The 42105-nt window shown below is 37.9% G+C and carries 40 protein-coding genes (1 of these 40 running past the window's edge); 30 read left to right on the top strand and 10 right to left on the bottom strand.

The window, feature by feature from the left end; all coding sequences use genetic code 11:
• From HFC68_RS07500 to HFC68_RS07480, 5 genes are all read left to right on the top strand, one after another.
• Nucleotides 1-240: PTS lactose/cellobiose transporter subunit IIA (locus tag HFC68_RS07500; RefSeq protein WP_167399759.1), on the top strand; the 240-nt coding region annotated here is incomplete at its 5' end.
• A 15-nt stretch (nucleotides 241-255) separates the two neighbouring features.
• On the top strand, nucleotides 256-1701 hold the full coding sequence (locus tag HFC68_RS07495; RefSeq protein ID WP_011672978.1) for a 6-phospho-beta-glucosidase: 1446 nt from the start codon (nucleotides 256-258) through the stop codon (nucleotides 1699-1701).
• Nucleotides 1702-1743: 42 nt separating this feature from the next.
• The gene (locus tag HFC68_RS07490) at nucleotides 1744-2499 is read left to right on the top strand and encodes a MurR/RpiR family transcriptional regulator (protein ID WP_011672979.1); all 756 of its coding nucleotides are present in this window, start codon (nucleotides 1744-1746) and stop codon (nucleotides 2497-2499) included.
• A gap of 130 nt (nucleotides 2500-2629) precedes the next feature.
• Entirely contained in the window at nucleotides 2630-3970 is a 1341-nt protein-coding gene (locus HFC68_RS07485) for an FAD-dependent oxidoreductase (protein WP_011672980.1), read from the top strand.
• A 31-nt stretch (nucleotides 3971-4001) separates the two neighbouring features.
• Entirely contained in the window at nucleotides 4002-4781 is a 780-nt protein-coding gene (locus HFC68_RS07480; protein WP_011672981.1) for a (S)-acetoin forming diacetyl reductase, read from the top strand.
• A gap of 43 nt (nucleotides 4782-4824) precedes the next feature.
• Here HFC68_RS07480 and HFC68_RS07475 read toward each other — a convergent pair whose 3' ends face one another.
• Both HFC68_RS07475 and eis read right to left on the bottom strand, forming a co-directional pair.
• On the bottom strand, nucleotides 4825-5409 hold the full coding sequence (locus tag HFC68_RS07475) for a uracil-DNA glycosylase family protein (protein WP_011672982.1): 585 nt from the start codon (nucleotides 5407-5409) through the stop codon (nucleotides 4825-4827).
• 123 nt (nucleotides 5410-5532) lie between these two features.
• Complete coding sequence (gene eis, locus HFC68_RS07470) at nucleotides 5533-6705, bottom strand: enhanced intracellular survival protein Eis (protein WP_011672983.1); 1173 nt, start codon at nucleotides 6703-6705, stop codon at nucleotides 5533-5535.
• Between the two features lie 142 nt (nucleotides 6706-6847).
• Between eis and HFC68_RS07465 the strand changes: the two genes are divergently transcribed.
• The 5 genes from HFC68_RS07465 (at nucleotide 6848) to glmU (ending at nucleotide 11597) form a co-directional block, all read left to right on the top strand.
• A complete protein-coding gene (locus HFC68_RS07465) occupies nucleotides 6848-7735 on the top strand; it encodes a metal ABC transporter solute-binding protein, Zn/Mn family (RefSeq protein ID WP_011672984.1) in 888 nt (295 codons plus the stop codon).
• Nucleotides 7735-8415, top strand: coding sequence for a metal ABC transporter ATP-binding protein (locus HFC68_RS07460; RefSeq protein WP_002832718.1), 681 nt, complete (start codon nucleotides 7735-7737; stop codon nucleotides 8413-8415). Before HFC68_RS07465 ends, HFC68_RS07460 begins: the two co-directional genes overlap by 1 nt.
• On the top strand, nucleotides 8408-9196 hold the full coding sequence (locus tag HFC68_RS07455; protein ID WP_002832719.1) for a metal ABC transporter permease: 789 nt from the start codon (nucleotides 8408-8410) through the stop codon (nucleotides 9194-9196). Before HFC68_RS07460 ends, HFC68_RS07455 begins: the two co-directional genes overlap by 8 nt.
• A gap of 155 nt (nucleotides 9197-9351) precedes the next feature.
• Complete coding sequence (gene purR / locus HFC68_RS07450) at nucleotides 9352-10188, top strand: pur operon repressor (protein WP_011672985.1); 837 nt, start codon at nucleotides 9352-9354, stop codon at nucleotides 10186-10188.
• Between the two features lie 5 nt (nucleotides 10189-10193).
• Entirely contained in the window at nucleotides 10194-11597 is a 1404-nt protein-coding gene (glmU, locus tag HFC68_RS07445; RefSeq protein WP_011672986.1) for a bifunctional UDP-N-acetylglucosamine diphosphorylase/glucosamine-1-phosphate N-acetyltransferase GlmU, read from the top strand.
• 104 nt (nucleotides 11598-11701) lie between these two features.
• Here glmU and HFC68_RS07440 read toward each other — a convergent pair whose 3' ends face one another.
• Nucleotides 11702-12274, bottom strand: a complete 573-nt coding sequence (locus HFC68_RS07440; RefSeq protein ID WP_011672987.1) for a TIGR00730 family Rossman fold protein — start codon at nucleotides 12272-12274, stop codon at nucleotides 11702-11704.
• Nucleotides 12275-12630: 356 nt separating this feature from the next.
• Between HFC68_RS07440 and HFC68_RS07435 the strand changes: the two genes are divergently transcribed.
• Both HFC68_RS07435 and HFC68_RS07430 read left to right on the top strand, forming a co-directional pair.
• Nucleotides 12631-13611, top strand: a complete 981-nt coding sequence (locus HFC68_RS07435) for a ribose-phosphate diphosphokinase (RefSeq protein ID WP_002832723.1) — start codon at nucleotides 12631-12633, stop codon at nucleotides 13609-13611.
• Nucleotides 13612-13835: 224 nt separating this feature from the next.
• Nucleotides 13836-14897: a zinc ribbon domain-containing protein gene (locus HFC68_RS07430; RefSeq protein WP_011672988.1), complete on the top strand. Its 1062-nt coding sequence runs from the start codon at nucleotides 13836-13838 to the stop codon at nucleotides 14895-14897.
• A gap of 765 nt (nucleotides 14898-15662) precedes the next feature.
• Here the strand turns inward: HFC68_RS07430 and HFC68_RS07425 are convergent.
• Together HFC68_RS07425 and HFC68_RS07420 are read right to left on the bottom strand one after the other, a co-directional pair.
• A complete protein-coding gene (locus tag HFC68_RS07425; protein WP_002832725.1) occupies nucleotides 15663-16001 on the bottom strand; it encodes a hypothetical protein in 339 nt (112 codons plus the stop codon).
• A gap of 71 nt (nucleotides 16002-16072) precedes the next feature.
• Nucleotides 16073-16492 (bottom strand): hypothetical protein, encoded by a 420-nt coding sequence (locus HFC68_RS07420; RefSeq protein WP_002832726.1) that lies wholly within the window; start codon nucleotides 16490-16492, stop codon nucleotides 16073-16075.
• A gap of 159 nt (nucleotides 16493-16651) precedes the next feature.
• On the opposite strand from HFC68_RS07420, the gene HFC68_RS07415 reads away from it, so the two are divergent.
• Nucleotides 16652-17302, top strand: coding sequence for an MIP/aquaporin family protein (locus HFC68_RS07415; protein WP_002832728.1), 651 nt, complete (start codon nucleotides 16652-16654; stop codon nucleotides 17300-17302).
• Between the two features lie 63 nt (nucleotides 17303-17365).
• On the opposite strand, the gene HFC68_RS07410 is transcribed toward HFC68_RS07415, so the two are convergent.
• Nucleotides 17366-18118 carry a potassium channel family protein gene (locus HFC68_RS07410; protein WP_011672989.1) on the bottom strand — a complete coding sequence of 251 codons (753 nt, stop codon included), beginning with the start codon at nucleotides 18116-18118 and terminating at the stop codon, nucleotides 17366-17368.
• Between the two features lie 108 nt (nucleotides 18119-18226).
• Here HFC68_RS07410 and HFC68_RS07405 point away from each other — a divergent pair, with 108 nt between their 5' ends.
• The 4 genes from HFC68_RS07405 to HFC68_RS07390 all read left to right on the top strand — a co-directional run bounded on the left by HFC68_RS07405 (nucleotide 18227) and on the right by HFC68_RS07390 (nucleotide 23591).
• On the top strand, nucleotides 18227-19198 hold the full coding sequence (locus HFC68_RS07405) for an asparaginase (RefSeq protein WP_011672990.1): 972 nt from the start codon (nucleotides 18227-18229) through the stop codon (nucleotides 19196-19198).
• Nucleotides 19199-19252: 54 nt separating this feature from the next.
• The gene (locus HFC68_RS07400) at nucleotides 19253-21166 is read left to right on the top strand and encodes a M13 family metallopeptidase (protein WP_167399758.1); all 1914 of its coding nucleotides are present in this window, start codon (nucleotides 19253-19255) and stop codon (nucleotides 21164-21166) included.
• A 184-nt stretch (nucleotides 21167-21350) separates the two neighbouring features.
• Nucleotides 21351-22658 carry an NCS2 family permease gene (locus tag HFC68_RS07395; RefSeq protein WP_002832732.1) on the top strand — a complete coding sequence of 436 codons (1308 nt, stop codon included), beginning with the start codon at nucleotides 21351-21353 and terminating at the stop codon, nucleotides 22656-22658.
• Between the two features lie 114 nt (nucleotides 22659-22772).
• Nucleotides 22773-23591, top strand: coding sequence for a ribonuclease H family protein (locus HFC68_RS07390; protein ID WP_011672992.1), 819 nt, complete (start codon nucleotides 22773-22775; stop codon nucleotides 23589-23591).
• Here HFC68_RS07390 and HFC68_RS07385 read toward each other — a convergent pair.
• The 3 genes from HFC68_RS07385 to HFC68_RS07375 all read right to left on the bottom strand — a co-directional run bounded on the left by HFC68_RS07385 (nucleotide 23578) and on the right by HFC68_RS07375 (nucleotide 25357).
• On the bottom strand, nucleotides 23578-24096 hold the full coding sequence (locus HFC68_RS07385; RefSeq protein ID WP_011672993.1) for a GNAT family N-acetyltransferase: 519 nt from the start codon (nucleotides 24094-24096) through the stop codon (nucleotides 23578-23580). The genes HFC68_RS07390 and HFC68_RS07385 overlap by 14 nt on opposite strands.
• Before the next feature lie 112 nt (nucleotides 24097-24208).
• Nucleotides 24209-24400, bottom strand: coding sequence for an LBP_cg2779 family protein (locus tag HFC68_RS07380; protein ID WP_011672994.1), 192 nt, complete (start codon nucleotides 24398-24400; stop codon nucleotides 24209-24211).
• A gap of 102 nt (nucleotides 24401-24502) precedes the next feature.
• Nucleotides 24503-25357: a LysR family transcriptional regulator gene (locus HFC68_RS07375; RefSeq protein WP_011672995.1), complete on the bottom strand. Its 855-nt coding sequence runs from the start codon at nucleotides 25355-25357 to the stop codon at nucleotides 24503-24505.
• A gap of 114 nt (nucleotides 25358-25471) precedes the next feature.
• Between HFC68_RS07375 and HFC68_RS07370 the strand changes: the two genes are divergently transcribed.
• A complete protein-coding gene (locus HFC68_RS07370) occupies nucleotides 25472-26497 on the top strand; it encodes a YeiH family protein (RefSeq protein WP_011672996.1) in 1026 nt (341 codons plus the stop codon).
• Nucleotides 26498-26556: 59 nt separating this feature from the next.
• Here HFC68_RS07370 and HFC68_RS07365 read toward each other — a convergent pair whose 3' ends face one another.
• Nucleotides 26557-27492 carry an AEC family transporter gene (locus HFC68_RS07365; protein ID WP_011672997.1) on the bottom strand — a complete coding sequence of 312 codons (936 nt, stop codon included), beginning with the start codon at nucleotides 27490-27492 and terminating at the stop codon, nucleotides 26557-26559.
• 93 nt (nucleotides 27493-27585) lie between these two features.
• Here HFC68_RS07365 and HFC68_RS07360 point away from each other — a divergent pair, with 93 nt between their 5' ends.
• The 12 genes from HFC68_RS07360 to HFC68_RS07305 form a co-directional block, all read left to right on the top strand.
• Entirely contained in the window at nucleotides 27586-27915 is a 330-nt protein-coding gene (locus HFC68_RS07360) for a hypothetical protein (protein ID WP_002832740.1), read from the top strand.
• A gap of 16 nt (nucleotides 27916-27931) precedes the next feature.
• The gene (locus HFC68_RS07355) at nucleotides 27932-28753 is read left to right on the top strand and encodes a Cof-type HAD-IIB family hydrolase (RefSeq protein ID WP_011672998.1); all 822 of its coding nucleotides are present in this window, start codon (nucleotides 27932-27934) and stop codon (nucleotides 28751-28753) included.
• Between the two features lie 253 nt (nucleotides 28754-29006).
• Nucleotides 29007-29642, top strand: a complete 636-nt coding sequence (gene pyrE, locus HFC68_RS07350) for an orotate phosphoribosyltransferase (RefSeq protein ID WP_167399757.1) — start codon at nucleotides 29007-29009, stop codon at nucleotides 29640-29642.
• Nucleotides 29643-29771: 129 nt separating this feature from the next.
• Nucleotides 29772-30698 carry an aspartate carbamoyltransferase catalytic subunit gene (locus tag HFC68_RS07345; protein ID WP_011672999.1) on the top strand — a complete coding sequence of 309 codons (927 nt, stop codon included), beginning with the start codon at nucleotides 29772-29774 and terminating at the stop codon, nucleotides 30696-30698.
• Nucleotides 30698-31975 carry a dihydroorotase gene (locus HFC68_RS07340; protein ID WP_011673000.1) on the top strand — a complete coding sequence of 426 codons (1278 nt, stop codon included), beginning with the start codon at nucleotides 30698-30700 and terminating at the stop codon, nucleotides 31973-31975. Before HFC68_RS07345 ends, HFC68_RS07340 begins: the two co-directional genes overlap by 1 nt.
• A gap of 6 nt (nucleotides 31976-31981) precedes the next feature.
• Nucleotides 31982-33067, top strand: coding sequence for a carbamoyl phosphate synthase small subunit (locus tag HFC68_RS07335; RefSeq protein WP_011673001.1), 1086 nt, complete (start codon nucleotides 31982-31984; stop codon nucleotides 33065-33067).
• A 2-nt stretch (nucleotides 33068-33069) separates the two neighbouring features.
• Entirely contained in the window at nucleotides 33070-36243 is a 3174-nt protein-coding gene (carB, locus tag HFC68_RS07330; RefSeq protein ID WP_167399756.1) for a carbamoyl-phosphate synthase large subunit, read from the top strand.
• An 11-nt stretch (nucleotides 36244-36254) separates the two neighbouring features.
• Nucleotides 36255-37169, top strand: a complete 915-nt coding sequence (locus tag HFC68_RS07325) for a dihydroorotate dehydrogenase (RefSeq protein WP_002832748.1) — start codon at nucleotides 36255-36257, stop codon at nucleotides 37167-37169.
• A 14-nt stretch (nucleotides 37170-37183) separates the two neighbouring features.
• Nucleotides 37184-38572 carry a flavocytochrome c gene (locus HFC68_RS07320; RefSeq protein WP_011673003.1) on the top strand — a complete coding sequence of 463 codons (1389 nt, stop codon included), beginning with the start codon at nucleotides 37184-37186 and terminating at the stop codon, nucleotides 38570-38572.
• Between the two features lie 171 nt (nucleotides 38573-38743).
• A complete protein-coding gene (locus tag HFC68_RS07315) occupies nucleotides 38744-39871 on the top strand; it encodes a lipoprotein (protein ID WP_011673004.1) in 1128 nt (375 codons plus the stop codon).
• A 13-nt stretch (nucleotides 39872-39884) separates the two neighbouring features.
• The gene (locus tag HFC68_RS07310) at nucleotides 39885-41372 is read left to right on the top strand and encodes a hypothetical protein (RefSeq protein ID WP_167399755.1); all 1488 of its coding nucleotides are present in this window, start codon (nucleotides 39885-39887) and stop codon (nucleotides 41370-41372) included.
• On the top strand, nucleotides 41365-42105 hold the 5' end (the start) of the coding sequence (locus HFC68_RS07305; RefSeq protein ID WP_011673006.1) for a hypothetical protein. The gene runs 810 nt beyond the window's last position; the window shows 741 of its 1551 coding nt (coding positions 1-741); it begins with the start codon at nucleotides 41365-41367; its stop codon lies beyond the right edge, outside the window. The genes HFC68_RS07310 and HFC68_RS07305 overlap by 8 nt, the downstream gene beginning before the upstream one ends.

The raw sequence follows: 42105 nt of genomic DNA, 5'->3' as shown, positions 1-42105 counted from the left end.
ATCAACGCTGCTAAAGCAGGAGACTTTGAAAAAGCAGATGAAAAATTAAAAGAATCTGATGGTTTTTTGACTGAAGCTCATAACGTCCAAACCGGGATGTTAACTGAAGAAGCTAAGGGAAACCATGCTAAAGTTTCACTGCTAACGGTTCATTCACAAGACCACATCATGAATGCCATTACTTTTAGAGATTTAGCTGGAGAAATTGTTGATTTATATAAAAAAATGGCCGAAAAATAAAGTGAGGTTTTAATCATGACTGAAAAGCATTATAAGATGCCGGAAAATTTCTTGTGGGGCGGTGCAGTAGCCGCTCATCAATTTGAAGGCGGATGGCAAGAAGGCGGTAAGGGAGTTAGCATTGCAGACGTGATGACCGCTGGAAACAAAGATACTGCTCGAAAAGTAACGGACGGTATTAAAGATGGAGAAGTTTACCCAAATCACTGGGGGATTGATTTTTATCATCGTTATCCTGAAGATATTAAACTTTTTAACGAAATGGGTTTCAAATGCTTCCGTACCTCGATTGCATGGACTAGAATTTTTCCTAATGGAGATGAAACCGAACCTAACGAAGCTGGTTTAAAGTTCTATGATGATATGTTTGATGAACTGTTAAAATACAATATTCAACCCATCATTACTTTGTCACACTTCGAAATGCCATATCATTTAGTAAAAGAATATGGTGGTTGGACTAATCGTAAATTGATTGACTTTTTCGTACGTTTTGCCGAAACAGTGATGAAACGCTATAAGGGAAAAGTTAAGTACTGGATGACCTTCAACGAGATTAATAATCAAACTGATTGGAGTAATCCTCATCATTTACTTCAAGATTCAGCCATTAAGGTTAAAGCTGGAACACCAGGAATGGAAGAAATGATGTATCAAGCCGCTCATAACGAAATGGTTGCAAGTGCTAAAGTAGTTGAACTAGGCCATCAAATTGATTCGGAATATCAAATTGGTGCAATGATTGCAATGTGTCCAATTTATCCACTAACTGCTAAGCCAGAAGACATCATGATGGCTGAACGTGCTATGCAAACGCGTTACTACTTTGGAGACGTTCAAGCTAATGGTGAATACCCTAATTGGCTTCCTAAATATTGGGAACGCCAAAACATCCATGTCGAAATTAGTGATTATGACCGAGAAATTTTGAAAAAGGGTGCAGTTGATTATATTGGATTTAGTTACTATATGTCATTTACAACTAAATCTACGGATGAAAATACCGACTATGCCTATAAAGAAGCACGTGATTTAGTCGACAATCCTTATGTTCAAAAATCAGATTGGGGCTGGCAGATTGATCCTGTTGGTCTACGTTATTCGATGAATTGGATGCAAGATCGTTGGCACAAACCTCAATTTATTGTGGAAAATGGTTTTGGAGCATACGACCAAAAAGAAGCCGATGGTGCTGTCCATGATGATTATCGCATCAAGTATTTCCACGATCATATTTTAGAGATGGAAAAAGCAGTTGCCTTAGATGGGGTCAACTTAATTGGTTATACTCCATGGGGATGCATCGATTTAATTTCAGCAAGTACTGGAGAAATGGCTAAACGTTATGGATTTATCTATGTTGATCAAGATGACCAGGGTAATGGTAGTCTAGAACGTTCGAAGAAGGATTCATTTGATTGGTACAAACAAGTAATTGCATCTAATGGTGAAGATTTATAGTAAGTTGTTTAAGAATAATCAAGTTTTAAAGAGGTGATGTTGATGTTTAGTTATGAAAAAGTTCAAACGTTGAATCAATTGGAATTGTTTGTGTATAAATACGTAACTAGTCATCTAGAAGAGTGTAAAACCATGACTATTCGAGATTTATCCACGCAGAGTCACGTATCTTCTACGACCATTTTAAGATTTTTGAAGAAAATGGGATTTGAGGGTTTTTCTGATTTTAAGTATGTTTTACGCCATCGAAATGATCGAACTCCTGCTAGTGAATTGAGCCAAGACTTAGGTCCAATAGGTCAATTTCTAAAACAGACTGCTACAACAGAATATACCGAAAAAATGGAAGAAGTTGCTCGCGTGGTTGCACAATCCAACACCCGTTTGTTCTTTGGAATGGGATCAAGTGGTAGTATGGCACAATATGGAGCACGAATTTTATCGAATTATGGGATGCTCACATTGGCCATTACCGATCCTTTCCAACCTCAACCCATCTCGGAACGCGACTATTCTAAAACATTGATTATTTTACTATCAGTCTCTGGCGAAACTGAAGGTGTTTTAACGCAGGCCAATTATTATCGCCAAAATGGGGCAAAAATTGTAGCAATTACTGCTAATAGTACTTCAACGTTGGCGCAGATTGCGGACTATAGTTTAACTTATGATATTCCCGAAAATAAAGTAGGATCGTTGAATTTTACATCGCAAATCCCAGTTGTCTACCTGCTAGAGCAACTTGGTGAAAAAACTAGTAAATTAGTTTATCATCCTGAAATCAGTCATGAAATTTAAATTAATGAAACGATAATCGGTACTTGACGATTATTGTTTCATTTTTTTGTTCTAAAGGACCAGAGTTAAGTTGACAAAGCAATGAAAGCGCTTAATAATTAGATATAGACAAATAGGAGGTTAGTTAATTATGAAAATAGCAATTGTAGGTTGTACACATGCAGGTACCTTCTCAGCGCAACAAATTTTAACTGAGCACCCCGATTATGAAGTAACGGTATACGAACGTAATAATAATTTGTCATTTTTATCTTGTGGAATCGCCCTTTGGGTAGGTAACCACGTTTCAGATCCTAATAAAATGTTCTATTCATCACCGGAGGCCCTAACTAAGTTGGGTGCTACTATGAATATGGAACATGATGTACTTAGTATCGACCCCGATAATAAAACTTTAGAAGTAAAAGATTTAAAAACCGGTGAAATTAAAACAGATACTTACGATAAATTGGTGGTAACTACTGGTTCAGCACCTATTATTCCTCCGATTGATGGAATCGATAATAAACGAGTTAAACTTTGCAAAAATTGGGCTCATGCTGCGGAATTAAAACGAATTGATGATGACATTAACTCAGTAATTGTAATTGGTGCAGGTTATATTGGAGCGGAACTTGCTGAACAATATGCCTTGACTGGCCGCGAAGTAACCTTGATTGATGGATTACCAAGTGTTTTAGCTAAGAATTTTGATCCTGAAATCTCTGATCGAGTAGCTAAAGATTACACTGATCACGGAGTTAAATTGGCCATGAACGAAATGGTTCAAGGATTTAGTGGTGATGATCAGATTACTGTAAAAACCGATAAAGGCAGTTACACGGCCGACTATGCTGTACTTTGCGTTGGTTTCCGCCCACATACAGAATTATTGAAGGGCAAAGTGGATATGTTGAAGAACGGAGCAATTATTACTAATGAGTACATGCAAACTTCGAACCTTGATATTTTTGCAGCAGGAGATTCATCCGTTGTTCATTACAATCCAACTGGAAAAGATGATTACATTCCATTAGCAACTAATGCAGTTCGTCAAGGAATTTTGATTGGACATAACATTGAAAAACCAACGATGAAATATCTTGGTACACAAGCAAGCTCGGCAGTAGCACTCTTTGGTAAGACGATGGCAAGTTCAGGATTAACTGTTGGTGCGGCTAAAGCACGGGGTGTAGAAGTAGACTCTGTAACCTTAGAACAAGACTACCGTCCCGAATTTATGCTTTCAACGACCCCAATCCTAATGCGGTTAGTTTGGGACCCAGAAACACGAGTGGTTCTAGGTGGATCATTCTATAGCGAATATGACTGTGCTCAATCAGCTAATGTAATTTCATTAGCTATTCAAAATAAGATGACGATTGATGACTTATCCATGGTTGATATGTTCTTCCAACCTAACTACGACCAACCGTTAAATTATATTAATGCGTTAGCAATGACGGCGGTGGCCCAAGCGGATGCAAAATAAATAATAAAATAGTTCAAAGAGGCGAAGGATGATGGCAAACAAAACCAAAGTTGCATTAGTAACGGGAGCAGGACAAGGAATTGGGGCAGCAATTGCGACCCGATTGGCTAACGATGGATTTGCGGTGGCAGTGGCAGATATGAATACTGAAACTGCTAACAAAGTTGCTGAAAAAATTAATAGCAATGGTGGAAGGGCTCTTCCAATCGTGGTTAATGTAGCAGAACGTGATAATGTGTTTGAAGCCGTTAGGACTACGATTCAGGAACTAGGTGGACTTGATGTGTTGGTCAATAATGCCGGCCTAGGACCTACCACACCAATTGATACAATTACACCAGAACAATTTGATAAAGTTTATCACGTTAATGTAGGTGGAGTACTTTGGGGAATTCAAGCAGCAACGGAAGCATTTAAGAAATTAGGACATGGTGGAAAAATCATCAATGCGACTTCTCAAGCCGGAGTTGTTGGAAACCCTAATTTGGCCCTTTACTCAGGGACTAAGTTTGCTGTCCGAGGAATTACTCAAGTAGCAGCACGTGATTTGGCGGATTTTGGTATTACAGTTAATGCTTATGCACCGGGAATTGTACGAACTCCGATGATGATGGATATCGCACATGAAGTTGGACAAAATGCTGGTAAAGATGACGAATGGGGTATGCAACAGTTTGCTAAAGACATTACCTTAAAACGTTTGTCAGAACCAGAAGATGTGGCAGCTGCAGTATCATTCTTAGCAGGACCAGATTCAAATTATGTAACTGGACAAACAATTATTGTAGATGGTGGAATGCAATTTCATTAAAATAAAAAAACTTTTGAAACAGGGGAACTGTTTCGAAAGTTTTTTATTTTTTAAGGATATTTTGAACGATTTTTTGTAATTCAGGCACAACTTCCTGCTCGAACCAAGGATTTTTAGCCAGCCAAATGTTGTTACGAGGTGAAGGATGCACCAAAGGAAAGTATTCGGGAAGAAAGTTACGATAATTTTGCACCAGATTAGTTGTAGTGGTAGAGCGAGGAACATTTAAATAATGTTTTTGCGCATAGGATCCGATTAACAGAGTAAGCTGGATGTTAGGCATAATATCCAGCATTTTTTGATGCCATTTTTCAGCAACTTCTTTACGAGGCGGAACGTCGCCACTTTTAGCTTTACCAGGATAATAGAAATCCATTGGAATTACCGCAATATCACCAGAATTATAAAAAGTATCCCGTGAAATTCCCATCCAAGCGCGTAAACGATCACCACTTTGGTCGTTCCACATAATTTCCGTATCTTGGACTTTTTTTCCGGGGGCTTGTCCCACAATTAAAATTTTTGCTTGGGGATTAATACTATAAATTGGATGCCATCCTTTAGCAGTATAAATTGCATTTTGAGGATCTTGCATGATTTCTTCGAAAAAAGGCATGTTGTAGTCCATCGTTAATCCTTCCTTTAAAACTATTTACAAATTATGGTAACACTAAATGGCACTGAGATAGTAAAAAACAAACATCATTAAATATAGATGTTTGTTTTTTTGAAGTAATAGTTTTAGCAATAATTAGAAATAATCTGCCAAAATAGGTTTCTGAGGTACGGTGATGGCATCTAAGTTTTTTACGTTATCTGATGTCCAACCGACGATTTTTCCATGTTCTACCAAGGATGCTGCTGAGCGATATCCAAAAAGAATTTTAGTTAATTGTTGGATTGTAATCGCGGTATGAGTATCTAATGGTACGTTTGATTTTTGAACCGAACGTACTTTTCCGTCAAATTCAAAAGTCCAATGTCCATTATTTTCAGAAAGGACATCATCAATAACATCCAGGGTGAACTTAGCTGGAGTTGATGTAGGATACTTTTCTAAGAAGTCTTGCAAATTAACAATTCGGGCCATCATATAAGGCTGGACGGTAGTTGTCACGCTATAAGGTTCGTCGACTAGATCAAAATCGATATCAGCGACAGGGCTTTGATAGATAAAGTTTTCGGCAGTAGTTCCATGCTTGGTGACGAATTTCCAAAGTGCTTGGCGACTTTCAATATCGGTGTTAGCAACTTCGTAAATGATAAATTCGCTAGCGGTACGTTCGTAGATGACATAACCAGTAGGTTGTTGATGTTCAAAAGCTACGGCCAGTTGGCGATTAGCAAATTTTTTAGGTAGATAATCCCACCACCAATCGGCTCGGTTTAAACCTCCCCGTTGAGCTAGTGGAGACTGTTGATAGATTGATTTTAGTAAATCAGTATTTGAACTAAAGTCAAGGCGTTTAACTTGGACGTTTTCGGTATTTTTTGAAATACGTGGTAATTTATCGCTAGCCATAGTGTAGGTAACATGGTCAAAAACTTGTTCATAGCCAAAGCGTCGATAGTAACTGAAAGCAAATGGTGCGAGGTAGGACAAAGTTACCTGGTTGTCATACATATCCTGTAAAGCAGCTTTCATCAATTGGCTCGCGCCCCCTTTACCAGATGCTTCGGGAGCGCTCATCACATCGCTAATACCGTTCATTTTAAAATTGGTTCCAAAAAAATTTGTTTCAAAAGGAATACTTAAAATACTAGTTTCAATTTGACCGTCAACGGAGATTCCATAGGGAATAGCGTGTTGGAAACGACGATTCCAGAAATCGCGACGGTTAGCGCTATCTTGCGCATTAAATGCATATAGATATAGTTGATAAATTTCTTCTTGGTATTGTTGATCGAGAATAAAATTACTCATTACTAGTTCCCCCAAAACGTGATTAATACTATCATTATACCATTTTTGAAAACGTTATCTTAAAATTAGACGTCCCATATTAAAATTTTTTTGTTATAATTGAATATTGTAAATAGTAATTATTACTCTTTAGGAGAAAGAAATGCGAAAAAAAATAATTTGGTTAGTGTCAATGTTATTGTTTAGCACTATTTTTGTTGCGGGATGTGCTGGACCTAAAAGTAAGTCCAGTGGCAAAGTAGAAGTGATTAGTACACTTAACTTTTATGGAGAAGTGGCTAAAAAGGTTGGCGGAAATCGAGTGCAGGTTACCAACATTATTGATAATCCAGCAGTCGATCCCCATGATTTTGAGCCGACAACTAAGACGGCTAAATTAATGACCGACGCGGATATTGTAGTTGAAAATGGAGTAGGAACAGATACTTGGGTTCAAAAAATCACTCCTCAAAAAAAGCAGCTTAAGGTTTTAAATATGGGGAAACTCACGGGTAAAGTTGATGGTGATAACCCACATTTGTGGTATAAATTATCAACAATGAAAACCTTAGCTAACCATTTAGCTAAGGAATTAGGGAAAAAGGATCCAAAACATCAAAAAGAATTTACCGAAAATGCTAAGAAATATGTTGAATCACTTCAACCAATCCAACAAAAGATTGATCAAATTAGAGCAGAAAGTACTGGCAAAAAAGTAGCAGTTACAGAGCCAGTATATGATTACACGCTGGATGAGCTCGGATATAAAGTTAGCGACCGAGCTTTCGCTTTAGCAATTGAAAATGAAACAGATCCATCGCCTAAAATGGTGGAAAAATTACAAAAAGATGTAAAACAAAAACGGATTGAATTTATTGTAAATAATCAACAAACTGGTAATAAAGTAATCGATGAGCTTCTAAAGCTAGCTAAGAAAAACGATACTCCAATCGTGAACGTCACAGAGACGATGCCGAAGGGAAAAAATTATCAAACGTGGATGCTTTCACAGTTAAACCAAATTAGTAAAATACAAGAGGGTAAAAATTAATGACTGAAACGCTTGTTCAGGTTCAAAAATTAGCAATGGATTTTCCAGGGCAAAAATTATTTAATAATTTGAGTTTTGATGTAGATCGTCGTGACTTTCTAAGCATTATCGGCGAAAATGGGGTCGGAAAGACGACTTTGATTCGCGCACTACTGAATCAAGTTAAGCCTACGAGTGGTAGCATCAAATTTCGTAAAGGGACGAAGGTAGGCTATGTGCCTCAATTTAGGAATATTGAACGAGATTATCCCTTATCTATTCGAGATTTCGTAGCCTTAAATTTACAAAACGGAAAAATGCCGTGGCTATCCAAAATGGAACGAACGCAACTCGATGAAATTCTTGAAGAAACTGATTTAGTTGATATTCAAAATACTAGAATTGGACGAGCTTCGGGTGGACAAAAACAGAAAGCCTATTTGGCACAAGCCTTAGTGGATAATCCAGATTTATTGATTTTAGATGAATCAACAGCTAGTTTAGATACAGTTCGTAAATATGAACTATTTAATTTAGTCCAACACTTTAATCAACAGCATGATTTAACCGTAATTTCCGTTACGCATGATTTTGATTTAATGCAACGCTACTCCAATCGTTATTTGATGCTAAAAGAAGATCACTACGCATTGGGAGAAGTAGCTGATATTAAAAATGAGGAGGACTTGCTAGATGTTTAGTTTTGAGTTTATGCAAAATGCCTACATTGCAGGGACCTTCATTGCCATTATTTGTGGAATTATGGGTGTGTATGTTGTAGGACGTAACATGTCATTTTTATCACACATGTTATCTGAGATTGGTTTTTCTGGAGCTGCTTTTGGTATTTTTATGGGATGGCAAGCCTTATCCGGCATGCTATTATTTACAATCGTTAGTTCGATTTTAATCGGTAAAATGAGTGTACAAGCTTCCAAACGAGAATCTGCAATTTCGGCAGTTTCAAGTTTATTTTTAGGATTAGGAATTTTATTCTTATCGATTTCCAATAAAAATGTTAGCTATGCTACAAATATTTTGTTTGGTAGTGTAATTGGAATTGGGCGAGATGAAGTTAATCAGGTACTGTTGTTAACAATCATTTCATTAGTATTTATTTTATTTTTATACCGGCCCTTAAAATATGATTCCTTTGATCATATCGGAGCTTCAGTCAAGGGAATTCATACCAATTTTGTTTCAATTTTATTTTTAGTGGTATTAGCGCTCAGTGTTAGTACAGCAGCCCAAATTGTGGGCTCATTGCTAATTTTTGTACTGCTAACCTTGCCGGCAGCTGCGGCTAAGATTGTTGCCAAAACGGTAAGTGGAATGATGCTCTTTGCGATTAGTGCCGCTTTAATTGGAGTCTGGTTAGGTTTATATTTAGGCTATGTAACTAATTGGCCAGTCAGCTTCTTTATTGCGCTAATTGAATGTGTAATCTATTTTGGTTCGATGATTATAAAAAAAGATAATTAATTAAAAAGACTGAATCCTAAACGATTCAGTCTTTTTATTATATTTTTGGTCTAAATCCGAACATTATTAATGAACTATGATATTATATTCATTGGTAAGTAAAAAGTAAGTAATTTTTTGCGAATAATACGCAAAAGAAGAGTGGAGTGAAACCAATGAAATTGAAGCGAAGTGAACGATTGATTGATATGACGAACTATTTAATCAATCATCCAAGAACGCTCATAACTTCTGGATTTTTTGTTACAAGATATTCATCCGCTAAATCTTCTATTAGCGAAGATTTATCCATTATGAAATCAACTTTAGAAAAACAACAACTAGGAACCATTGAAATTACTAATGGGGCTGCTGGTGGTATTAAATATCTTCCGGGAATTGGATCAGAGGAGGCTCACAAAGTTGTTGATGAGTTAACTGAACAACTAGCGGATCCAAGTCGTAAACTACCTGGTGGGTATCTTTACATGTCTGATTTGTTAGGCCATCCCAGTACCTTACGGGCCATTGGCCGAATGTTAGCTAGCGAATATATGCGTTCTGATGTTGATGCAGTTATGACTGTGGAAACTAAAGGGATTCCACTAGCTCAAGCGGTTGCGAACTATTTAAATGTTCCATTTATTATTGTGCGTCATGAATCCGTGATTACCGAAGGTTCGACTATTTCAGTTAACTACGTTTCACGTTCATCAGAACGTATCCAAAAAATGGAATTGTCTAAACGTAGTTTACAGCGAGGAATGAAAGTTTTAATCGTGGATGATTACATGAAGGGTGGCGGCACGGTTCATGCCATGGTTGATTTACTGAAAGAATTTGAAGCTGAATTAACCGGCATTGCCGTCTTCGCGGAAGGTACATACAAGGGACAACGTGCGATTGAAGACTTTACTTCCTTGTTAAATGTCGATACATCTCAAGATGGACAGGTCCAAATTAAGGCCGGAAATTATTTTGAAAGAAACTTTAAGGATATTGAGGAGCGCTAGTAATAATGGAAAAAAATACAATCATTTTAGCTGCAGGTCAAGGTACTCGAATGAAATCAAAACTATATAAAGTTTTGCATCAAGTTTGTGGAAAAGCCATGGTGGATCATATGCTAACTCAAGTTGAAAAAACGAATATGGATCATATTGTTACCATTGTTGGGCATGGGGCAGAAAAGGTTCGTGAACTTTTAGGTGATCGTACAGAATATGCAATTCAAGAACAACAATTGGGTACGGGACATGCCGTTTTACAAGCTGAAAAAATTTTAGGTGATAAAGATGGAATGACCATGATCGTTAGTGGTGATACACCTTTATTTACAGCTAAAACTTTTGAAAATCTTTTTGAATATCACCGTCAAAAAGGAGCGGCTGCTACAATTTTAACCGCGCGTACTGAAAATCCATTCTCATATGGACGAATTGTCCGTAATGAGGTTGGCGTTGTTTCTAAAATTGTAGAACAGAAAGATGCTACCACTGAAGAAGCAGAAATTAAGGAAATTAATACCGGTGTATATTGTTTCGATAACCAAAAGCTTTTTGCGGCACTTCATCAAGTGAAAAACGATAATGCTCAAGGTGAATACTATCTTCCAGACGTAATCGGTATCATGAAAGATGCTGGCGAAATTGTTGCCGCTTATGAAATGGCTGATTTCTCAGAATCAATGGGAGTTAACGATCGTTTAGCACTTTCTAAAGCTACTAAGGTTATGCAACGCCGAATTAACGAAGAACATATGGTTAATGGTGTTACAATCATTGACCCCGAAAATACCTACATTGATTATGGAGTAGAAATCGGTCCAGATACCATCATTGAACCGGGTGTTCAAATACAAGGTAATACTAAGATTGGTTCTAGTTCAGTGATTGGAGCGCATTCGAAGATTGTTGATTCAACAATTGGAAATCGTGTAACGGTAACTTCATCACAAATTGAAAGTGCCATCATGCATGATGATAGTAACATTGGTCCACACAGTCATTTACGCCCTCAAGCTGAGATTGGTGAATTTGCACATGTTGGTAACTATTGTGAAGTTAAGAACGCTAAGTTAGGTGCACGGACTAAAATGGGGCATTTGAGTTACGTTGGAGATGCAGATCTTGGTACGGATATTAACATTGGTTGCGGAGTGGTATTTGTTAATTACGATGGTATGAATAAACATCACTCAACAGTTGGAGATTATGCCTTCATTGGAAGTAATTCTAACATTGTTGCTCCAGTTACCATCGCTGATCACAGTTATGTAGCTGCTGGCTCAACCATTACGAACGACGTTAATAAGTTTGAAATGGGTATTGCCCGCGGACGCCAAGTTAATAAAGAAGGCTACTTTAAAAAGCTTCCAGTTTACGATGCGGCATTAAAAGCGGAAGAAGAAAATAATAAATAATAAAAAAGGATTGCTATAGTGATAGTGACCGCTAAGAGTTAGACTAAATTCTAACTTTTAGGGTGGCTATCATGGCAATCCTTTTTTTGGTATTTAAATTTAGATTATGCACTAAGTTCTTGTTTAGTCGATTTACTTTCTGAGGCTGTCAATTCTTCCAGCAAGACTTGGTAATCAGCACTAATCAGTAAATCATCCTTACGTAATGCATCCATGAATTTAGCATCAATAAAATTATTTAATAGTTGAATCAAGTTATCATAAAAACCATTAATATTTAGAATGCCAATTTTTCTTTGAGGGATGATACCAAGCGCCATATTTGATAATAGCTGGCTTAGTTCCTCTAAAGTTCCTAATCCTCCAGGAAGAATTAAAAAGGCATCGCCACTGTTAATTAATAGCTCCTTACGCTGAGCCATAGTAGTCGTTTGAATAAAGGACGTGGTATTTTTTCGAGGAAGTTCATCTTCAAATAGCCCCTCAGGATAAATACCGGTCACTTTTCCTCCATTTTCAAGTACGGCTTGACTAATAGCTCCCATCGTTCCAGATGTAGAACCACCATAGACTAGTTCAATCTTTCTTTTGGCAAGTTCATTGCCGATTAATCGAGCTGTTTCACCATAATTTTTTTGGTTCCCAAAACGTACACCACAAAATACTGTAATTTTCAATTCTATCCCTCCAATAACATCAAGACACTAATTATAGTGGGTGTCGTATTTGAATGTCAATATATGGTATTTATTAATGTGCGTAAGAATATTTGAAGGAACAAAATTATAATTTGAATGTGTTTTAGTTAAAACAGTTGCTAAGAACAATAAAAGCATAATATTCGTTAACTTAAATCAATAAATATAGTCTGAGTTGACATCGACGGTTGTATTTCCTTTAAAATAAGCAATTTTATAACACAAAAACGGGGAAACCAACCGTAAGTAACTTGCTTTTAGGGGGCAAAATGAATTATGATATTATATGGAAAAACTGAATAAACTTAATATTTTATAATCTTTTGGAGGCAAACATGTCTGAACATTATTCCGATCCAAAGCTTAAAATTTTTGCTTTGAATTCGAACAAGCCCTTAGCAGAAAAAATTGCTAAGGCAGTTGGTGTAGAACTCGGGAAAACGTCGGTGGACCGATTCCGAGACGGTGAGATTAGAATTAATATTGAAGAGAGTATTCGTGGAGACGAAGTATATATTGTTCAGTCCACATCTGCTCCAGTTAATGATAATTTGATGGAAATGTTGATCATGATTGATGCTCTAAAGCGTGCTAGTGCTAAGACTATCAACATTGTGATCCCTTATTATGGTTATGCTCGCCAAGATCGTAAGGCGCGTTCACGTGAACCAATTACAGCTAAATTAGTTGCAAACATGATTGAACGTGCAGGTGCAACACGCATTATTGCATTGGATCTTCACGCAGCACAAATCCAAGGTTTCTTCGATATTCCTCTAGATCATTTGATGGGTGCCCCACTATTAGCAGACCATTTCATCGAACGTGGTCTTGATCAGGATACTGTAGTTGTATCACCTGATCATGGTGGTGTTACTCGTGCTCGTAAGTTAGCTGAGTTCTTAAAAGCACCAATCGCTATTATTGATAAACGTCGCCCACGCGCCAATGTTGCTGAAGTTATGAATATCATTGGTGAAGTTAAGGGCAAACGTTGTATCATGATTGATGATATGATTGATACAGCTGGAACCATTACACTTGGAGCTCAAGCTTTGATGGATGCTGGAGCTACAGAAGTATACGCAAGTTGTACACATCCTGTTCTTTCAGGTCCAGCTATTGAAAGAATCCAAAATTCTCCAATTAAGGAATTAATTGTAACGGATTCTATCCAACTTCCAGAAGAGAAGAAGATTGACAAAATTACTAGCATTTCGGTTGGTCCATTGATTGGTGAAGCAATTCGCTTGATTCATGAAAACAAGCCTGTTAGTCCGCTATTCAACAACCGTTTTAGTATTGAAAAAGAATAGTTTTAGATATCGCTAATTTTTATTAGTGATCATTAAAAGATCTCGAAATCTATTTTCGAGGTCTTTTTTGGTAGTAAAAGAATTAAATTTTAATAGAAATGTTTAAAAAGTATAAAGAATTGCTATTAAATAGCTAAAAATCTATGGTTACTTTGAAGCGGGTGGAAAAATGTTTTAAAGTAGAAAATAAAGAATTTTAACTAGACTTAAATGAGGAATGGATAATGAAATATTGTTTGAATTGTGGCGAAGAATTGCCTAAAAAAGCCAATTTTTGTCCTAATTGCGGGGTGATGCTTGAAAATGAAGCAAAAAATGGGCCTTCAACATTAACGCGGGCAGAAATGTACAAACAACGCAGTGAAGAAGCGGAAGAAATTGAAGAAGAACCTCAAACTGAAGAAGCTGAAACCAATAGTCACTCACGTACTCAATCCCATACCGATTCTGAGTGGTGGTCGCAAATTAAGAATTTTATTTTTTGGGTGAAACATAATCCGTTAGTTTCACTTTTACCGATTGTGATTGCTCTAGTAGTCTTAGTATGGCTCAATAGAATTGTAGGAATTGGTTTATTAGTTCTGATTATTTTGTGTGGTTATCTTTATGCTTTAAAGGCTGGTCCAACTGATAATCAGGCGGAATTAAAGTTGCGAATGGGAATAAAGAAAGCTAAAAATGGGATTGCTAATTGGATTCAAGGTCTTAAAAACAAAAAAGATCGTAAAGAAGCTGAGGCTAGAAGTGACTCCGACATAGAAGCAGAAGACTTTGAAGTTCCCGAGGATGTTTTAGAATCAGAAACGATGGTTACTGATCCAGCGACTTCAGCTCAAGCGGAAGTGAAACCCAAACCTAAAAAGGTGGGACATCCACTTCGTAGTAAACTTTTAATCGCTGGTGCGATATTGCTAATCATTTCTACTTATATTGGACCGTTTGCTTCTGCCGTAGTAGCGGGATATAGCACTCCAACTACATTATTGAGCATCCTAAAAACTTTAGGGCAACAAAAGGTATTGCTTGCGTTACTAATAGGCCCCGTATTAATTATTTTAGGTGCGTGGTTTAGATCGCAATGGATTGTTAAAATTGGTAGTTGGGTTAATCTAATTGCTTATGGGTATACTTTCTATATTATTTATAAAAATGAGGCAGAAACGTCAGGATTTCCAGGAATGTTTAATAACGTCCATCTGGGGTGGAGTGGTTATTTAGCAGTAGGGATTACTATTTTAATATTAGCCTTTGGAAGAGGGCGTAAACGAAGAAAAGTGGAACAATAATATTGCAGGAAGCGATTGAGCTTCCTGTTTTTTATTTGAGAGCACAAAAATAGGATTCTAGACTTCTCACACTAGAATCCCTTTATGAGGAAAGATGTCCCAATCTAACGACAATCTCTTTATTGGAAAAATTTACGATCTTTACACCTTCAACTTTACAAAAACGTATTAAATTGTTCAGCCGTCGTGCTTCTAACCTACCTGAGCTTCTGTTGATAACGTCTGCTGTTGTATCGTTCAATCAAACTCTAAATCTGATGAGGTATACACTGTTTCAGGCTAACGGTGAAATAGACGGTCTTGGAGTTTCATTAAGATATTCTTCGAAACGATAGACCTCCATTGAACTAATTTTTTTTGATACTAATTAATCTTGTCTTCATTTAGACAACTTACTCATGTCATCGGACACACCTACTTGATTCAATGTTTAAATGACGTAGAAATTTTCGAACATTACACTTCATACATTTAAAGAAGCTGGCTGTCGCAACTACCAACGAAACCATCGCGTGTAATCACTTTAAAACATCGATGCTTTTAAACATCAAAACCTTACATCGTACACCCATGATGGAAACGATTTGCAATAGTTACTCTGATTTGCCCCTTCACTAGATTCTGACAGCCTAAGAACCGAGGCACTTGAGAAGTTTTTGTTAGAAAGGAACTTTTCCTTTCCTCACTTAGTATATTAACACCTTCTGTAAGCGCTTGCAACAAATAAGTCAAAAAAACATATAATTTTTTTGAAGGACAATAATCCTAGTCCACCCAGACCTTTACTCCGCGATATAGATTGTAAATAAACATTCCTAAAATCAATAATCCAATGAGACCGACGATTCCAAATAATACTAGGGAAGACCCACTCAAATTAGCAGTAGAAAAACTTTGCCCAGTTGCTAATAATCCTAAGAAGAAGGCCACTGGAACTAAAATTGTTGGTAATAAATGAAGCCAAAAAGCAGTAATGGAGTTGCGATGAGCTTCAGGGTGATTACTGTTAGAAGTTAAGGCAAATACGACGATGGGAAAGAGAATGGGCATAAAAAAGATACTTAAATATGATAATGAACTTAAGATTTTATTTTCTGTAGTCATATGAAATCTCCTTTGGGTATAAAAAATGCAAGATTGGGGTTGATTAAATTGCCTCAGCTCTTGCATCTAAGTTATTTGTTTTCTTGTCTAGCTTTAGTTTTTGCTCGTAGTTGATCTTTAAGTTTTTCAATGTCTTCAAAGTGTTTTTCTTGCCACTCCTTGAACGAATAACGCGCATCTGTATCAGTATCGCCAATCTTCATACCAGTTTCTAGCCAAAAAATGGCTTCGGATAAACTACCAAAATTACGCATCCAGAGCGTGTGACCGTTTGCTGAGTCTAATGCCACGTAAGAGCGGAATTTCTTAGTTAAGTAGGTATGCTTACGGATTTTTAAAGCTTTACGTTGACGTGTTAACTTGTAATCAGGAAGAATGTAATGTCCTGGTTTTTCAAGAATAGGCACGTTGTCTTGTCGTTGACTTTTAAATTCTACAAGCATTTCCTTTGCGGTTGGATGGTCGATAATATGTACGTCAAATTTTGCCATGGGAACTCCTCCTGATTACGTTTATATCAATATTTTATCATAAATGTATAACTAATTGAAAAAGATACGCTCAAGATTAATACATTTTATTTGAGAAAATGGTTAAAGTGGTATACAATTTTCGTACGGGTTTTTGCCTGTGGATAGGAGAGATTATTGATGAAGAAATATGTTTCAGAAATTATTGGTACGTTCGTACTTGTTTTTGTTGGTACTGCCGCTGTTACAATTGGTAAAGCCGACGTTTTAGGAATTGGATTAGCTTTTGGTTTGGCTGTTACGATTATGGCTTACTCTGTTGGTGCAATTTCAGGAGGACACTTTAACCCAGCTGTTACATTAGGTATGTGGATTAATAAGCGAATCAGTGGAGCAGATGCTATTTATTATGTTATTTCACAATTTATTGGTGCTGTCCTGGCTTCAGGAATGGTTAAGTATTTCCTAAGTGCTATGGGAGCTTCAACTAGCAATCTTGGACAAACTGATTTTGCAAAAATCTCAGCATTTCCAGCACTCGTAACTGAAACTTTGGTAACATTCCTATTTGTGCTTGTTATCTTGCTAGTTACAAGTAAAAAGTATGGTAATGCTAACTTTGCTGGTTTAATTATTGGATTAACGCTAGCATTCATGATTATTGCATCATTGAACTTAACTGGCGGTTCATTGAACCCTGCTCGTAGTTTTGGTCCTGCAATCTTAGTTGGTGGTTCAGCTTTATCTCACTACTGGGTTTACGTTGTGGCTCCATTATTAGGTGCTGCAATTGCTGCTTTTGTTGCTAAGGCAATGGGTAGCGAAGAATAATAGCTAATCTAAAAAAATAAGGATTAACGCTGGGCGAATAATTTCGTCTCAAAACGTTAATCCTTATTTTTTTCGCGTATTTTTACGTCGTTCTAGATTGAGCTGACGCTGGAGATGGTCGATTTTATGATCAAGTTGATCGATTTTTTTGAAAAGCTTGGTCATATCATCTTCCTGCGTAGCAGCTTCAGAAGTAAAGAATCCTGTAATTGTACTAGTGAGCAAACCAATGAACCCAACACCACCAATCATTAGAAAGGCGGCAATAAATTTACCAATGTTGGTGGTAGGTGAAATATCACCATAACCAACAGTGGTGGCAGTCGTAATGGCCCACCATAGGGCTGAAGGATATGAAATATGTTCTACCACAGAATAAAGGAGCGAGCTTAAAACTAAAATAATCATACTGACGGTAAAAAGGTTTAAGAAGCCCGAGGTATAGATAAACCGATGAACGGTCTTAGAAAATTTTCCATCTAATCCAAAACGCCATAATAAATGATGGCTGCGAATTAATTTGAAAACTCGACCAATTCGAAAGATAGCAAAAGCCGGATGTAGTGGGATTAACGATAACAAATCAAAAGTATTGTCAAAAAGATAACGATGAGCATTTTTATTTTTAGGCATTCTCGCAAAAAAGTCGACCGCATAAATGATTAAAAATACATGCATTAGATTTAAAATGGTCGTATTTTTCAGACTAATACTCTTAGAAAAAAACGAAGCGGCAACGATTAGGAATGAAATAAAAGCAATCATAGCCAAACAACTATCATATAAAATTTGGAATCTGGTTCTATGTTTTATCATATTAACGTCCTCTGAATTAATAGAATTATTTTAACGCATTTTGAGGAGCTGTAAATAGCCAAGAAAATGATATGATATGAATAACTAATAATAAAGAGGAATTTGATAATGAAGAAAATACTAGCATTACATACAGGTGGAACGATTTCGATGTCTGCCAGCAATGATACTGTTAAAACTAATGAACAAAACCCATTACTAGATAGCCAATTTATCAACAAAAATATTGACCTAGTTAATGAAGTGATTTTGAATAAACCTTCAGAACACATTACGCCAGATGATATGTTAATTATTAAAAAAAGGGTCAAAAAGGCACTAGATAACAATGAGTGTGATGGCATTGTAATCACGCACGGAACGGATACCTTGGAAGAAACTGCGTACTTTTTAGATTTAACGATCGAAAATAAAATTCCAGTTGTGCTAACGGGGGCCATGCGCTCTTCCAACGAACTAGGTTCGGATGGTGTGTATAATTTCCAAAGTGCAATTCTGACGGCTGCTTCTGATGAAGCCAGTGATAAAGGGGTTTTAGTGGTCATGAATGATGAGATCCATACTGCCCGTTTTGTTACGAAAACCCATACTACTAATGTAGATACGTTTAGAACCCCAACTTTTGGGCCGCTCGGAATTGTTTATAAACGGGATATCCGATTCTTTCAAGCTTTAGTTAATCAGCATGTTTGTGATATTGACCACCTTGAAAAAGGAGTCTATTTAATTAAAGCTTACGCAGGAATCCCTAAAGAAATATTTGAAATTATTAATCGCCCAGGGACCAAGGGGATTGTAATTGAAGGGCTAGGAGCTGGAAATCTACCAGTAGAAGTAGTCGAGCCCATTCAAGCATTAATTGATAATGATATTACGGTTGTAATGGTTTCACGTTGTTACAATGGCTTGGCCGAACCCATCTACGATTATGTGGGCGGCGGAATTGATTTAGAGAGAATGGGCGTTGTATTCTGCCAAGGTCTCAATGGTCAAAAAGCACGTATTAAGTTACAAGTGGCAGTAAGTGCTGGTATGAATTCCAAAGATATTGCTAAGTATATGCATGACGCGGTGTCATAGAAGTAGATAAGAGTATAATACAGAGTTAATAAATTTTGAAAGTGAGGAATTAGAATGCCAAGTTCAATTAAAGACGATTTTTATGATGCAGTGAATGGTGAATGGCTAGCAACTGCAGAAATCCCCTCAGATCATTCATCAACGGGTGGGTTTATGGACCTAGTTGATGGCGTGGATGAAAATTTGATGAAGGATTTTGCAGAAATGCGTTCAGGTGCCAAAGAACCTAATACGCCAGAATTAAAAGAATTTATCAAGTTTTATGAAATTGCAGCTGATTTCAAAAAACGGGACGAAGATGGAGTAAAACCACTTCTTCCGTACTTAAAACAAATTGAAGATTTAAAGAGTTGGGATGATGTAAATGCCAACTTAAAAGAATTATTTTTTAATGGCGTAGAATTACCAGTAGATTTAGGTATTGAACCTGATTTAAAGGGTAATGGAGCAGATAAACGCAATGTTTTATGGGCTGGTGGTGTAAGTTTAATCCTCCCAGATAAAACCTACTATGACCAAGATAATCCGTCTGGACCACAGTTGATGCAAGTCTTTACCCAAATGATGATGCAATTACTAACGAAGTTGGGTAAGTCTGAAGATGAAGCCCAAGCTATAATTGATGGAGCTAAACGTTTCGATGCTAGTATTGCTCCTTTCCGTAAAAACTCTGAAGAACTTAGCGATGTAGCTAGGCTTTATAATCCATGGGAGCTTGATCATTTCGCTGACATGGTTCAAGAGATTGATGTTAAAAAATTAGTCCAAGCATTGATTGGAACTGTTCCAGAAAAATTAATTATCACTGAACCTAAATTCTACGAAAACTTGCACCAAATTGTTAACGCCGATACATTTGAAGATTATAAAAAATGGGCCTACGTTAACATGGTCCGCTCGTTGTCAGGCTATTTGAGTGAAGAATTCCGCCAAATTGGTGGCACTTTTGGGCGAGCATTATCAGGGCAACAAGAATCAATGCCACAAGAAAAGAGTGCATTTTACTTAGCACGTCGCACGTTTAGCCAAGTCGTTGGTGAATACTATGGACATAAATATTTCGGGGAAACTGCTAAAAAAGATGTTCATGATATGGTGGTTTCGATGATTGATGTTTATGAAAAACGACTGGCAGAAAATACTTGGTTAGGGGATGCAACCCGTTCTAAAGCGATTACGAAGTTACGTTCGTTGAAGATTTTAGTAGGTTACCCAGATGAATTAAAAGCAGTTTATAAGAAGTTGAAAACTAAAACAGCCGCTGAGGGTGGAAGTTTAGTGGAAAACGTTCAAGAATTTTCACGAATTTTCTTAGAAGATCAACTTGCTAAGTATGGTAAGGAAGTCGACCGTAGTGAATGGCATATGAGTGCTGATACAGTAAATGCTTATTATTCACCAGAAGGCAACTTAATCTGTTTCCCAGCTGCTATTTTACAAGCACCATTTTACAGTTTAGAACAAACCGCTAGTCAAAATTATGGTGGAATTGGCGCAGTAATGGCGCACGAAATTTCACATGCTTTTGATCCTAACGGAGCTTTATTTGATGAATTTGGTAACATGGACAATTGGTGGACAGAAGATGATTTGAAACATTTCCACCAACTTTCAGAAGCAATGGTAAAAGAATTTGATGGAATTCCATTTGCGGGTGGAAAAGTAAACGGTAAGTTGGTTGTTACCGAAAATGTTGCAGATGATGGTGGACTTAAAGCAGCGTTGGAAGCAGCTAAGGCTACTAAAGATGCTAATCTAGAAGAATTTTTTACTAACTGGGCCACAATTTGGCGCACTAAGGCTACTAAACAACGAGAAGAGTTGCTATTAGCAATTGATGTCCATGCTCCTGCAAAGTTACGGGCGAACGTCCAAGTAAAAAATTTTGAAGAATTTTATGAAACCTTTGATGTAAAAGAGGGCGATGGAATGTATCTTGCTCCCGAAAAACGAGTTCAAATTTGGTAAAAAATCAAACTAAAAAGACGATTGCTAATTAGCAGTCGTCTTTTTTAGTTATTTCTAAAGTAAAATACGAACTATAAAAGTTTAAATAATCAATTTATGGCGTTCTTTACTTATATTTTAAATTAGTGTAGACTTTATTGGTGCTATTTTTGATTTAGATTCGAACTAAAAGGGAGAAATGATTTTGAAACAAATCGCTAAGTATTTTCAATTTGATAAATTGAAAACAAACTATAAAACAGAAATTATTGCTGGGATTACTACTTATATTTCAATGGTCTACATTATGTTCGTTAATCCGAACGTTTTAGGAGCATCTGGGATGGATAAGGGAGCGGTCTTCACCGCAACAGCATTGGCTAGTGCCATTGGTTGTTTCCTGATGGGGATTATCGCTAATTACCCAATTGCTTCAGCACCTGCTTTAGGAATTAATGCATTCTTCGCTTATTCCGTGGTTATTGGGATGCATGTGCCTTGGCAAACGGCTTTGGCGGGCGTTTTCGTAGCTTCCTTAATCTTTGTTTTAATCACCGTTTTTAAACTACGAGAATTAATTATTAATGCGATTCCAGTCGATTTGAAGCATGCTATTTCTTCAGGAATTGGATTGTTCGTGGCTTTTCTAGGTTTGAGCCAAGGTGGAATTGTGGTTGCTAACAAATCTACGATGGTTGGATTAGGTTCATTCTTAGTTCCTTCCACATGGTTGACCGTCTTTGGGTTGGTTGTGACAATTTTCTTGATGGTTCGCAAGGTGCCAGGGGCTATTTTCGTGGGAATGATTTTAACAACCGTCTTTGGTTTATTGACTGGTTTAATTCATGCACCAGCACACATTGTTTCAGCTGCACCAAGCTTGAAACCAACTTTCTTGACAGCTATTTCACATGTTGGGGATATTAATACTCTCCAACTTTGGGTAGTAGTCTTGACTTTCTTGCTGGTAACGTTCTTTGATACAGCCGGCACATTGGTTGGTTTGGCTACTCAAGCAGGATTTATGAAAGACAATAAGATGCCGCGCGTAGGGAAGGCATTGATGTCTGATTCAGCTTCAATGTTGACTGGATCATTATTAGGTACTTCTCCAGTGGGGGCTTTCGTTGAGTCTTCAGCTGGGATTGCTGTAGGTGGACGTTCTGGCTTTACTGTAGTTGTGACAGGAATTATGTTCCTATTAGGACTCTTCTTCTCACCATTGTTAACCGTCGTTACTTCACAAGTTACCGCACCTGCATTAGTGATTGTGGGGGTATTAATGGCTCAACAAACTCGTGAAATTGCTTGGGATAAATTAGAAATTGCTATTCCAGCTTTCTTAATTATCATTGGAATGCCATTAACATATAGTATTTCAGATGGGATTGCATTAGGATTTATTACTTACCCCATTGCCATGATTGCTGCTAAACGTGGCAAAGAAGTTCATCCATTAATGTACGCACTATTCTTTGTATTTATTGGTTTTATTGCTATTTTAAATGCATAAGTATAAAGTTTGAAAATAATCATTTATAATAAGAGCTATGCTTTAAGGCAGTTGGATTAAAATAAAAATTCAACCCTTGGACATAGTTCTTTTTTTAATTTATGAGGTGATTTAATGGCAAAAAAAAGAAAATTTTATGCGGTAAAAAAAGGACGAAAACCAGGACTTTATTTAACGTGGGATGCAGCCAAACAACAGGTTGATGGTTTTGCAGGAGCGGTATATAAAAGTTTTTTGACCAAGGCAGAAGCTGAGGAATGGATGGCAACAGCTTCTAGAAAGACCACTAGAAAAGTATCAACGCAGACTCCATCGACTGTGACCCCTTCCATTATTCTTTACACTGACGGCGGTTCACGTAACACTGGTAATGTCCGTGGAGGGCATGTCCGTAAAGAAGATGTAGCTGCGTGGGCTTTCTTAATCCAAAAAGATGGTGAAAGTATTTCTGGATCCAATGGGGAATTCGGAGCTACCAACAATCGAATGGAAATTATGGCTTTAATTAACGGTCTCCAAAAAATAATCGACCGCTATGGTGAAAAAGCAGCGGTATTAGTGGTAGCTGATTCTAAATATGTTTTGGACGCAATTCAAAGAAATTGGTTAAGTGGATGGCAACGACGAGGTTGGAAGAAAGCTAACGGTGAAATTGTAGCTAATAAAGAACTTTGGCAAGCGGTAGCTAGCATTCTAAAACGAATGCCTAACCTAGAGTATCGTTGGACTAAGGGACATGCTACGAATGAGGGGAATGTTTTTGTGGATCAATTACTAAATAAAACCATGGATAGAATGTTACGGGAACCAACCGAATTTGAAGCACCCAAAAAAGCCGTTTCTAATCCTAAACCTAGTTTAGCGGTTCAAGATTCAACGGCTGATTTTGAGCAATTAGGGCTATTCCATAACCAACAAATTAGTGACGATTAAGTTCAAGGGTAATATTTTGATTATCAGTTTGAGAAGCAACAGCACTGAAACCAACTTGTTCAAGTAAAGTACGAGCAATGGTGTTGTTTTTCAAGGCAGTGGCAAATAACTTTTCGAGTCCTAATTCTTCAAAACTGAAAATGGACATCCGCCGAAGAACTTCACTCATAATCCCCTTATGTTGTTGATTTCGAAGAATTTCAAAACGTACGGAAGCTGATTTCTGTGCTTGATCAAAGTCCCAGATGCAAAATGTCCCTAAGAATTCATGGGTATTTTGGTCCGTAATCCCCCAAATTAATGCTTCATTATTCATGACCAAACGCATCATTTGGTTAACGTAGGTAGTTGTATCCTCAATAGTTGCATCAATATCACGATCACTAGCTTTAGCGATTTCTGGATCGTGACGCAACTCAAAAATGTCACGAACTTTTGAATGTGTAAGCCAATCTAAGGCAAAATGTTCGGTAAGGATTGGATGATATAGTTCAAATTTATTCATAATTGGGCTCCTTGTTTTTTAATCTTTCCTTTACTTTACACTAGATTTGAAAAAAACTGAATGAAAAAGGGACGATGGCATTCATAGCATGTCATCGTCCCTTATTTTTTGATTATCTTTGTTGTTGTTTCATAAAATCATTGATACGTTTTAAGTCATCATCAGTTGGTTTGTAGGAATTTTCCTTGATTCGGTGTAGTTTTTCAACCGACAAATGTGCCCCAAATGCTACATCAGCATCTGTTAGATCATTTTTCTTTTGGCAGTTGATGATTTTTGCTGCTAGTTCTGTCACATCATTCATAATGAATTCCTCCATAAGCTCTTCATCTATAGTTAAAATCGTACCACAATTTTTACAATAAACCTAGGAATTATATTGTCAAAACGCTGAATTTATCCCAGTTTAAAAAAGTTGTCGATATTCGTTTTCGAAGAAGCTATCTTTAGCATATACCAATGAAATCGGACGCGTAAGGTCTAAACCTTGAATTTTGAGTAATGCGAGTTTTTTAGATTCTAATTCCGCTTGGATTAGAGATTGGTACATGAAACTGACCCCGGTCGTTTCTAGGAGTTTAATAATACCAGTGGAACTTCCCAACTCTAGCACTTGCGCAAAATCTTCCTTGTAGATGTTAAAAGAACTGGCCCAATCGGTAAAAATTGAGCGGGTACCTGAACCTTCTTCACGAAGTAAAAGAGGTTCCGAAAGTACTTTTTCAAGTGCTAAGTTTTTTTGATTGGCGAGAGGGTTACTTGAACGTGTAACGGCTACAAATTTTTCGTGGGTAACGATTTGGCTACCATATGCATGTTTATCAAAGTTTCCTTCTAAAACAGCAAAGTCTAAAGTACCTTCATCGATTTGAGATAAAATATCGCGCGTGTTTGAAACGATACATTGAATATTGTGATATTTTTTTCGCCAATTTTGGATTAAAGCCGGAGCGATAAGGATACTAACCGAATGCGTTACCCCAAACTTAAGATTGGTTGTCGAAATCGGCTGGCGTAATTGGGTTAATAATTTATCTTCTTGGTGTTGAGTAGTTTCAATGAAATGAGCCAGTTGCTCACCTGCACTGGTGATTTCTAAACGAGGATGGTGATATTCAACTAATTTTAGTTGTAGTTCATCCTCTAAGCTTTTAATTTGTTGAGAAACTGCAGGTTGCGTGATGAATAATGCTCGGGCAGTTTTAGTATATGATTTATTTTTACAGAGTAGTGCAAAAGTGGCGTAACGATTATCTAGCATCTTTTTTGTCCTTATAAGTTTAATTTATAAACCAATTATAAAACATAATTATATTTTATCTACCATTTTTGATACGATATTAAGCGTGAAGTTAAGAGATAGGAGAGAAGAAAGATGACTCGAATGATAAAAGATTCAAGTTTTTGGGTAGCTATATTAGTTACATTGCTTTGTGCAACAGCAGGATCGCTATTGGCGCAATTGCCTTACTTTAGTTTAATTGGAGCATTGGTAATTTCGCTGGTGTTAGGGATGTTTGTTCAAGTTAGCCCAGCAGTAGTTGAGCGTTCTAAAAAAGGTACTGGTTTTATTTCAAACAAGTTTTTGCGTTTAGGTATTATTTTATTAGGTTTTAAATTAAACTTGGTTGATTTAGCCGATGCGGGTGTTAAAACCATTCTATTAGCTATTTTCGTGGTTACATTTACAATTTTAGGTGTGTATACCTTGGCTCGTAAATTTGGTGTGGATTCTGATCTAGCAATCCTAGTTGCCAGTGGTACTGGTATTTGTGGGGCAGCAGCCGTAATGGGGGTTTCACCACAGATTCAAGTTCCTGAAGACCAACGTGAATTGAAACAAGAAAATGAGGTAATGGCCATTGCGGCGGTTGCCATCTTGGGAACGTTATTTACTTTTATTGAAATTGGATTGAAACCCATGCTTCACTTAACTCCAACTCAATTTGGGGTGGTAGCTGGTGGATCACTTCATGAAATTGCCCATGCGGTTGCTACCGGTGGAGCAGGTGGTCCGGTTAGTTTGGATACGGCGATTATTACTAAGTTATCTCGTGTTTTACTGCTAGCACCTGCTGCGTTAATTATTGGCTTTTGGCACCGTAGCCGTACAAATATAGATCGCGAAAACGTTGTTCGTGGGAAATTACCGATTCCATGGTTCATGGCGGGCTTTATTTTAGCTAGTGTAATTGGAACTTTTGTACCTTTAGGCGCAACTGTACTAGGCTGGTTAGTTAAATTTGCATACCTCTTCCTAGGAATGGCCATGGCTGCTTTGGGAATGTCCGTAAACTTCCGTGTTATTTTCAAACGTGGAAAAGGTGCATTTTTAGCTGCTTTCTTAGGTTCAATTGTATTATTGATTTTCGTAATTATTGTAAGTAAATTATTCTTCTAAAAAAATAAAAAACGAATTGATGGATTTGCGAAAAGGAGCAGAATCATCAATTCGTTTTTTTAATGACTTAAAATCGTCATCATGATGGGGACCATTACCAGAGAAAGCAGCGTGGTTTCAGTTACCATGATTGACGCAAAATCTGCGTCAGCATCGTAAAGTTGGGCAACTACTGGGGCATTGGTCATCACAGGCATGCAAGATTGTAAAATAAATACTTCTTTCATCATCATGGGCATGTGGCTTGGTAATACAAGTAAAGCCATGATGATTGGAGCGAAAATAAATCTTCCGGATAAGACACCTAAATTGTCTTTTTGGAAACGCATGTTTTTCAAACCAGCGTCATAAACAGAAATACCAATGAATAACATGGAGAGTGGGATGGTTAATCCGCCAAGATAATTAAAACTCGACATTAGAAAATTAGGGAGTTTGATGTTTAAGACAATGAGGACAATTCCAATCATAAAACCTAATAGCGGAGCGGAAAAAATCTTTCGTAAAGCATCTTTAAAATTCATTTGAACGTGATTGGAACTATCACGTTGAATGAAGTAGACGCCTAGTGTCCAAAAAATTGTGGTATTTGCCATATAATAAACGAGGACATAGGGAAGACTTTTATCACCAAAGATAGCTAGATTAATCGGTAAACCTACAAAAACGGTATTGGAATTGAAGAACATTGACATAAATAGTCCATGTCTCTTAGGATCAACTTGAATAATCCGAGCCACCAACCATGAAATTCCCATTAAAATAAACATTGATAGTACAGGATACCAAAGGTTAGGGAGCAGTTTAACTAATTCACTCTTAGTAAAATCTTTAGTAATCGAAACAATCATGTATGGCGGGAGGGCCACTTGGGTGACAATTTTGGCGATTAATTTTTTGGAACTTTCAGAAAACCAATGGAGCGAAGCGAGGTAGTAACCGACAGCAACCATGACAATGATTACTAAAACGCCTTGAATACTTTGTAATAACATAATTAAAAAATCCCTTCACAATTGTTTAACTACTATTCTAACTCAAAATTAATGGTAAAATTACATTTAGTAAATAAAATGGAGGACATTAAAATGGCATTTATTCAAATTCCACATGACATGACAGAACTACGGATTATGATGGAACAACTAAAAGAAATGGGTAAAGAGGCTAATGAGGATCAACTTATCGAACAAGCAGTGGTCGATAACGCGCAACAGTTGTTAGATGAAGCGCTTGATGGACACTACTTTACCTGTAAGTTAGAAGATGGAAAATTAGTCGTTTATGATGTGATCAATTTACCAACTGGAAGTATCGAACCATTAGGTAAAAACTTTAAGGAAGACTTTATTACTGACGCGGATAACCTTTGGATTCATCTTTCAAGTAATTTAAACCGAATTGCGGGCGGACGTTAGTTAATAGGAGGAACCGATGAGTATTCAATTAATTGCAAGTGATATTGATGGAACTTTTTTGAATGACCAACGTGATTTTGATCATGCTCGTTTTCAAGCACAACTTGATGAACTTAATCGACGTCACATTAAATTTGTGGTTGCGAGTGGTAATCAAATGGCCCACTGCCAAGAGGTTTTTGCCGACGTAAAGGGCGACATGACTTTTGTGGCTGAAGATGGGGCTTTGACGATGGAACAGGGAAAAATTTTGGATGATAATCCGCTGAAACCCGCTTTGTTGAGGGATGCAATAGAATATTTATTGACTACGCCAGCCTTTAAAGACGCTAAAATTATTCTTTCTAGTCAACATCGGGCGTTCACTAATATGGAAAAGAGTGGTTCCGACTGGTCTTCGAGTGCTTATTTCTACAGCCAGCTTACAGCCGTTGATCATTTTAAAGATATCACGGATCCAATTTATAAAATTGATACGCATTGGACCAATCTCGAAGATGTTCGAGAACAAGCCGCAATGTTGAAACGAGACCTTGGAGGAGATTTAGGAAGTGTGATGAGTGGTTTCAATGGAATTGATATTACAATGCCACATGTCACTAAAGCATACGGTCTCCAACAACTTCAAGAATTATGGAAAGTTTCGATGGATGAAACGATGGCCTTTGGGGATACCCAAAATGATGAAGCTATGTTAAAACATGCCCGCTTGGGTTATGCGATGAAGAATGCAGAACAAGAAGCACTCGATGCTACTGATTTAATTACACCGCTGGATAATAATGATAGTGGTGTATTGGATATGATCGATCGAGTGCTTAGTGGTGAGATTGCATAAAACCATGTAAAGTAAATTGGTCGAATCAAATAGACATACTTTAAAAATATCTTGACATTTCCGATTATTCTCAGTATGATTAGTGAAAATTAAATCGAGTCGCTTTAAGTTAATCCAGAGAGGTTAACAAGCTAGCAGAGTCGCCATCAACAGGTGGAGTGGACGCGGTTAGCGCCGGCCCATACCAACTTGTTGGTGGCTTTTTTTGTACCCAAATAGCGATATCGAAAAATTAAAAAGGGGATTCTTGATTATGAATGACGAACTTCGTAGTAAAATTATCCAGCAACTACTTGATTTAAAGGCGGTTTCGATTTCACCCAATGCACCGTTTACTTATGCTAGTGGGATGAAATCACCCATCTATACTGATTTACGAATGACGATTAGCAAGCCAGTTCTACGTTCAGATATTGCTAAAGGATTAAGTGCAGAAATCAAAAGAGCTTATCCTAACGCTACAGTAATTGGTGGGGTCGCAACAGCGGGAATTCCGCACGCTGCATGGGTGGCTGAAGAATTAGGCTTACCATTAATCTACGTTCGTTCCAAACCCAAGGATCATGGAGCTGGCAAACAAATTGAAGGTCAACTCAAAGCTGACGACCAAGTAGTTTTAATCGATGATTTGATTTCGACGGGTGGCAGCGTACTTAAAGCGGTTGAAGCAGTTTGTAAAGAAAAGATTCAAGTGATTGGAGTTGCTTCAATTTTTAGTTATGGTTTACCGGATTCAACTAAGAATTTTGCAGAACAAGATACTGAACTACTTAGTTTGCTCAACTACAATCAAATGGTGGATTATCTTCAAACTAGCAATGCCTTATCCGCTGAGGAAGTAGCTTCGGCTAAGGAGTGGCATCAAGATCCATGGAATTGGAAAAAATAGAATAACACTTTGTTTCAATTAAATCGGTTTCCCGAGAGGAACCAATTGAATCGGCTTTTTAAGCTACTCCCAAGCGAGACGATTCGATTGGTGAGTAGCTTTTTTTATAATAATTTAGGAGGAAAAATAATGAATATGCATGACTTAACCACTGTAGAAAGCTTTAGTGAAGAGGACGTATTACATAAAATTCGGTTAGCTGAGGAATTTAAGAATGGTAAGACAATTGAACTTACACGACCGGTCTATGCAATGAACTTATTTTTTGAAAATAGTACCCGAACTCATACTAGTTTTGAAATGGCAGAAAGTCGTCTAGGAATGCGACTCCTTGAGTTTGAAGCTAAAACTAGTTCAGTTACTAAAGGGGAAAGTTTATTGGATACGGTTAAGACAATTGATGCAATTCAGACGGATATTGCAGTCATCCGTCATCCGCAAAACGATTATTATAAACAACTGCTAGAAGCCGATTTGAATATTAGTATTGTCAACGGAGGCGATGGAAGTGGACAACATCCCTCACAATCATTACTCGACATGATGACCATTTATCAAGAATTTAACCACTTTGACGGTTTAAAAATTGCGATTGCCGGAGATATCGCACATTCCCGAGTGGCCCGCTCCAATGCAATGCTATTAAACAAGCTGGGTGCAGAAGTTTACTTCGCCGGTCCTGAAGCATGGATGGCCGAAGATTTGAAGGCTTATGGAACCTTCCTACCAATTGACGAATTAGTAGAGAAAGTGGACGTCATGATGTTACTCCGAATTCAAAATGAACGTATTTCTCAAGATACCGCAATTAAATTTGAACCACACGAATATCTCCAAGAATATGGATTAACCTTCGAACGAGCCGATCGAATGCAACCAACTGCTATCATTATGCATCCCGCCCCAGTTAATCGTGGTACAGAAATCGAAAGCAGCTTGGTTGATGGAGAAAAATCAAGAATTTTCAAGCAAATGACTAATGGTATGTACATGCGCATGGCAATTTTAACGGATGTATTAGAGGCCAAGGGATTGATTAAGGGAGGATTGCATTAATGAAAGTTTTACTTAAAAATGCCCGAGTAATAAAAAGTCATCAAGTGCAAAAAACTGACGTCCTTGTGGAAAACGACCGAATCACTCAAATTCAACCCGAAATTAACGTTGAAGCTGAACAAATCATCGATGTAAAAAATCAACTTTTAATGCCAGGACTGGTGGATATCCACGTTCATTTTAGAGACCCGGGCCAAACGGATAAAGAAGATGTAGTTAGTGGCAGTGCTGCAGCAGTTAAAGGCGGATTTACGACAGTATTAACTATGCCTAACGTTGATCCTGTCCCTGATACACCCGAAAAAATGACAGCGATGGTAAAACATAATCAAACTGCTGGTAGTCTTCATATCGGACAATACGGGTCCATTACTAAAAAACGGACAAGCGAAGAATTGGTTGATTTTAAAGCTTTAAAAGAAGCTGGTGCGGTAGCTTTTAGTAACGATGGTAACGGCATTCAAACTGCCGAAACCATGTATCAAGCAATGCTTCAAATTAAAGAAGTGGGGCTACCACTGGCTGCGCATGTAGAAGATGAATCGCTAATGCAACACGGGGTGATGAATCAAGGAACGGTAGCCGAAAAATTGGGTTTACCAGGTATTTCAGAATTGGCAGAGACAGCTCAATTAGCACGGGACCTTGAAATTGCGCGTAATACAGGCGCTCATTATCACGTTTGTCATGTTTCAAAAGCTCGAAGTGTGGAATTAATTCGCCGTGCTCAGCGAGACGGCGTCCATGTTACCGCAGAAGTCGCACCTCATCATTTATTTCTTGATGAAACGATGATTTCGATGGATAACCCCATGATGAAGATGAATCCGCCACTACGAACCTTGGAAGATCGGCAGGCACTCTTAGGGGGGCTGCTAGATGGCACAATTGGTATGATTGCAACGGATCATGCTCCGCACACGGTGAAAGATAAGGCTGGATCGATGAAGACCGCCTCTTTTGGAATTACAGGGTTAGAAACAGCTTTCCCACTACTCTACACTAAGCTGGTTAAACCGGGACTTTGCACGGTAGAACAACTAGTGGAATGGATGAGCATTCAACCAGCTGAAATTTTTAACCTCAAGGCAGCTGGGCAATTGGAAGTGGGAGATGTAGCTGATTTAACGGTAATGAATGTTGAAGATGAATATGAAATTAAAGAAGCAGATTTTGCTTCAAAGGGAATCAATTCTCCGTTTATTGGTCAAAAGGTTTATGGACAGACACAACTGACCATGGTTGCTGGAAAAATTGTATATCAACGGGAAGGGTAATTTAAAATGAAACGTTATTTAATTTTGGAAGACGGTACTACATATGAAGGAAAGGCGATTGGAGCCAATCGTGAAAGTATTGGAGAGCTAGTTTTTAATACTGGGATGTCAGGATATCAAGAATCGATTACCGACCAATCATATAATGGGCAAATTTTAATGTTTACCTATCCGTTAATCGGAAATTATGGCGTTAATCGAGATGATTTAGAATCCGTTAAGTCAAGTTGCTTTGGAGTAGTAGTCCATGAGGTGGCACGTCGAGCAAGTAATTGGCAAATGAATATGAGCTTTGAAGAGTTTTTAGCATATCAAGATTTGCCCGGTATTAGTGGAGTGGACACGCGAGCAATTACTCGACATATTCGCGAACATGGAGCGATGAAAGCAGCCTTAGTTAATGAAATTTCAGACGCTAAGTTTGAAAAATTTCATGCAACTGATTTGATACAAAATCAAATTGAAATTAGCTCAACTCATAGTCCGTACCCTAATCCAGCCAACGGTCGTAAAGTCGTAGTAATTGATTTTGGACTCAAGTATTCCATCCTACGTGAACTTGCTCGTCGCGACTGCAACGTAATGGTACTTCCATATAATGCTACGGCAAAAGAAGTTTTAGCTTGCAATCCGGATGGGGTGATGTTTACTAATGGACCTGGTGATCCGGAATCAATGGATGAAAGTGTTCTAGAAATGATTCGCACAGTGGAGGCTGCGGTTCCAGTCTTTGGGATTTGTATGGGACACCAACTTTTTGCCCTAGCAAATGGTGCTAAGACAACTAAGATGAAATTTGGACATCGCGGTTTTAACCATCCAGTTCGCAACTTAGCAACGGGACGAATTGATTTAACTTCCCAAAACCATGGTTATGCGGTCGAACGTGCTTCCATTGCAAACACTGACCTTGAAATTACCCACGAAGAAATTAATGACGAAACCGTTGAAGGACTCAGACATAAACAATATAAGGCTTTTTCCGTTCAATTCCATCCAGATGCTGCACCGGGTCCTCATGATGCGGACTACCTTTTTGATGATTTTATGGAAATGATTGATGAAGCTAAACAAACCCAGGAGGACAAGTAAACATGCCTAAGAGAGAGGATATTAATAAAATTTTAGTACTCGGTTCTGGACCCATCATTATCGGTCAAGCGGCTGAGTTCGATTATTCTGGAACTCAAGCTTGTCTTTCCTTAAAAGAACTCGGATATCAAACGGTTTTAATTAATTCCAATCCAGCAACAATCATGACCGATACGGATATTGCCGATAAAGTTTACATTGAACCATTAACCTTACAATTCGTTTCGCAAATTTTACGTAAGGAATTACCAGATGCTATTTTGCCAACCCTAGGTGGTCAACAAGGATTGAACATGGCAATGGAATTATCTGAAGCTGGAATTCTGGACGAACTTGGAATTGAACTGCTTGGTACGAAATTAGATGCCATCGATCAAGCTGAAGATCGGGAACGTTTCCGAGCTTTGATGAACGATTTGAATGAACCAGTTCCTGATTCAGGAATCGCAACGACGGTGGAAGAAGCAGTTAGCTTTGCGGATCAAAGTGGTTATCCAGTAATTGTACGTCCTGCTTTTACCATGGGTGGAACTGGTGGTGGAATTGCACAAGATGAAGCTGAACTACGGAAGATTACCGCCAACGGTTTAACTCTTTCACCAGTAACTCAAGTTTTAATTGAACAAAGTATCGCCGGACTAAAGGAAATTGAGTTTGAAGTTATGCGAGATAGTGTTGATAATGCCATCGTAGTATGTAACATGGAAAACTTTGATCCAGTAGGAATCCATACTGGTGACTCAATCGTTTATGCTCCCGTTCAAACGTTAACAGATCGTGAAGTACAGATGCTACGGGATGCTTCACTAAGTATTATTCGAGCATTGAAGATTGAAGGAGGCTGTAATGTACAGTTAGCTCTTGATCCAGCCCAAGATCGTTATTACGTGATTGAAGTTAATCCTCGGGTTAGCCGTTCGAGTGCCTTGGCCTCTAAGGCGACAGGTTATCCGATTGCTAAAGTTGCTGCTAAGATTGCGGTTGAATTGGCCCTAGATGAAATTTTAAATCCAGTTACCGGAACTACTTTAGCTGAATTTGAACCGGCCTTAGACTACGTAGTTTGCAAGATTCCTCGTTGGCCATTCGATAAATTTGTTCGGGCAGATCGGCGTTTGGGTACTCAAATGAAAGCTACGGGCGAAGTAATGGCGGTAGGGCGTAACGTTGAGGAAGCAACCCAAAAAGCAATTCGTTCTCTTGATATAGATATTAATTATATTGGCGATGAAGAACTCGCCGATTTAAATGAAGCAGACTTAGTCGATGGCATTATTCATGCGCGTGATGACCGGATTTTTTATCTGTATGAAGCAATTAAACGTGGATATTCTGTGGATAAATTAGCTGATCTGACTAAGATCAACGTTTACTATTTGGATAAATTATTGCACATCTACGAAATCGAACAGGAACTAATTGCTACGCCATTTAATGCTGATGTTCTTGAGTTAGCTAAAAAGAATGGTTTCTCAGACGAAGTTATTGGCAAAATGTGGAAAACTAACGAAAAAGAAGTACGAGCATATCGTGAACAGATGGGGTTATCACCTGTTTATAAAATGATTGATACTTGTGCCGGTGAATTTGAATCTCAAACTCCGTATTACTACAGTACCTACGAGCTAGAAAATGAAAGTATTGTCTCGAACCGCAAGTCAATTGTAGTACTAGGTTCAGGCCCAATTCGAATTGGACAAGGGGTTGAATTTGATTATGCTACAGTGCATTCGATTCAAGCCATTCGCCAGATGGGTTATGAAGCCATCGTAGTTAATAACAATCCAGAAACAGTCTCAACTGATTTTTCAATGTCCGATAAATTGTACTTTGAACCCTTAACTGTGGAAGATGTGATGAACGTTATTGACCTAGAAAAGCCGGAAGGAGTAATTGTTCAATTCGGTGGCCAAACAGCAATTAACTTAGCTGAACCACTCGCTGAACGAGGAATTAAAATTTTTGGTACAACTGTGGAAAACGTTAATCGGGCCGAAGACCGGGATGAATTCAATAAGCTAATTCAGGCTAATGGTATTCGTCAGCCTCAAGGACGTACGGCGACAACAACATCTGGAGCAATCGAAGCCGCAGAATCAATCGGTTATCCAGTTTTAGTCCGTCCTAGCTACGTTCTGGGTGGACGGGCAATGGAAATCGTTCATGCCAAAGAAGAACTTGAAAATTACATGAAGAATGCCGTTAAGGTTTCCCATAACCATCCGGTTTTGGTTGATCAGTATTTAGTTGGTAAAGAGTGTGAAGTTGATGTAATCAGTGACGGTGAGAACGTTGTGATTCCAGGAATTATGGAGCATATCGAACGTTCTGGGGTACATTCAGGAGATTCAATGACGGTTTATCCTGCGCAAACTCTTTCTCAAAAGGTCCAAGATGAAATTGTGAAAGTTTCTATCAAATTAGCTCAATCGCTCGAATGTATCGGATTGATGAATATTCAATTCGTGGTTCATAATGACGAAGCTTATGTCATTGAAGTTAACCCACGTGCAAGTCGGACGGTTCCGATTATGAGTAAGGTTACTGATTTACCAATGGCTCGCCTTGCTACGCGTGCCATCTTAGGTGAAAGTTTGGTCAATCAAGGTTTGAAGCCCGGGTTGCATCCAGCTGGTGAAATTATTCATGTGAAAGCACCAGTCTTCTCCTTTACTAAGTTAGATAACGTAGACAGTTTATTAGGACCTGAAATGAAATCTACAGGAGAAGTCATGGGAAGTGACCGTACTATGGCGAAGGCGCTCTATAAAGCGTTTGAAGGCGCTAAAATGCACATGCCAGACCATGGTAAAGTCTTAATCACGGTTAAAGATGAAGATAAGGGAGAAGCCATCGATTTTGCCCGACGTTTTTGGGAACTAGGTTATCAATTGGTTGCCACTAAAGGAACTGCTCAAACACTTGCAGCACATGGTCTGAAAGTTGAGACGGTTGGTAAGATGACTGAAGAAAATAACATTGTAGACCGAATTCACGATCATCGCATTCAAATGGTGATTAATACCATTTCAGACAGTACTACTAGTGCTGCCGATGGAATCAAAATTAGAAGTACCGCATTAACCTATGGAGTACCACTTTTTACGGCATTAGATACCGTTGACGCTATTTTACAAGTGCTTGAATCACAAGCTTTTACAACATTACATCTTTAGGAGGAAAACAAATGGATCGCTTAGAAACGACAATTGCTGGAGTCAAGTTAAAAAGCCCGGTTATGAATGCTAGTGGGACGGCTGCATATGGACAACAAATGGCTAAAAATATTGATTTAAATGAACTGGGAGCATTCGTAATTAAGTCGACAACTATGGAGCCGCGTGCAGGCCATCCGTGGCCAACTACTGCGGCCACCACTGGAGGCTGGCTGAATGCGGTCGGTTTGAAGAATCCTGGTATTGAACATGTTTTAGCTTACGAACTCCCTTGGTTAGCTGAAAATTATCCGGATCTTCCCATTGTTGGAAGTATTGCTGGTTCTAATCCGGATGATTATGTTGAAGTAGCTAAACGCATGGCGACCGCCCCGAATGTGAAGTTCATTGAAGTTAATATTTCATGTCCTAATGTTGCTAAAGGTGGTCTGGCATTTGGTACTGATCCAGTTGTAGTTGAAGATATGACCCGGCGCATCAAAGCGGTAGTTCCTAATAAACCCGTCTTCATGAAGTTAACCCCGGGAGTAACTGAAATTGTTCCCATTGCTTTAGCTGCTGAACGGGGCGGTGCAGATGGCTTAGTAATGATAAATACCTTAATGGGAATGGAAATTGATTTAGAAACTAGAAAGCCACGTCTTTCCAATGGGACGGGCGGTCTTTCCGGAAAAGCGATTCATCCCATCGCAGTTCGCATGATTCATCAAGTACGCGAAGTAACTAATTTACCAATTATTGGGGTTGGAGGGGTATTTTCTGCTAAAGATGCGTTAGAATTAATGGTAGCTGGAGCAGGGGCTGTTCAAGTTGGATCAGCAAATTATGGTAATCCACATGCTTGCCACGACATTATTCAAGGCTTAGTTCCAGCAATGGATCAATATCACTTTAACAACATTGCGGAGTTTAGCTCCGAGAAATAAGCGGAGGTTTAGTAGTGACTGAACGAGTAGAATTTAAACCAACAAGTATTGATGATTTAAGTAGCCAATATGATGTAATTATTATCGGAGCTGGGAGTACGGGTTTAACCAGTGCTCTAGAACTGACTGAGTTGGGCAAAAAAGTGGTTGTCCTAGAGAAGATGGAGAAGCCTGGTGGAAACTCTATGCGGGCATCTTCAGGGATGAACGCCGCTGAAACAGCAATCCAAAGGCATGAAGGGATTATCGATAGTTATGAATCCTTTTATGAAGATACATATAAAGGTGGCGGCAAACAAAATGATGTCGAAATGTTGAAATATTTTACAAGTCATGCGGATTCTGCCGTTGAGTGGTTAAAAGAACATGATGTTGTTTTAGATGAAATCACTTTGACCGGTGGAATGAGTGTGAAGCGGGCCCATCGCCCTAGTAGCGCCCCTGCAATTGGTGGATATTTAATCCACCAACTACTAAATCAGTTAGCTGAAGAAAAGGTTCCAGTAGTTTGTGGAGCAACGGTTAGGGAAATTGATTGTGGGGATAATCATCAATTTAAAGTTGATTTTGCCGACGCCCAAGGCTCAAACCATTTACTTAATAGTGCAGCAATCATTCTAGCCACGGGTGGTTTTGCTGCTAGTGATGCTTTAATTAAAAAATATCGTCCCGATCTCGTTCACTACAAGACAACTAATCACCCTGGGGCGACTGGCGATGGATTACAATTAGCGGAGAATTTAGGTGCTCAATTGGTAGATATGGACCAAATTCAAGTTCATCCCACCGTTTACCAAGATGGAGACCATGCATTCTTAATTGGTGAAATGGTACGTGGGGAAGGCGCAATTTTAGTTAATCAAAGTGGTCATCGCTTTGTAAACGAACTAGACACACGTAAAGTTGTAACGGATGCAATTAACGCTCAAACCCAACCAGATGCCTATCTGATATTTAATGCAGCGTTAGCTAAAAGAGCCAGTGCGATTGGTTTTTACGATCACATCGGTCTAGTTCAACATGGTGATCATATTGATGAGTTAGCGAAGACTTTGGGATTACCAGTTGCTAATCTAAAAGAAACGATGCAGCAGTGGAGTGATGTGGTTGCTAAGCGTAAGGATGAAGCATTCGGAAGAACTATGGGTTTGGTTGATGGTTTTGAAGAAGGTCCTTATATGGCAATTCATATTGCACCAGCTATTCACTATACGATGGGCGGACTCAAAACGTCTGCTAAAGCCGAAGTTTTAGATAAAAAATTTAAACCCATCAAAGGGTTATATGCCGGTGGGGAAGTTGCTGGTGGATTACATGGAAACAACCGTATCGGAGGTAACTCAATCGCCGAAACAGTGGTTTTTGGATTGCAAGCTGCTCGCCAAGCATTCAAAAATTTATAATAGATATTATGTACAAATATATATATAACCAAATTAAAGGTAAGATTTTGTTAAATGTTCCAATTGACAAGGTCTTGCCTTTTTTAGACAATCAATATAAATATGCTTTTTTTATAATTATTATTAGTACAATAATTTTTGAAGAGTAAAACTTTTGTAAAGGAGAAAACTTTGAGAAGAAAAATCATTTCTTTAGGAATGTTGATTGGATGCATCTTAATCTTAGTTGGTTGTGGACAAAAACAACCACAAACTAAGATTCCTAAAGCAGACGCCGATTATTTAACCATTACAACGCAGTATCATAAAAACAAACAAAACATCGAATTGTTACATAATTTTTTAAAAGATTCAATGGTTCAAAAAGCTGGTATCTACACGAATTTTAATAATAATCAAAAAAAATCCGATAATGCCACGGGACATGATATGTTATCTGAATCATCAGGTTTATGGTTAGAATACTTGGCGCAAACTCATCAAAATAAGGCTTTTCGGGAGTTCTACAAAAATACCAAGAAATATTTTGATCAAGGTCGGCAATTTAGTTATCGCATCGATGGTAAGACTAAGAAAAAGTCCGATGTGAATGCTACGCTGGATGATTTAAGAATTATTCGTGCTTTACAAATTTATGCGCAAAATAATAATAGTAAAAAATATCGACACGAAGCGGCTGAACGGTTTGCTATGCTACAAACGACAAGCATTCAAAAAGCACGGGTACTTAATTTTTATGATGTACGTACTAAAAAAGCTAGTAACGAAAGTTCTTTAGCCTACTATGATTTGGCTACCCTAAAGTACTTTGAATCTGTATCTAAAAAAGAGCGGGGATATTATCGAGAACAATTAAAGCTAGTTGAAAAAGGATATCTGGGAGATATTTTTCCTTTGTACGCTCCGAGCTACAACTGGAAAACAAACCAATATGGCACGAAAAATCTGAATACTTCAGAAGCTTTGATTACAGTCCTGCATTTGGCTGAAATTGGTAAGATGAAACCTGAAACAGTCAGCTGGTTAAAAATGCAAATTGATAATAAGAAGTTATATAACAGTTACACTACTGCTGGAGCAATCGAGGACCATGACCAATCAACAGGTAATTATGCTATAGCAGCAATGATTTTCGCCAGAAATGGTGATCGTAAATATTATCAAAAGGCCATGAACTTGGTTTGGGATGATCAGGTTCGAAATAAGAATTCAAAAATTTATGGGGCATTAGGTGATACAAAAGATAATGACGCTTACTCATTTAATAACCTATTGGCATTGTTAACATCGCAATACTAAAGGATGGGATGAAATGGTTTCGATTAAAAACAGTTGGAGGGTATTTCAAAAACATATATCACCTGCTGCCGTTGCAACGGCTTTGGCAGCGATTATTTGTGCTGTCATTCTCTTTATACCACCGATTAATGGCTATGCCGATAATGGAGATTTTTATCGGGCAATGTTAAGTAACGGGATTTATCGACTACCAACCAAGGATAATCAGTATATTGGTTATGTGGTAACTAAGTTTGGGATTTTAAAGTATTTTAATGAAAATAACGTTGCTGTTTTTTCATCTCAAGCGCTTTTCGTTAAAGCCGCTGTAATACTAAATAAGTTACTTTATAGTCATCGTTACTTTGATATTCGCTTCTTAGGTATCGTCTATTATGTAGCTTTTTTACCTGGTATCTACCTATTAACTAAAGCATTAACCGGAACTTGGCGACGTATACGAAGTTATGTGATTGCAATTCTAGTAGTACTTATCTTTGCGGATGCTTCATTTATTCTGTATTTTAATTCCTTTTTCGCTGAACCGGGAATGTTAATTTCATTCTTGTATGTGGTAGGGTCTCTCATTTTATTAGCCCGTGGAGATTATTCTAAACGCTGGAAATTGTTATTAACCTACTTTATTAGTGTTGTGGTCTTAATTACTAGTAAACAACAAAATGCTCCTTTAGCACTAAGTTTTGGAGTCATGTCAGTGGGGCTCTTTTTCCTGCCCGGTTTAAAAAAGGCTAAGAAATTAGCTGTTATGGGTGGTGTTGTTGCTACTTTGGGAGCGGGAGTTCTGACGTATAGTTTAATCAATAAAGAATTCAACGACGTTAATCAATATCAATCATTTTCTCATGGAGTTTTGATGGAAATGGGAGATCCGAGTAAAAATATTGCCAAAAGTGGGCTGAGTGAGCAATTTGCCTTAATGCGGGAGCAAAACTATTATGCTAAAACTTTTGATACCGTTGACCCAAGTTCTCACTACGTTAGAAAACATTTAATTGAAAAATACAACTTTGCGTGGATTATTAAATATTATGCTAGAAATACTGATCAATTTTTACGCTTACTAGATGTAGCTAGTAAGGATATTATGGTTACTCAAGTAAAGGCAGTCGGCGATTATACCAAGGATTCTGGGAAAAAAGCGGGTCAACAGAGCACCTTTTTTACACTTTATAGTTCGCTGATGGAAGCTTTCTTTCCAGGAAAATATGCCTTTTTGTGTCTCTTGGCTATCACATTTGTGGCTGTATATGCAGTTAGTGCTTATATTGACTTTGTAGCTGGAAGATTATTTGGCGTTGTACGTTTTTTTCTAGTGCTGGGATTGATGACCATTTGTGTGTTTGTTCCAATTGTTTCAATTATTGGTGATGGCGATGCTGATTTAGCCAAACATTTATTCATGGTCCCTCTCAGTTTGGACTTTACCTTCATAATGTTTATTTCAGACATTCTAAATCATCAATTATGGCTAACTGAACAGGAGGAAGATGGGGATGCGTAAAATAATTATGTTTTTTTTAACGATTTTCTTCATGGCCCTTGGCGGAGTAGTTCAAGCCACCCGAACAGCACATGGTAGTGAACGCGATGATAATCGTGTTTTGCTCGTTTATGATTCTCAAAATACTGTCGAACAGGGTGAAAAAAAGATTGATACCTTACAGCGAATGTTAGCAGGGATGGGACTTAAAGTTAAGACAGTTAAAGAAAGTGAATATCAAAAAGGTGAGTTAAACCATAGTTATCAAGGGGTAATTACCATGATTAACTGGAAACAAGCGTCACTGGATAATCCAACTTTCGTTAAAGATCGTAATCAATATGACGGTGTTAAACTTCATATTGGTGAAGGCTTAGATCGAACCGAACAAAAACAGTTACAGGTTAAGCTAAAGACGATTTATCAACAACAATTCATTTTAAGTGACGATAGCAGTACAGAAATGTTGCCATTTGTGGAACGCATGGATGTTTTAACTGGAGTTCCAAAACAAGCACAGAGTTACGGCATGTTAAAGACGCAAAATAATGAAGGTCAATCCTATAAGTATGGGGTAATTAATCAAAAACAAGGTTACTTGCCTTTCTTCAACAATAAAGGACTGGGATTAATTACAGCTAGCAAGATGATAGCTATTTTATTTAATCGTCAAGAAGAAACCAAACCGTTGTTAACGATTACGGATGTTTCGCCTTATAGTAATCTAAAGCTGTTAGATCAATTAAGCGTATTC

This window comes from Pediococcus sp. EKM201D, assembly GCF_011800215.1.
GTDB lineage: Bacteria > Bacillota > Bacilli > Lactobacillales > Lactobacillaceae > Pediococcus > Pediococcus pentosaceus.
The sequence above is the reverse complement of the archived record's forward strand: the minus strand, read 5'-3'. Positions and strand labels throughout refer to the sequence as shown.

Bases quoted from the DNA above. Each gene is read 5' to 3' on its own strand.
- HFC68_RS07495 (WP_011672978.1), top strand. From the start codon at position 256: ATGACTGAAAAGCATTATAAGATGCCGGAAAATTTCTTGTGGGGCGGT.
- HFC68_RS07490 (WP_011672979.1), top strand. From the start codon at position 1,744: ATGTTTAGTTATGAAAAAGTTCAAACGTTGAATCAATTGGAATTGTTT.
- HFC68_RS07485 (WP_011672980.1), top strand. From the start codon at position 2,630: ATGAAAATAGCAATTGTAGGTTGTACACATGCAGGTACCTTCTCAGCG.
- HFC68_RS07480 (WP_011672981.1), top strand. From the start codon at position 4,002: ATGGCAAACAAAACCAAAGTTGCATTAGTAACGGGAGCAGGACAAGGA.
- HFC68_RS07475 (WP_011672982.1), bottom strand. From the start codon at position 5,409: ATGGACTACAACATGCCTTTTTTCGAAGAAATCATGCAAGATCCTCAA.
- eis (WP_011672983.1), bottom strand. From the start codon at position 6,705: ATGAGTAATTTTATTCTCGATCAACAATACCAAGAAGAAATTTATCAA.
- HFC68_RS07465 (WP_011672984.1), top strand. From the start codon at position 6,848: ATGCGAAAAAAAATAATTTGGTTAGTGTCAATGTTATTGTTTAGCACT.
- HFC68_RS07460 (WP_002832718.1), top strand. From the start codon at position 7,735: ATGACTGAAACGCTTGTTCAGGTTCAAAAATTAGCAATGGATTTTCCA.
- HFC68_RS07455 (WP_002832719.1), top strand. From the start codon at position 8,408: ATGTTTAGTTTTGAGTTTATGCAAAATGCCTACATTGCAGGGACCTTC.
- purR (WP_011672985.1), top strand. From the start codon at position 9,352: ATGAAATTGAAGCGAAGTGAACGATTGATTGATATGACGAACTATTTA.
- glmU (WP_011672986.1), top strand. From the start codon at position 10,194: ATGGAAAAAAATACAATCATTTTAGCTGCAGGTCAAGGTACTCGAATG.
- HFC68_RS07435 (WP_002832723.1), top strand. From the start codon at position 12,631: ATGTCTGAACATTATTCCGATCCAAAGCTTAAAATTTTTGCTTTGAAT.
- HFC68_RS07430 (WP_011672988.1), top strand. From the start codon at position 13,836: ATGAAATATTGTTTGAATTGTGGCGAAGAATTGCCTAAAAAAGCCAAT.
- HFC68_RS07425 (WP_002832725.1), bottom strand. From the start codon at position 16,001: ATGACTACAGAAAATAAAATCTTAAGTTCATTATCATATTTAAGTATC.
- HFC68_RS07420 (WP_002832726.1), bottom strand. From the start codon at position 16,492: ATGGCAAAATTTGACGTACATATTATCGACCATCCAACCGCAAAGGAA.
- HFC68_RS07415 (WP_002832728.1), top strand. From the start codon at position 16,652: ATGAAGAAATATGTTTCAGAAATTATTGGTACGTTCGTACTTGTTTTT.
- HFC68_RS07410 (WP_011672989.1), bottom strand. From the start codon at position 18,118: ATGATAAAACATAGAACCAGATTCCAAATTTTATATGATAGTTGTTTG.
- HFC68_RS07405 (WP_011672990.1), top strand. From the start codon at position 18,227: ATGAAGAAAATACTAGCATTACATACAGGTGGAACGATTTCGATGTCT.
- HFC68_RS07400 (WP_167399758.1), top strand. From the start codon at position 19,253: ATGCCAAGTTCAATTAAAGACGATTTTTATGATGCAGTGAATGGTGAA.
- HFC68_RS07390 (WP_011672992.1), top strand. From the start codon at position 22,773: ATGGCAAAAAAAAGAAAATTTTATGCGGTAAAAAAAGGACGAAAACCA.
- HFC68_RS07385 (WP_011672993.1), bottom strand. From the start codon at position 24,096: ATGAATAAATTTGAACTATATCATCCAATCCTTACCGAACATTTTGCC.
- HFC68_RS07380 (WP_011672994.1), bottom strand. From the start codon at position 24,400: ATGAATGATGTGACAGAACTAGCAGCAAAAATCATCAACTGCCAAAAG.
- HFC68_RS07375 (WP_011672995.1), bottom strand. From the start codon at position 25,357: ATGCTAGATAATCGTTACGCCACTTTTGCACTACTCTGTAAAAATAAA.
- HFC68_RS07370 (WP_011672996.1), top strand. From the start codon at position 25,472: ATGACTCGAATGATAAAAGATTCAAGTTTTTGGGTAGCTATATTAGTT.
- HFC68_RS07365 (WP_011672997.1), bottom strand. From the start codon at position 27,492: ATGTTATTACAAAGTATTCAAGGCGTTTTAGTAATCATTGTCATGGTT.
- HFC68_RS07360 (WP_002832740.1), top strand. From the start codon at position 27,586: ATGGCATTTATTCAAATTCCACATGACATGACAGAACTACGGATTATG.
- HFC68_RS07355 (WP_011672998.1), top strand. From the start codon at position 27,932: ATGAGTATTCAATTAATTGCAAGTGATATTGATGGAACTTTTTTGAAT.
- pyrE (WP_167399757.1), top strand. From the start codon at position 29,007: ATGAATGACGAACTTCGTAGTAAAATTATCCAGCAACTACTTGATTTA.
- HFC68_RS07345 (WP_011672999.1), top strand. From the start codon at position 29,772: ATGAATATGCATGACTTAACCACTGTAGAAAGCTTTAGTGAAGAGGAC.
- HFC68_RS07340 (WP_011673000.1), top strand. From the start codon at position 30,698: ATGAAAGTTTTACTTAAAAATGCCCGAGTAATAAAAAGTCATCAAGTG.
- HFC68_RS07335 (WP_011673001.1), top strand. From the start codon at position 31,982: ATGAAACGTTATTTAATTTTGGAAGACGGTACTACATATGAAGGAAAG.
- carB (WP_167399756.1), top strand. From the start codon at position 33,070: ATGCCTAAGAGAGAGGATATTAATAAAATTTTAGTACTCGGTTCTGGA.
- HFC68_RS07325 (WP_002832748.1), top strand. From the start codon at position 36,255: ATGGATCGCTTAGAAACGACAATTGCTGGAGTCAAGTTAAAAAGCCCG.
- HFC68_RS07310 (WP_167399755.1), top strand. From the start codon at position 39,885: ATGGTTTCGATTAAAAACAGTTGGAGGGTATTTCAAAAACATATATCA.